Origin of the sequence: Rhodophyticola sp., assembly GCF_965284195.1 — a bacterium.
Lineage (GTDB): Bacteria > Pseudomonadota > Alphaproteobacteria > Rhodobacterales > Rhodobacteraceae > Rhodophyticola.
In genome coordinates this window covers 1-41,550 of the sequence record NZ_CBDIRM010000003.1, presented here as the reverse complement: position 1 = coordinate 41,550, position 41,550 = coordinate 1, and the positions used below count along the sequence as shown (strand labels likewise).

Below are 41,550 nucleotides of genomic sequence, written 5' to 3'. Positions count from 1 at the left end.
TTCGCCGAGGGCCGGAACAATCTATGATGCTCTGAGATATGAGGATCAGGTTCCGCTCTCTGACGTGATCCGAAAGACCTACTTACACAAACTCGACATGGTTCCGGCGGGCCAGATGCTCTCCCGGAGTACGAAACCGGGGCAGCAAGCGCGCTCGCCCGTCGGATGCAGCCCATTTTTGCGGGCCACCTCGCCGCCCTTAACGCTCACGAGGAGGTAGAGCGCAGATTACGACATCGTATTGATCGACTGCCCTCCTCAACTCGGCTTTCTGACTCTCACGGCATTGGCGGCCTCTACGGGGCTCCTGGTAACCGTCGTGCCGGGCATGCTCGACATCGCTTCCATGAGCCAATTCCTGAAACTTGCGTCAGAAACGGAGAAGGCCGTGGAAGAAGCGATCGGACGGCGTGTGACATGGGATTTACGTCAAATTCCTGATCACACGCTACGAGCCGTCGGACGGGCCGCAAACCCAAATGGCGGGCTACCTGCGCTCAATCCTCGCCGGTCAGGTCGATGACCGAACCCATGCTGAAGTCGACTGCGATCTCGGACGCCGGGCATGACCCAGCAAACCGTCTACGAAGTCGACCCGAGCCAGCTCATTCAGCAAGACGCTTGATCGTGCGTCTGACCAGCGTGAACGGCGTTGCCGATGAACTGGAGCAGACGATTCAGATGGCATGGGGGCGGCGCTGATGGCCCGCAACATTTTCAACCAACCTCCGAAGGATGACAAGGAGCGCGGCAACCCCCTCCCTGCCGCAAGTCAAGACTGCGAAGCTGCCCGGCTCTGTCGGCGGGCTGCGGGACTCCTGCGCGAGATCACGCGCCAACTCGATCCGCGGACGATCGAACCCGACCGGATCGACGTGGATGGCCTTCGCGGGATCCGCCTGGTCCTGGAGGACAGCGAGCATCGACGAGCTGGCCGAGAGCATTCGCAGGCATGGCCAGCAAGTGCCCATCATGGTCCGCCCATCACGGATCCAACCCGATCAGATACCGCATCATCTACGGGCGCCGCAGACTGTGCCGCCATTCCGCAAGATCGGCGGAACGGTCAAGGCGATCGTTCGGACCTTGGACGACGACGCATCGCTGATCGCTCAAGGCCAAGGAGGACAACCTTCGGCTTGATCCGTCTTTCATAGAAAAATCTCTTTTTATCAAAGAGATGCAAGAAGCTGGGTACAAACCCGGTGTCATTCAGGATGCTTTGGGCCTTAACCCGGCAAGGCGTGTCCAACCACCGGGTCGATCATCGAGCAACTGCCTGATGGGCTTGTTCAAGGCTGATCGGGCCGGCACATGGCATCGGACGACGGCAGTGGGGTGATTTAGCCGCCTACTCGGCAAAGGTAGACTTGGTGGACATCGCCAAGAGAGGCGACTCGCCGCCCTGCCCGACGACACTCCAAGTTCAGAGAGATTTCAGGCGGTCTATTCTGCTTGCTCGCGCAAGGCGCGTGGGGCAGACCAAGCAAACCGTTCCCAGTCGCGGCGTGACTCCGTCGTCAAGGATGAGAGCGGCAACTCTGTCGGACGCTTGACATTCGATCAGAAGAGCGATCGCGCATCAAGATCGCCAAAAAGGACAATCCGGAATTCGGCCAGTGGCTCGAAGAGCGTGCGGAAGCTACGCTTTTGCAACTCTTCGATGCAGTGGCGGAATGAGAGCGGCTCTGGGCTCCTAACCCAGGCCACAGAGAGAAACACCGAGCAGAGGAGAAAAGCGAAGACCAGAAAGAAAGAGCCCCCAAAGTTTCCCCTGGAGAGCCCTCATCATCTGATTAGCACTTATGATGTAGCAACCTCCAGCAGCACCGGTCAAGAGTCACCGATTCGGTGGACGTGATTTTTATTGCCTTTTCATGCCAGATAAAATCTTGGGAAGGAGACGGGAAGTTGTGGGCCGAAAACGGTCGTCGTGTAGATAAACCATGGCATTTACAAAACTTTCAATCGATCGCACGCAGGTGCTAGATGCAACCTGCGGTCTCATTTCCCCCATCTGAAACCGACGTCTGGACCAGTCTTCAGAGCCCTGCAGAGATGCGACGCAGCGTGTTTGGTCTACGCCCTGGTCACATACAGACACTTCAAGCAATGCTCAGTTTCCTGAAGCCTGGCCATGGCGAAACGGTTTTTGCGTCGAACAATTCAACTCTGCCGGCGCGTTGGCGGGATCGACGAACGGACACTCCGCAGGCACATCAACCGTTTCGTTGAACTCGGATTCATCAAGCGCAATGACAGCTCGAACCGAAAGCGCTACCGCGTTCGCTCATCCGGCGGGGAGTGCATCAGTTATGGATTGTCTCTCGCCCCCTGCTCCAACGTGCGAGCGAGACCTTATCCATCGCGCAGAGATGGAGAATAACCGGCGAGATCGGATATTTGTCCGCAAACAGATCCTTACAAAGCTCGCCCATTTGGAAGAGTACGATCCCAGCAGCGCACATTCATCAACCACGCACGGAGAGCTCTACGCAGGAAGCTAAGCCTCCCCGAATACCACGCTCTGCTCGCCAATACAGATGCAGAATGCCAGAGTTTGTCTACCCCGGATGACCCGCCTGAAACTATGGAATTGCCCGCCAATGACGGACAAACTGTCGGCGCCAATCTAAGTCTAAAGAAGAAAAAAAAGATTTAGATAACGACATAGCCGATGAAAAACTGAAACCACACTTGCTGACCTCAGTCTGCGATCAGGCAACATCGTTCTCCACAGAGACTTAGAAACTGGTTGGACATTGAAAGCCGTATGAACACTTGCACCCATGATGAGCATTATCCAGAGACGTTCAGAAAGCCAAGAATGCTGTAGGAGCTCAGAAAGCGTCATGCGCGATCTTCATCATGCTACAGCTTGGAAAACGCATCAGGGATTTTGGGGCGTATTTTCACAGTATCACCCTGGGTCAGAAGGCAAAACCAATTTGATCCACTAGCTTTGATCAAGCGACTGTCAACACAATGAGCGAACTGTCTAATGTCCAGCGGTGGACTTCGAACGGAAGCGGCGCTTGTGGCAGCCGGAACTGTCCAAACGCACCTAGCGGCGCGTGGTGGTTGTTCAGTTTATCTCAGACCAGCACTTGTCCGCGGTGGACAAGTGCCACACGAGCAACCTTGATGGAAATCTCGCCACCCATGGAAGAAATCGGCGGCCAGGCATTGCACCCTAAATGCCCTAAAGTTATTGTGGGAGGTCACCGTCTCCAAACAGGTTTGGAAAGAGCCGCTCTCGATAATCCAACGGAAACGCCAACCGAACGGGCGTCTTCGGCGAGGCGGAAGTCAGGTATCCAGCGGCGGTCAGTTTGCTCAGCGTGTTGCGAGCCGTACGCTCCGACGTCTTGAGCACAATCTGCGCGTCGCCTCGTTCCAGTGCGCCATGCCGAAGAACCGCCGAGATTAGTTCCGGCGCTCGCTTGTCATCGATGGTATCTGCAACAAGACGACGATACCGCTGGTCCAATCCGCCGAGATCGAACAGTCTTGCTGAGAACGTGATCTGGTCGAGCGTCACTTTCAGGAACCATTCGCTGAACGTCTTCAGTGCCGCCTCGGAAGGTTGCCGCGCCCGTCGCGGTCTCCACGGCGTGGGCTGTCGGCCAGATCCATCATCCGTTTGTACTCGCCCCGATCGGCTAGCCCGCGGGCCAGCCCACGTGATACGGACCAGAGCCCTTGGCCACCGATCCCCGCTGTGAGGGCCATGGCATGAGACATCAATCTGCTGACGCGCCCGTTGCCATCCGGGAAAGGGTGGATGTAGTTCAGCCGGTGATGGGCGGATGCGATCGCGATGATCCGTCCGCTCGAAGACCGCGCCGCAATCTGAAACCGTTTGTCGAAGTGGTCCATGAATGCCGCGACGCGCGACGATGAGGGAGGTAGGTGGCGCCCGACCGCGACTTCCCGATCGTCGTCTTGACGCATGCGTCCTGGAACGATGGGCTCTTGTGTTCCATCGGGATGTTCGATGACCCGAAATTCATCAGGCATCTCGTCGTAGAAGCTCTTATGGACCCAGAGTCAGGAATTCGACGGATGTGGGGCGGGGCAGGGTGCCCTTGCGATGCATCTCGTCGATGGCCCGTTGCACGATGACGTGCGCCCGGGCCTCAAGGGCGAGAGGGACGGGTTTCTTCCTCCAAGCTCGGCACCAGCCAGCGCCCTTTCGATGTCGCGGGGGCGCGTGTTGTGTCCTTCGATCAGGTTGGAGTAGTAGCAGTTCATCACACGGACGAGATCGGCAAGCTCGGCTGCGCTGTCAGGATGCAGCCCTTGTCCCAGCCCGGTGGCTTCCCTCTGGATGTCGACCGAAAGGTCTGCCAATTCTGTGGGCATATGCTCCTCGAAGAAGCAGGGTTCGATCCTGGCGGGTGTTTCCAGCATTTTGCCGATCTTCCATGTTTGCAAAGTAATTGAAAAATAAGCACATTTCGTATTTCAAGCAAGGTTTTGCCGATATGCGTTGCCGATCTTGGGTGCCGATCTAGAATTGCTGCATGAAATCAATGGCTTCGGCAGATGTGCCGGGCTATTCGGCTTTGTTGTGTGCCCAAAGGGTCCCGAAAGAGTGAAAGTGTTCTTCGGGTTTTGTGACTGACGGATGAGGGCCTTTGGGGTCCCTCAGATGGGTCCGGGCCGGGTTCCGGTCTGCCGTTCCTGATGAAGGACATTCCCATGCAAACAGGTGTCTTGCGCGTGCTGCGCGCAACCGCTGCCTCGTGGTGGCGACACAAGGACCTGCGCCGAACCGGCCAGACGGCGCTGGCACAGCGGCTCGAGCGCGAGACCGTCCTGCGTGATCTCGGCTATCTGAAGCAGGCGGCGTTATTGCCGAACGCGCATGTGATCTGCGGAGAGGGCGGGACGTTCATCCATCTCGGTTGGACCACCGTGTCGAGTTTCGCGCCGATCGAGCGCTTTCCCTTGGCCACTCTTGCGGTCGCACGAGGGACGCCGTTCATCGATATCCGACCCGTCACCGATGTCATCGCCTTCGCGAACTTGCCGCGGGTGGCGCGGGACGGATCGGGCGACCCTGAACCTTGCGGGTCCCGGCAGGTCCGTCTCACTGACCACCTACATCGACATGGTCGAAGCGCTCGGCGCGCAGGATCGCCAACGATCCGCGGCCCCGTCGGTCAATCTGATCCCCATTCCTCTCACCAACACTCGAAAGGAGGCCAGCCATGGCCCGATCCCGCACGCCCAAATTCGATGCCTCCGAGGTCATCACAAACGAAATCATCCGCATCATCGAGCGCGGCGTCCTGCCGTGGCGCAAGCCCTGGACGGCAGGCGGCAGCTCGTCGCCCCCTGCGCGTGGGCGGTGAACCCTACCAGGGGGTGAACAACTTCCTGCTGACCATGCGCACCGTGATGGCGGGCCACAGCTCACCTTTCTGGATGACGCTGCCGCAAGCCAATGCCTTGGACGCAAAGGTCCGCAAGGGCGAGAAGTCCTCTGTCGTCGTTTATTACGGTCAAAGCCGGAGAGACGCCGGCGATGAGGATGACCGCAGCGACGGGGATGATCGCTCCGAGGAGGCCCGCGTCTTCCGCTTCCAGAAATCCTACCGCGTGTTCAATGCCTGCCAGATCGAGGGCCTGCCCGACAGCTTCTATCCTGACCCGGAGCCCGTGCCCGAGCATCCGCCGTCCGAGCCCATCCCGCACATGCAGGCGTTTTTCGATGCCATCGACATCACGACCGTCTTCACGGGGACGGAGGCGTACTATTTGCCCCCCGTGGACAAGGTTTACATGCCATCCATCACGCGGTTCCAGGACCCGCGCAATTTCTACGGGGTCTGGGCCGCATGAGCTGGCTCATGCCACGAAAGCCCCTCATCGACTGAACCGCGATTTCGGGTCTCTCGAAGTTCGGCAACACGGCCTACGCGCGCGAAGAGATCGTCGCAGAACTGACCTCCGTGTTCCTGGGTCAGACGCTCGGCTTCACGGCGCATACGCTCGAGATGAATGCCGCCTATCTCTACAACTGGCTGCGCGTTCTGCGCTCGGACAAGAGCGCGATCTTCAAGCACGCCGCCGATGCGCAGCGCGCCAGTGATTATCTGATCGCACGATCGGAAGCGGGCAGGGCAGGGCGCAGAGCCGAGGCCGCCTGACCACACGAGAGAACGGAGACTTCCTATGTCACGCAAGGAACCCAAGATCGCTGCGGGTGTTGCTCTTGCTGCCGTCCGACCAAGACGGCCGCCGCAAGATCATCACCTTCAAACGCGGTGCCTATTGGTGGAGCCCGTCCGAGGGCGCTTATCCGCTCTCGGCGGCGCTCGAGAGCATCAAGGAACAGGGCGGCTGGATCGAAACCATCCCCAACCCGAATTACAGACCCAGAGGGCTGTTCGGGTAGGGCACCTTCTGCTTCGGTCCTTCCGCCAAGCAGGAAAAGGAAAAGCGGGCTTTGGGAAGGGTGTTTCAAACTTCTCAAAGGAGATCCCCATGACCATGTACCGCACAACCCCAGCCAGACCGTCCGGATCCGAGTGTGATCGCGGCGCAGAACGACGCGTTTCGCAAGCTCGCGTGCCTCGGTGTGCCACCCGCGCCAGCCTATCCAGGGCCGCATGCATGTCACCCGCTCACTTATGGAGGCCGGTGACGGCTTCATGGCCGAGGCGGTGAAGGCCACCGGTGCATGTTCGATACATTCGAGCCCGAGAACGATCCCGAAGGATGGCATGATTTCGGGGCGGTCGAGGTCCGCGGCGAGACCGTGTTCTGGAAACTGGATCTCTATGAGGCGGATTCCGACTTCCGCTATGGCGCCGAGGCCCCGGACAATCCCGCCACCACCATGCGCGTGCTGACCATCATGCTGGCGCGCGACTGGTAGGGGAGGGGACACCCCTCCTGACAGCCCAGGCGATGAAGGCCCGCTGACCCCTCAAAGGGAAAGTGGGCCTTTTGTCGTGGTGATCCCTGAAGCCGGGGATTGGTCGCGCGATAGACCGCGCGGGCCACTCTCAAACCCATCGAGAAGGACATCCCATGACCACAAGCTTCAAACCCACTCACCGTCGCCATCGGCGATCTGGTCTCACATCCCGCCAATGTGCGCAGCAACTCGCCGGAAACCTATGATCCTCGAGAACATCGCCCATCTGAAGGCCAGCATCGCCGTTCTGGGTCTCCTGCAGCCGCTCCTGGTCCAGAAGCTCGACGGCAAATATCGCTGTCCTCGCCGGTGGCCGGCGCCATGCCGCGCTGAAGGAGCTGATCGCCGACAAGGCCAGCCAAGGGGTTCACGGCGAAAACCAAGGTGGACTGCCGCCTTGTCCCTGACGATTGCGATGTCGACCACGGCGCTGTCGCTCGCCGAGAACATCACCCAGGCGCCGATGAACGCCATCGACGAGTTCGAGGCCTTCGCCCGGATGATGGAGGTCGACGGCCAGACGCCCGAGACCATCGCAAAGACCTTCGGCACCACGGTGGCGGCCGTGAAAGGCCGGTTGCGCTATGGCCTGATCCACCCCGACATCCGCGCCGCGGCCCGGGCCAAGACGATCACGCTCGACACGATGAAGGCCTTCGCCGAGCACCCGAGCCAGGAGGTGCAGCGCGAGGTCTTCGAGGCGCTCACCAGGGAGGACAGCTATGTGCAGGCCCATACCGTCCGCAACGCGCTGAAGTCCCGCGGTGTGCAGGTCAGCGACGATATCGGGGCCTTCGTGCGCGCGGACTACGAGGCGCGGGGCGGCGCCGTCGCGGCTGATCTTCTGGAAGAGCATTCCGTGCTCGAGGATGCCGCGCTGGTCGAGACCATCCTGCTCGAGAAGCTCGGTGCCGCCGCCGAAGAGGACCGCATAAAGCTGGGCTTTGCCTGGGCCGATGCCATGGTCCGCTATGATTACGCGACCATGGCCGACTACGGCCGCGTCTATCCCGGCCCGATCGAGCCCGATGAGGCTGCGCCAGAAGCGCGTCGATGAGATCACCGCCGAGCTTGAGAAACTCGCAGCTCGAGATGGAGGATGAGGGGCTCGAGGACGAGTGCCTACAACGCGCTTTACGAGCGCGTGGACGCGCTTGGAAGAGGAAGCCCGCGACCTGCAGGAGGCCTACAGCGCCGAGGACCTCGCGCGGTCTGGGGTGATCGCGTCCTGGTCGGGCGGGCAGGATGACCCTCCATGTTGGCCTCGTCCGCCCGGAAGACACCGTCAAAAAGGAGCGTGCGCGCAGCGGCTCCTCGGCTAGCACCGACCGGGGAGGAGGCCCCAGACGCCGATCGAGATCACCTATCCGGCCTCGCTGGCCGAGGACCTCAAGACCGAGCGAGCCATGGCGCTTGGGGCCGCGATGGCGCTGCATCCGGAAGCCACGCTCGATCTGACGCTCTTCAAGCTGGTCAGCGACGTTCTGGCCAGCGGCATGAGTGTCACGCAGGCGATCAAGATCGATGCCCGCAAGGAATACCGCAGCCATGCCAAGATGGACGAGATCGACGAGCACCTCGCTCGAGCAGGTGGCGGCGGCGCATGACGCACTTGATCTCTCCTGGGCTCGATGACACCCGCGCGCCCGCCGATCAGTTCGCGGCGTTTCGCGCGCTCGATGCAGGGGAGAAGGCCAAGCTCGTGGCCTATGCCACAGCCAGCACCACGCAGTCCTGCTTCGCGCGGGACCGCGCAGCGCGACAGCCTGATGCATGACGTTCGAGATCGAGATCATGCCCGACATTCGCGCACATTGGACGCCGAATGCGGCGCTCTTCAACCGCTTCAAGAAGGCCTGGCTCCTGAAGATCCTCGGCGAGGATCTGGGTCTCGCCCAGGAGGCGGTGACGCTGGCCTCGTCGAGCAAGAAGGAGATCGTCGCCTTCTGCGACAAGCTCTTCGCCGAGCCCTTCGCCACGCTCACGGACGCGCAGCGCGCTGCCGTGGCCGCCTGGTGCCCGCCGATGATGCAGACCGCCGGTATCGCCTGTTGATGAGGCGGAGCCCGCTGCGGAAACCCCGAAGCCTGACAGCGAGGTCGCGCAAGCGGCCTGAGTCCATCACGCGACCCGCGCGAGGCATTCCGCCGCGCGGGTCGACCCTCCCACACCCAACGGAAAGACATCCCCATGGCTATTCTCAAGTTCTCTGCCTCCGCTGTTGCGGCGCAGATCGCCCATGCGCGCGCCTGCAAAACCTTCCTGCCCAACTGGAACGGGCCCGTGGACAGGCCCGCCCTGATCCTCATCGTCGGCAATGGTGTGCATCTGCGCTCAAACGGCATCGATGGCACGACCACCCGTATCGTCACCACCGAACAGGCCGATCCCTCCTTTGCCTTCGCCAATGGCATGAACCCGTTTCGGGATACCGACTGGATGGCGCAGCGCCGCATGGCGTTTCGCGATCTGACCGGCCAGTTCTACACCGACATCCTGGATGACGTGCAGGTGCTCATAGACCGGGGGCAGGGGGCGATCCGGCTCGCCACCGATGGCCACAGCATCCGCGTCTTCGTGCGCCGGGCCTCGGACTATCTCATCGGCGGGACCTACGAGGTGCCCTCAGGCCTCGGCGGCACCTTCCGGGTCATCCTCAAGGATGCCTGCGACACCTTCGCGATCGTGCAGAACTGCGGCAATTGCGAGGATTTCGACGCCATGCAGCCCTACCGCGTGCCGCTCGATGCGCTGATGGAAATCGATGACCGGAGGGCGGCTTAGGCCCTTTCTCACGATCAGCATCGCCAATACCCTGCCGCGCTTCGCGCTCTCGGGACATTGGCGACAAACAATTTCCCCAATGAGAGAAAGGACTCTGAGATGGGATGGCTCTTCTATACCGATCGCCGCGTCCAGACCTACGCGGATGAGAAAGCGGAGATTGCCCGGCTCTGCACCTTCGAGGGCGAAAGGCGCAAGACGGAACTGGTCAAGGCCTGCAAGGTGGGCTCGACCTGGTATGCGGCGGCAAAGGTCACAAGTATCGACGGCTCGCCGGTCGAGGACGCGACCTATGTGACCGATGCGGATGGCTCGATCACTTTCGGGGCTGTCTTCCTCACCCGATACGATGACGGCTGCTGGGGCTACAAGGACATGGAGGAAAGCGCGGGACCGGTCGAATCCCGCGCGCCACTGAGCCTATTGGCCCTGCTGTCCGAGCTGAAAGATCCCAGACAGCTATGCTCATGCCTGGCGCCAGCGCTGCCAGGACTGGGCTGCGATCCCGGACTACGAGGAAGGCGACAAGATCAAGCTCGCAGCACCTGTGACGCTCACCGATGGCAGCACCTGCCAGATCGTCACCGCGACCCACTACAGGCGCGGGCGGCAAAAGCGCCGCTGCTACCGCATCGAGGAAACCGGCGGGCTCGTACGCCTGTCGAAAGCCTCGCTCGCGGGCTCGGAGCTGCTCAGCTCCGCGAAGGGTGCGGCTAGCCCGGTGCTGGCGGAGTTCCTGGCGGGGCGAAATTAGGTCCTGCGCCGGACGGTTCATCGACCTGCCCGGCGACAGCAGATCCTGCGGCTTGTCTTGACAAGGCAATGCAAATGCATTACCTATCGCGGGCAGCAAAGAACCTTTTCTTCAGGAGACTGCCATGACAGCCCTCGCACAAGATGTCTCGAAACTCACGGATCGGTATCAGACGACCGTGCCGGCGGGTGTGCGCAAGCAGCTCAAGCTGGGCAAGGGCGACCAGATTCGTTACTGCACCGAGCCGAGTGGCAGGGTCTATATCGAGCCCGTGCGCAGCGACGAGGAAGATCCCGTGCTCGGAGCCTTTCTCGATTTTGTCGAGGCCGATATCAAGGCGCATCCGGACCGCATTCGGGCGTTCGATGGGGCTTTGCATGACCGTCTTGCAGCACTGGTCGGAGACGTTGACGTCGATCTCGATGCGCCGCTATCGCTCGAGGATGAATGAGCGGCGATAGCGTGCCCGCCCAAGCGCCCCTTGTCGTAAATGGATGGTCGATTTATGCGCATCCGCTCTTTCTGGACCAGCTCGAAGGGCTGACCCTGGAGGTCGAGGCGCGTAAGGCTCGCGATCCCAAGACCTGGCGCAAGAAAAACCCGACGAAACGGCTGGCCGCCATCTTCAAGCTGGTCACCGAGGCCATACCGGCAGATCCGGGTGCCGCCGCCTTCCGGCAAGGCGGCACACTCGGCGATCACCGCAAGCACTGGTTCCGGGCGAAATTCTTCCAGCAGTATCGGCTGTTCTATCGGTTCAACAGCGATGCGAAGGTCATCGTGGTGGCCTGGGTGAACGACGACAAGACCCTGCGCGCCTACGGCAGCAAGACGGATGCCTATGCGACGTTCAAAGGGATGCTGGAAGATGGCAATCCACCTGACAATTTCGACGCGCTCTTGAAAGAAGCTGCGGCGGCGGACAAGCGGTTCGAGACGTCCCTTGAAGCGGTGCCTGATCGGTAAGTGGGCCTGTGGAAGCCTTGCCGTGACCCTCAACGGCATTGCCGTTTACGACGCCACGCTGGAAGATGTAGCCTCGGCTGATAATACGGTCGGAGAAAGCGCAATCGATCGAGGCGGAAAAGGATGGGCAGCACCTCGGTCTCGAGGGGCAATGCGCGCCATGAGCCTGACGGGGCACCGTTTCGCCAATTGCGCTGCGCGTTGCAGACAATGCCCGATGACCTCGGCAAGCATGCTGGATATCGGGGTCTCGAGGAGCATTTCCGTGGCGGCTGATGTCAATTCGTATGACGCCTGGTTTCGCGCGCAGGTGCAGGCCGCGCTGGAGGATGCACGCTCGGGAACATCTCAGGTTCAGGTGATGCAGGCCGCACAGGCATTGATTGATGCGAAACGGGAGGTCGAACCCAAGTCCTGACCAAGCCTTGGAGGTCAGCGCGGTCTGACCCCCGTCACCCTGAAAAGCGAAGAGCGGGCTTTTTGTCCTTTGGAACTCAGACCCTGATCCAAAGGAAAATCCCCATGTCCAAGCCCAGAACCGGCAAATCCGGCTCTCGCAATCTCCGACACTGACCTCGCCTCTGCCCTCGCGCAGATCGGCGCGGAGATCGACCACCAACCCCTGCGCAGCTCAGCGCTGGCGCGCATCATGCGCGAGACGTTTCATGGCAGCGATGCCGGCGGTGCCTGGGACTGGCGCATGGCATATGACCTGATGCAGGCCGCGGCCATCCAGGTAGCTGCTCCGTGGGGACGGTCGCGGCAGGTGACATCGCCGGCTGCAAAGCTGCTTGCCTCGCGGCTGCTGACGGAAACGCGCCGGTCAGAGCAGCAGATCCGGTTGCAGCAGTTCTCCACGCCGCTGCCATTCGCGGCCCTGGTGGTGCGGGCCGCGGCGATCCGCAAGGGCGAGACCGTGCTGGAGCCCTCGGCTGGCACCGGTGCCCTGGCCGCTTTCGCCGCCCGGGCCGGTGCCACGCTTTTGCTCAACGAGATCGACCCCTTTCGCCAGCGCCTCCTGCGCGCGGTCTTCGGCGGCGAGGTGACGGGCCATGACGGCGAGCATATCGACGATCTGCTGCAGACGCCGGTTCTGCCCGACATCGTGGTGATGAATCCGCCCTTCGCCTCCTCGGTCGATCGCTCCCGAGACAGGCACATCGCCGCCAAACATCTTATCGCGGCTGCAAAGCGTCTCGCGCCCGGTGGGCGCCTGGTGGCGATCATGCCGCCGGGGTTCACGCCCGAACGCGATGCCGCGCATTGGTCCCGCGCCTGCGGCCTCCTGACGCCGCGCCTGGCGCTGACGATGCCGGGGCAGGTCTACCACAAGCTCGGCACCTCTGTCGAAACCCAGCTCATGGTCTTCGACAAGGTGCAGGAAGACGGCGAGATGATCCGCGCCAGTGTGCGGGACTCTGGACGAAGCCCTTCCTTTTGTCGACGCCGTGGCCGCGACCCGGACCGAGATGCGCCCCGTACAACAGGCGGCGGCGATCCCTCACGGGCGGCCGACCGTTCCATCATCTGCCCCGCGCAAGACCGCCGCTGCGCCTGTCGCCGCCTCCAAACCTCGGGCCAATGCCGTTGTCCCGCTCAGCTTTCAAGAGCCTTGATATCCCGCGCGACAACATGCCCATCTCAGACATCTATGCGCGCTACCGTCCGCAACGGATCGAGATTGCGGATGCGCAGGAACATCCCACGCCGCTCGTTGAAAGCATCGCCATGGCCTCGGTTGCCCCGCCCATGCCCTCAAACACGGGCCAGTGATGACTTGCGCCTGCCCAGCACGGTTGATCGAGGAGGGACATCTCTCCGAGGCGCAGCTCGAGACCATCATCATGGCGCATGATGCCCATGAGGCGCGACCTGCCAGGTCGGTTCACCATCGATGACGACCAGACCAAGCTGACGCGCGCCGATGATGACCCGGACGCACGGGCCTATCGCCTCGGCTATTTCCTCGGCGACGGCACCGGTTGCGGCAAGGGGCGCGAATGCGCGGGGCTCATCCTCGTGAACTGGCTGGCCGGGCGCAGAAAGGCGATCTGGGTCTCCAAATCCGCCACGCTCATCGAGGACGCGATCCGCGACTGGACCGATCTCGGCGGCTCGCCAGCCGACATCCAGCCGCTCTCCAAATGGAAACCGGACCAGCCCATCCCGATGGGCGACGGCATCCTCTTCGTCACCTACGCCACGCTGCGGTCCGCGGGCAAATGCGGCACCACGCGACTCGAGCCAGATCCTCGACTGGATGGGCGCAGGCGTTCGAAGGCGTGCTTGCCTTCGATGAGGCCCATGCCATGCAGAACGCAGCCGGGTCCGAGCAGGGCAGGGGGGTCAAACCCTCCCAGCAGGGCCTTGCGGGCCTGCGGCTGCAACTGGCAGCACCCCGCGCTCGCGTCTTCTACATCTCGGCCACGGGCGCCACGAGCGTGCACAACCTGGCCTATGCCGCGCGGCTGGGGCTCTGGGGGCAGGGTCCCGAATACCCCTTCCCGAGCCGCGAGAGTTTCGTCTCGGCGATGGAAGCCGGCGGTGTCGCCGCCATGGAGGTGGTCGCGCGCGATCTCAAGACGCTCGGGCTCTACACGGCCCGCGCCCTCAGCTTCGATGGCGTGGAGTATGACGTGCTCGAACACGCGCTCACCCCGGCCCAGATCGAGATCTACGATGCATATGCGACATGCGTTTCGGACGATCCATCACAATCTCGAGGCCGCGCTGACAGCGACCGGCGTCAACGACGCCTCGGGCGAGACCAATGCGCCGGCCGCCGAACGCCTCGGCCAAGTCCCGCTTCGAGAGCACGAAACAGCGCTTCTTCAATCATCTCCTGATGGGCATGAAGGCTCCAAGCATCATCCGCGCCATCGAGGACGATCTGGCGGCGGGCAAGGCTTGCGTCATCCAGGTGGTCTCGACAGGTGAGAGCCTGCTGAAACGCCGGCGAGACGATGGATCCCGAGGACGAACTCGTCGAGGGTGCCTTGACGCCGCGCGACTACGTCCTGGGCTACCTCGAACAGGCCTTCCCGATCCATGCCCAGAAGCTCGTGGAGATCGACGGGAACATGGTCGTGGAGCCGCTGCGGGATGCGAATGGCGCCCTGGTTGTCTCGCGCGAGGCGCTCGCCCTGCGCGATGCGGCCATGATGGAGTTGATGACGCTCGCCCCGATCCCTTCGGCGCTGGATCAGATCCTCTGGGCCTTTGGCGACGAGGCCGTGGCCGAAGTGACCGGAAGGTCGATCCGACCTCTGAAGGCCGGACGATGGCCACCTCTTCATCGAGAAGCGCGCCGCCAGCAGCAATTCGTCCGAGACCCAAGCCTTCATGGACGGCGAGAAGGATATCCTGATCTTCTCCGATGCGGGCGGCACGGGCCGGTCCTATCACGCGGCGCAAACGGCGAAGAACCAGAAACGGCGGCGGCACTATCTTCTGGAGCCCGGCTGGCGCGCCGATGCGGCCATCCAGGGGCTCGGCCGCACGCATCGCTCGGCTCAGGTCAGCGCGCCCTTCTTCCGGGTCTGCACCTCGGATGTGCATGGCGAGAAGCGTTTCACCTCGACGATCGCCAAGCGCCTCGACCAGCTGGGGGCCTTGACCAAGGGTCAGCGCGAGACCGGCTCGCAGGGCATGTTCCGCGAGGAGGACAATCTCGAAAGCCCGATCGCACGGGCCGCACTGCGTGGGTATTTCGCCGATCTTGCCGCCGGGCGCGCTGAAGCGATGAGCTACGAGAGCTTCACCGACTGGACGGCCCTGCGGCTGATCGACAAGGACGGGGTGCTCCTTGAGGAGCTTCCGCCGATCCAGCGGTTTCTCAACCGGGTTCTGGCCCTTCCCATCCACATGCAGAACGCACTCTTTGCCGAGTTCATGCGCCGGATTGCCGATCAGACGGAACGGGCGCGCGCGGCGGGCACACTCGATCTCGGCGTGGAAACCCTGCGCGGCGAAAAGATCGAGCAGGTCTCCACCGAGGATCTCTGGACCTGCCCGAAATCCGGCGCCGTGACGCGGATCATCGGGCTCGAGGTGACCGACCCGGTCCACGTCCTTGGGGCCGAAGAGGCCATGTCGCGCAATCCCGACAAGCTACCGATGGTCAATCGCGCCTCCGGTCGCGCGGCGCTCATCTCGGCGCGCCCCATGCAGATGTATGACGAGGATATCGTGACGCTGATGCGCAAGGCAGTGCGGCCTAACGGGTCGAGCTATCTCGAAGAGGTGCGGTTCGAGTCCTCGGCCTGGGAAGAGATCGAACAGGCCCGACTTTGCAGGGCTTTGGGATACCGAGGCAGCGTCGCTGCCAAAAACCACCACGACCAAGCTCTACCTACTGACCGGGCTCTTGTTGCCGATCTGGAAGGACATTCCGACCACGAATGAACGCATCTACAGGGTCACGCCGGACGGGGCGACCGCCATGATCGGGCGCACGCTGAGCGAAGAAGGGGCGGCCGCGCTGCGCGCCCGCTTCCTCGTCTCCAACCCGCAAACACCGCAGGAGATGCTGACCGCCGCCCTCGGCACCACCGCGCCTGTCGATCTGGGCCGGGGTCTCACCCTGACCCGTCGCCGCGTCGCAGGCGAGATGCGCCTCGAGCTTGGGCGGTGCGGATCAAGGGCATGATCGACGGCCTCAAGGCAATGGGATGTTTCACCGAGATCATCGCCTTCCAACTGCGGGTGTTCCTGCCGCATGGGGACGGGGTCGACACGGGAAGCATTCTGGCCCGGATCGTTGGGCAGGGAACCACCAAAGCGGCAGAACAAGCCGCCTGAAAAGTCAAAGCGGGCTTCCGGTCGGGCGTCGCGGATCGGGATTTGGCCGGTCTGCGCTTTCCGGGCGCGCGCAGACCAATGCCAGGCCCGGTCCCCCCAAATTCAGAGAAGAGGACGGACCCATGACCAATCCCCAGATCGATTATGCCGTAATGGCGGCTCAATGGCGCGCGGAGCGTGAAACCACCCTGAAGGCATCCCGAACGGAGCTCCTCGCGCAACTACGTGCGCTTGGCATCAGCGAGGTCACCGCCGAATACGAAGGCTATGGCGACTCCGGCAATGTCGAGGATGTGACGGTGCAGCCTGCAGAGGTCAACCTGCCGGAGCCACTTGCCACAGAGGTTGGCGACTTCGCCTGGTCGCTCGCCTATCACCATCACCCGGGGTTCGAAAACAACGAGGGCGGCTATGGCACGCTGACCTGGGACATCACCGGCGACAGTATCACGCTCGATCACGCGGACCGCTATGTCGAATGCTCGCACAGCTATGACGAGGGTCTTTGAGATGGCCCATCCGCTTCATCATGCTGAAAGCTCTGCCCGGAAATTCGGCGGGGTGCCGTGTGACTATCAGGCTGTGCACGATTGGTTTGACGCCTCGAAAGAGCATCTCGCGCTCTTCACGCGATCGCGGTTTGTCGTGGTTGTCCATAGGAGGGCCCCCGCCGCCCGCGGTAGCGCGGATACGCGCGCAGCGGAGCGGGCGGCGGGGAGATACCTGTGGGCTACCGCGACATTTTCCGTGCCGCTTCGACCGTCTGCCCGACCTCTTGTGCCGCGTCTGTGACTGGCTCGCCCAGTTCGACGAGAAGCTGTTCGATGCGGAAGCTATTCCTGAATGCCGTTCGATTTCTCGTGTCCAACCGCGGCAACGCGCGTCTTCCGTCAGATTGAGTTCGAGGCGATGGCGCGCTCGCAGCCTCGGCGCATAAGATCGGGTGGTGACGAATTTGGCGCAGTTCAGATAGAGGTCGCATTCGCAGAGGACCTTCTTCCGGCAGTCGGAGACAATGGCCGAGTTCGAGCTCGGTCTTCAGGAAGTTGCACTTCAGCCAATCGACCGTGCTTTGCGGCAGGCGCTGATTGCGGATGATCTCGGCCGCGGGTCCGGCGATCGGCGCATCAGGTTTCAACACGGCCTGATAGTCCGCGAGCACGGCTTCATCGCTGACTCGGATATAGACCATCGACATGTGCGGGCTTTGATGCCCCAGCACGTCCATGATCGTCTGCATCCGCGCACCGCCTTCGGCGAGTTCCGTGCCGACCGTATGGCGGAAGCGATGTGCCGAGATGAGATTCTGCCCTTTTCCATCGACCAGACCGAGTCGGTGAGAGATGTCTTTGAGTGGATAATTGAACAGGTAGTCGGGCGAGATCGCGACACCGCGGCGGTAGAAGAGCAACTTGACGTATTGGCCGGTTCTGGCATCCGGGACCGGGCGTTCGTCCGACTGTGCGCGCAGGTCGATGACCTTGCGAAGAGCTTCAGCAGCCTCAGGGTGAAGCGGCACGAGCCGTTCCCTGTAGGTCTTTCCCGCCGGAATGCGCAGCCGTGGCGTTCCGTCCGGATAGGCGTCCAGACAGTCGACGGGCAACCTTGCGATCTCTGTCCGACGAGCGCCGGACCATCGCGCGATCAGGATCGCGGCGCGCTGGAAATCGCATGGAAGCTTGCGGACCTCTTCCATGAGCGGGCCAAGCTGTTCGGCCGGGATATACCGAGGCAAGCGCTGCGGAAAGGCGGGGAAGATCGCGGGTGTTCAGAACTGGTCGCGTCGGGAAATCCGGCCATTCCCAGGCCGCCCCCTCGCTGAGGAATTGCGCGACATGAAGTGCACGGGATCTTTGGGCGGTAATCGACAATCGACGCTTGGTTCTGGCGCCGACTTGGCTCCTAAGATCGATCAGGAAGGCGGTCATTACCTCGGACGTGACATTTGCGAACTTCTCGATCTTTGGATCGTGGCGAACCAGGAAGTCGACAAAGCGGCGGAGCGACACGGCGCAGTGGTCGACCGTCACCCTGGAAAGGCTGGTGCGCTTGATCTCCAGCCAGCGCTCGGGCGAAGCACCCATATCCGGCCTCGGATAGACATAAGGCCTGCGCTTGTCGGCGGTCATTCGCGGTCGCGCGATGCCGTTGCCGAGGTGGTGCAGTACAAGCTGTGTCTGTCGGACATAGCGGTGCCAGAAATGGGCGGTCGTCTTGGCCTTCTGCGGGTCATAGCCATGGAAGCGCTTCATCAGGGAAGACGCCGCATATGCAGAAATTGCATCGTTCAACACGTCAAGGTCGTTGGAGGTGATAAGTTCAGGCGAACGTATGCCGGTATGAAGCGCGATGCGAGAAGCCACCCAGGTGGTCGACCCCTGTGGCGTCGTCTGGTGATACCCCATCGCTTTCTGGCGCTTGCGGAGATCCGGAATACCCAGATCGATGCCCAGGTAATTTGCGAGTTGGGCGGCATACATGGGCGAAATCGACAGGAGGAACCCATAGTCGAGGCGCAGGCGGTCCGTTAAGGCGAGGTAGTAGAGATATTGCCGCGCCCAGAACGAGGCGGGGTGTTCAGGTGTGAAGGCGGATGTTCCGTGGAAGTCGGCCCGAGCCGAACCTCAAGCGGTTGTTCGCACCAAAGAGCGAGATCGGGAAAGGCGGCGACGAACTCTCGACGTTGAGCGATATACCGGTTCTTCATATATGCGGGTCATGTCGAGGCCTGCGGAGGAATGCGCGGTATTCCTCCTCCTCGCAGTGCGACGGCGAGATATCAGTCGGAAACGTTTGCAGGGCAGTCGGTGGAGGAGTCTGTCATGGCTTCAGCCCCATTGCACGGCTGTACTCGGCGAGCACTGTGGCGTCGGACACGCGCGTATAGATGCGGGTCGATTCCGGTGATGCATGCCCGAGCCGGCGCTGCAGGGTCAGCTCTCGCATGCCGGCTTCCCACATGCGGGTGGCGTGGGCATGCCGCAGCGCATGCGGTGTGACGCCGGGCGATTTGATCCCGGCGCGCTCCGCCGCTCGCGCGAAGGCTTTTGCCAACGCGGCATAGGACAAGGGCTCAGACCGCCTCATGCCGTTCTCCGCCGACCAGAAAGATGAACGGCGTATCTGTCTCGCGTGGGACGGTCGCGCATGACATAGCCGCTGATGGTATCCAGGGCCTGCCCGTCATGCAGGTCGACGACACGCTCGACGCGCGACTTTCCGCGTGCCCCTTTCGGGTGGTCAGCGCGACATCGGACGGTCACGCGCCGCCGCCCATAGGCGATATCCTCGAGATGCAGGCTGAGCGCCTCGCCCGGCCGCAGCGCCACCGTGCAGCATCAGCAGCACGAGGGCGCGATCGCGCAGGCAGGTCAGCTCGGCGAGGAGACGTTCGATTCGGTCGTCGCTCAACGGACGAGGCAGGCGGTGAACGCTGCGGACACGGATCACGCGCACGCTCGCCGAGCGACGGGAAATGCCTTCAAAGAACGGTCGGCGCCGATCGGTGACCGAAGGCTTGTTGATACTCTTGCTGACCCGCATCGGGTTCGGCGGGGTACAGCGTCCCAGCGATGATCGCCCAGTCGCAGAAACGACGACATTGCGGCCAGCGCTCGATTGACCGTTGCCGGTGACAGCCGATCCGAGCCAGGCGCAGGTTGCGCCCCGGCCGGGGCGCATATCGATCCGGTCGTGCAGGTAAGCGATCAGATCGACGGCGTTCGCGATGTTGAAGCCCTGCCACTCGAGCCCTCGGGCTTCGAAGAACTCCCACACGCGCCGCAGGTCGTAGGCGTAGGAGCGAATGGTGTTCGGGGATGACCCTCGAGCGTCGAGATAACGGAGGAAATCGTGAATCGGTCTCGACGGAATTGCCCGCATCGTCGCGGACAAAGTAGCGAGGGACAGCCCCCTCGGGAGTTCTGGTGACTTGCGATAATCGTCCTTCGGAAAAAGGTGAAAGCTTCAGCCTTGGAGGTGAAATCGCGAGTGTCCAGATAATTGACGCCTCGAAAGAGCACCTCGCGCTCTTTACGCACCGAAACCGTGCGCCTTGACACATGCCCTTGGCCTGTATCGAGGCCGAACGTGTCTTCGGCCTGTCCCTGACCAATAGCGCAGGTCGAGACATCCCCGTGCGCTGGATCGGCGAGCAGCATATCCGTGAAGACTGCCAGGGCCGCATTCCGGAGCATGGCGGACTGGCTGCGACGGATCCAGCCCGAGCCATGGATGGCCAATGGCCACATCGACCGGCATGTCCGGCGATGAGCCCTGCGGCGACCCAAGGGTTGCCTGGGCCTCCGAGGTCGCCGCCGGAAGAACGGTTCTTGGCCTGAAGGATTGGATGGCGGCGCGCGCGACGCAAGCCACGCAAGGTGCCTGACAGCTCTCGGCCTTTTGCCAATCGAATGCCGCACGGAAGCCCGGTTGGAAGATCGGGCTTCTTGCGTCGTTTCCCCACCATTCTACTTGAGGAGGATCACATGACACTCGATGAAATCAAAGCCGCGGTCGATGCCGGCCAGACCGTGCATTGGGCCAATACCGGCTACGTTGTCCACAAGGACCGGCTCGGTCAGTACCTCATCACCTATGTGCCGAACGGTAGCTGCATCGGCCTGACCGACCGGAGCGGGCAACGGTTGAACGGAAAAGAAGCGGAGTTCTTCATCGCGCGATCGGAGGACGGCGCGGAAAATCCGGGCAGCCAATCAAGACCAGACGGGCAGGGGAGGGGCGTAGCACCCGGAGGCGCGGGGGCATTCCCACTCGGACGGCAGCTCTGACCCGTGGGCAGGGCTGAAAGGAAAGCAGGCTTTCTGATTTGTGATCCCTCAAGGGGTCGAGAAAGCAATCCCGGATGCGCTGGCAAGAACGTCAGGCACCGGCCAATCCAAAAGGAACCATCCCATGTTCGCAGGAACCCTCACCCGCAATGTCGAGACCGCAGCCGCCCAGTACACCGGCATGATCCACTCGACGCGCTTTGACATCGCCATCCAGCTCGAGGCGCGGGCCAAGATGTCCGAACGCAGCCCGGATTTTGACGTGACGGCAGTCAACAAGTCAGGCCGCAAGGTGCGCATCGGCACGGCCTGGAACGAGACCGGCAATACCAGCGGCAACCCCTACATCTCGATGCAGATCGATGTCGGCCTCGGCCCGTTCCGGGTCAACGCGGTGCAGACGAAAGAGGCGCGCGCGGCCCAGAGCGGCGCATTCGAGATCATCCCGCTGGTCTCGAACGGCCTGATGAAATCCGGCTCGATCTCGGGCGAGCTCACCGCCATGGACGCCGACAACGCCTTCACCGGCTACATCGCCAACATGATGTTCGATCTGGAGTTCATGCTGATCGAGAACAGCTACAAATCCGAGGAGACCCACCCCGATTACCGGATCGAGGTCAGCTCGCCCCGGGGCACACCGATCCGCGTCGGCTCGGCCTGGATGGCCAAAAGCAGCCGCACGGGCAATGACTACCTGTCGCTGCTGATCAACACGCCCGATGGCGACCTGCGCGTCAACGCCGTGCAGAACGAAGAGCAGCGCGGCGGGCAGACCTTCTCGATCATCCCGTTCATCGACAGCGGTGAGCAGCCGCAGGACGCAGGCGCGGGGCTGCTCGCTGGTCGCCTAATCGGCGCGCGAGGGGGAGACGATCTGAACCCAAAGGGGAGCCGTGGGACCACGGTTCCCCTTTTGCTGTGTTTGTTTCAATAGAGCGATCGAACTGCCATTTCATGTGGCGGTCCGATGTAGATGCGATGCCTAGATTGGGAGGGCTGCGCGGGGTCTCCAATACAGTCGGGCTTGTACAACCCGCTTGTGCGGCAATCAAGGCGTCCAACAGCAACTTGACACCTCGGCATAGAGCTCGGTGTCAAACTCTTCCGCATCGATTTCCACAATCAATGCATAGCGCACAGAAGGCAAGCCTTCAGCGAGAAGCTTTTTCGATTTCCACCATCCAGTGACAGGGTGAACAACCAGCAAGTTGCGCCGCGCGCCAGATCCGAAGCCTTGCACGTCAGTTGATCGATATGCAGCGAGCCGACATGGCGCCGATTGCTACCGTAGTCCCAAAGATCATCCTCGTCGCTTGCGGGACCATCAGGCTGTTCGGCCGGCCTTGCTGATGCGAGCCAGGAACTGGGCTTCGCTCTCGTCCAGCGCGATTGAGTTCGAAACGTAGATTGTGGGACGCGTAACGACCATCGAACGCCGCGCGAGGCGTCCGGACGGGTTCGGAGCGATAAAGCTGCTGAGTGCCACCCGCAAGGTGACATCGGCATTGCCGAGCGCGCGCAAAGCCTCAACGGGCCAGGGAAGGGCGAACAGCTTCATTTCGTTGTGGACATCACCCCCGGTCTTTTCAGAAATCCCGTAAGGCGTAATCGTGTCTTCCACGATCAGGGACAGTGCGTTCGACGCGCTGCGGCGGGCACGGGCCATGTCCGGCACACCATATCCATAGCGTTGAAAAAGCGGCGTGTAATGACCCTTGTTCGGCTGGGCCGGCAGATGTGCCGCGCATCTGCTGCGTCCACCGCGCTGGTACATAGAGACCACGGACTGTCTCGGGCCAAAGCGTCGGATAGTCCGACCAGGGATTTCCGTTACATCCTTCGCTGCAAGCGCTGTCGCCGCGCTGGTGTCGAAGGTGAATGTGAAGGATCGGACCGGGTGATTGTGGTGCGTCGAAAGGAGCGATAACCATCCATGCCGCATTGGCGGTCCGCACGGCACTGAGCGCCAGTTTCCACCCGCAGGGACGGCGCTCCGGCTCGTTCGGCCATGGGACGACCACGAATGCAGTTCTCGAAGCTGGCGATAGGTCGCCGAATGGTGCAAGCGCTTGGGCCGGCTCTCCGTCTGTAAGCGGTACGGTCTTACTCTGTGAAGGCCCCGACAGACAGAACATTCCGCTGGCAGGCCGGCGATCTTCGATTTCGTTGTCCTCGTGATCGCATCGAGTCGAGGTAGTTTCCGGCACCAAAGGTGAGGGTGTCGGTGTCCCTGCGGAAACAAGCACCAGGCGCTGATGTTTGATTTCACCTGATACACCGGCGGCAAGCTGATCGACTTCCGTTGACCAAGAGGTGGGAGCGCCGTCGTGCGGCGTATCCTCGCCTGTCGTCGTCGTCATGGTGAACGTCCGGCGTCGGTGACTACAGCCAGTTCTACTGTATTGATCGCCTGCCTGGTAACCGAGCCGAGGAGATGATGCGGGTTCATCCCTGTATCAGGGAGCAGCTTCACAGATTCCCAGACGGTTCAAGACGGAAACTGGATTCGCCTGGTGCGAGAAGCTGCGGCGGTGGGGATCGCCAAAGAGCGCCAGATCCTCCCATCTCCGTGCCATGGCCCTTCACGTCTTCCAGTCCCCAAGCTGGGTTGGCGGCGCATGTCGGTCATCCACTCTGAGCGCCGGCTGAATGAGAGGATGAGCGCGACTGGCACCGGTGTCCAAAAGCGTAACGTAGCCTGGATCGGGATTGTCGGAGTGTCGGTCGTGCGACCCGCCAGTTCGTCGACCCACTGCGCCTGTTCGGCCACTGGCAAGCCGTCGAAGAAATCCGCTGTGATGGTCGGGCAGCCGGCGGGGCGCGCACGCCGCCCGGTCGGCGGACGGCCTGAGCGAGCTGATTGCAGATCGGCCTGTGCGACTACAGCAACGGTATCTTCGAGGAAGCTCCAGTCGATCCGCTCCCACTGTGACGCCGTAGTTTGGTGCGGCCGCGACGAGAGAGCTTCGGTCATAATAGGCTCGAGCCAAACCTCCCAGACGGTCGCAACATCCACTCCGGGAAATTTGCCTGGGGGGCTGCGCCAGAGGGCACGCAACCCCGCTTCCGTGATGAGCGGCGACACTTTGCACAAGGTCCGCGTTCTTCGGACGGCCCGGGACGATTTCACCATCTTTTTTTCGCGATCAGGCGTGTCTTCAGTCCGAAGCTGCTCGACCTTCTTGCGCGGCTTTCGATACCCTTGGCTGTCGCAAACACCGTCGCTCGCTCTTCAGCGCCACCGGGAACTGGAGCATCTTCGATGCGAAGAAGCATCGAGGCCGCTGGCGTCCAAGCTGTCTTTTTCCAGACGTTCGTCTACTCGCGAGCGGACTTCCAGATAAACGCCAGGAAGTTCGGCTGCTGGAATATCCGGCAGCGCGACCAGATGTAGCCTGAAGCAATGCTTGGGCGTGCGCCGCGCCGATTGGGGACGATCACTTGGTCTTTTGGACCCCGCCCCCGCCCTTTGCTTGGAGCGGGCGAGGTTGTCCGAGATTGCGAAAGGTGGAAGTGTAGAAGGTCTCGCGCCATTGTCATCGGTCCCTAATTCTTGGAGCGACCGTCGGCGTTCGAGGGCATCAAGCAAATCCTGTGTCGCAATCTTGTCAGTATCATTCAAAACCGCACGTCTCGCGGCATCTTCCGCCGCCGCCACAATATCCCGGCCGTTGAGAGGCCAAGTGGCGACATCCGTCACCCGCTTCCATCCTATTCGATTGAACGAGAAACCCATCATACGGCGTTCGAGTGCCTGTCGGATGGCGGGACCATCGGGCACTTCACATAGGGCAACACGAGATCGAAGCGGCTGCAGCGCGGCGCGGTCAAGAATTCCCGGCAAGTTTGTAGTGGCGACGACGATCGAAGGCCCTGTGTCTTCATCCAGGAACTGCAAGAATGAGTTCGAGAACCACGCCGGGCTTCGCCGACATCGTTCTCACCGCCTCGGGCCGCAGCCAAAGCGTGCAATTTCGTCAAACAGGTAGATACCGCGTGTCGTCTTGATGGCATCAAAGACCATCTTCCGTTTTGCGCCGTTTCGCCCATGAACTTCGTTATTAGACCGTGGAGCATGACCGAAAATAAAGAGGTGCTGCAGCTCCCCGGCCGGTGCTGGCTGCGCTCAGTTGTCTTGCCGGTACCGGGAGGACCAGAGGAGAACGCGCCTCCGTGGCTTCCAGGCCTTTTGCCTCGAGCTTTTCAGCGCATACGCGTCTCGAATACGAGATGCGACAGTTCACTCCCAATCCTATCCGGTAAGATTACATCGACAAGAGGTCGCTCCGTCGGATGGGACGCGGCAAGAAACTCTGCAAGATCGCCGCGAGGCGTTGCGATAGGGGTGACTGCGGGGGTTCGCTTTGCTGGCGGCTTTTGCCCCTGCTGGCCCGCTGCCGCAACTGTTCAGCCAGCCGGGTGTGTCCCTTCTGCTCTTCGGCCGCCGAGAGTTGCATCGCCGAGATCGTAAAAACGATCAAGCGTCCCCTTCTGCGGCGTGCTCTTGACGAGACCGATGAGTTGTTGGGCGGAAGCCAAAGTCGAACTGCTCTTCCTGAATGATCATTTTCAGCGTTGAGTAGGGTCTTTTCTACATCCGAACCCTTTAATAGACCAGACAATTTGCACGGTTTACCATGCGGAGAGTGTCGGTTTTGTGCACTCGACCATCAACCCTGAGGTCCCAGCGCCCGCGGCCTCCCCAGCTCGGCTTCGCGTGTCGCAGGGGAGAACGGCCCTTCGGTCCGTCGCGCATTCGGCCATGCGGCCTCACCGCGGCGTCGCACCCGGCATCCCGGTTTGCCCGCCTCGCGAGCACGTCCCTCCCCGGCCGCTCCGCCGGATTGCGCTCTGGTCTGTTTTGGCCGAGGGCAAAACGATCCCGCCGCTCCATCCGTCTCCCGCGTCCGGTCGGGCCGTTTGCCTGCTCGGGTCGGGCAAACCTACCGTCAAAACACACACACATGAGTGCGGAAGCATATCCTCCGGATGGCCCCCAAATCAGCCCGCGTCAAGGATCGCAAAACTTTTCGGCGAGGGCGGAGCCTGTGGCGAGGGGCAGTCCTGTGCGTGAGGCCGCGCATGTGTTGGGTGCTGCGCGTGGAAAACTTTTGCGCCCGGCAAGCCGGCGGCTGCGCCGTCCCTGACCCGGACAGTTTCGGAAACCAGGCATTCGGCCATGCCACCACACTCACGTGGTGGTCCACAACCGAACACCTGGAGACCAGACATGGCTTACGACACCGCAAACACCTACGAGACCATCGAGCTTTTCGGGCTGACCGAGAAGGACGCGCAGCTCCCGATCCCCGAGGATCACATCCTGACCGACCGCATCATCCGCGAGAGCTTCGAGGCTTTGCTCGGTCAGCTGCGCGGGACCGGGCTTGAAGCAGAAATCGAACCGCTGGCCCATGGGCTCGCGACGATCCTGCAGCGCCGCAAGGTGGCGCTCGGCAAGGAGGTCGACCGCACCGCCGACAAGATCGGCGCGCTGGCAAAATCCCACGACGGATCGGAGATCGCCGAGACCGCGCTCGAAGAGGCGCAGGCGCGCTTTCTGCAGCTGCGCGAGATTGTCAGCGCCATCGAGGTGATGAGCGAGGCAGCGGCGGAATGCTACAGAGATCGAGACGGGCCACGCCTTCATCCCGGCAGCCGGGTCGCGCGCAAGCGTCCGGGCGCAGGAGACCGGGGCGGTCTTCGAGGCGCGGCAGCTCCTGGAGCAGCACGACCGCGAGACGGCTGCGAAGTCGAAAGTCGAGGGGGTGCCCCTGATCGTCTCAGGCGCCACCGACTGGACCGATGTCGATGTGATCTTCAACACGCTCGACAAGGTTCGCGAACGGATCAAGCAGAACCGCAACCAGGAGATCTTCCTCTGCCACAAGGGTGGCAAGCATGGGGCCGAGATGATTGCAGCCCGGTGGGCCCGGGCACGCGGGGTCGCGCAGGCGCGCTTCGATCCGCGCTGGTCCGCACATGGGCGGGCGGCACCGTTCAAATGCAACGACGAGATGCTGGACGACAAGTTCGCGGCGACGGGGGTTGTACTCTTCGGCGGCAACGGGGTCGCGCTGAACCTCGGGCAGAAGGCGGAAGCGAAAGGCCTGACGGTCATGCGGGTTGCGGACCCGGCGAAGAAGGCCGTCGCAGGATTGAAGAGAGGGGGTCGCGCTTGGCGCGGCCCTTTCGTCATGTCTCATGGCGCGTGCGATCGGTCACGCGTGATCGGCAGTCTGCGGCGGCCAGCACCGTTATCCCTCTACCCGGTCCGTCAGCGTGCGGCCCATCCGCATCGGTACGGGCTGGGGATGGTGCGCACCTCACGCACATCGTCAGCGGGGCAAGACGCGAGGGGTCGAGACGTCGCATTTGAGGCTGAAGACCTGCACGACCCTCGGAGGGTGTTTCGGAACATCGCATCCACGCGGGCGGGCTCCGTCAGCACCCCGGCCAGGCTCGGCGGGACGCGGACGCGGATGGTGGCGGCGGCGTGATGGCAGGGGTCATCCGGGTCTCTCCTTTTTGCTCATAGATGTGGATCGCACGGGGTCGGCCCGTCCGTGCCCTCAGCTCACGCTTCGGCAAGCACAAATACGGCTTCCACGGCGGGCCGCGGACCCTCCGCATTTGCGCTTGCGACCGAGCCTCTTGCCCCGTGCCGGGTGATCCCCATCGCAACAAGGAGTAACCCAAATGACCAACCACTACGTCGCCACCGTCCCCGTCAAGTTCACCGACACCGATGGCCAGGAGCGCACCCGTTTTCAGCGCGTGGGTGCGATGTTCCGCAACACCCGCAACGGGGATGGCTCGGAGTTCTTCAGCCTCAAGCTCGACTTCCCGGTCGCGGTCTCGGAGCTGGTGATGTTCCCGCCGAGCGCGAAAGATCCCCAGGACTGAATCCTCTGACGAGGATGGGCCGCCCCAGGACGATCTTGGGGCGGCCCGATCCCTGTTCCAGGGATGCCGGTCGCTGCGCGACTCAACGGGACGCCACTCCCCCGGAATGATCAGGCCGCGACAGACCGGCCAGTCAGCCTCAAGGGGGCCATCCACAAAAACCCATCGGCCAGGGCCTCCCGGTTTTTGCGGCAGAGATTTGGGGAGCCAAATCTGGCCCTCCTGACCCTGCCTGTCCGCCCTGTCGGTGGGGTTGCGCCCGCCCGCGGTTCCCGTCCGAACACATGCGTGTTCGGCCAGACCCTCGGGCGGTGCTGGCGGACGGGACCCCTAGGACAGGTGGGTCGCCCGGTGGTGAGGGCGGCAGAGCCGCGTCCCTGCGGGCCGCGGGGGAAGCGGACACCGAGGCTGCCTGAGACTGAATGCTACGTAATATATAATTGACAGCATAGGTATATTATCGTAAGGTAGGGGCGGCCTTGGTGGAAGGTGGCAGGAAATAGGGGGTCTTTCTTCGCATGTCGCGCTCAAAACGTCTCACAGATGCGGACCGCATGGAGATCGTTCGCGAAGCTGCGGAAGGCGTTTCCACTTCAGTGCTGGCGGAACGGTTTGGCGTGTCGGTGCGGGCGATCCAGTACACGCTCAAAGCCGATGCCGAGCGCCAGGCAGATGCCGCGATTCCGGTCTCAGCGGTCAGTGTGAAGGTCACGGCTGCGGAGCTTGCGGCGCTCGACGAGGTGTTGGCGAAGGCGGGGATCGAGAGCCGGGCCGAAGGGCTGCGGCGGCTCATTCAGGCGGCAGGCGGCGTGTTTGTTCCGGACGCGCAGATGGCAGCAGAGATGGCGCGCTACCGCGCCTCGCTGCACGAGGTCGGCAATGGGGTCGCGCAGATCGCCAAGCAGATGACGCAGGCCAACCGGCAGGGGCAGGGGGCCGTGGGGGCACGAGTGCCGAGTTCACTGAATTGCGCCTTGCGCAGATGCGCGGGCTGGCGCGGTTCATCCTGGATTCCGCTGACGAGATCGATCTGCTTCTGCGCCGCCGTCGCGACGCGATGCAGCTGCGAGGCCACGGCCGCGCTGAGGGAGTTTGCCCATGCGGCTGAATGATGCCGTCCATGCCGTCACGGGCGAGGTCTTTCGGGATGGCTGGAGCCGCGTCCGGGGCTCGATGCAGGGGCTGCACGTGGCCAAGCAGACCCAGCTTATGCGCGCGGCAGCAGGGCATCGGCCAGCGGTCTTCAAGGCGATCCGGGGCGGGGGTACGCATACCAAATCGCAGCTCGCAAACCAGCTCGACTACCTCACCACCAAGTCCACCCATATCGTGGACAGTAGCGGGTTCCTGGATGGCAAGGCGAAGCTCGAGGCGGGTGACATCAAGGATCTGACCGAGCGCTTTGCCAAGCGGTGGGATGCGGGCTTCAAGCCCAAGCTCGGGCCAGACCACCCACATGCTCATGTCCTTCCCCATCGGCACGCGCGGGGAGGATGTGCGCGACATCGCGACGGATGTGGCCGAGCGGTTCTTCCAGACCGACGAGGGGCATTTCGACTACATCATCGCGGTGCATGAGGACCGCGATCACCCCCATGCGCATCTGGTGCTGAACCGCCGCTCGCAGGAAGGCGAGTTCTTCTTTCTGGGGCGCAACCATCGCTTCAACTACGACGACTTCCGCCTCGCCATGGTCGAGGAGGCGGAGAAGTACGGTGTGCGGCTGGAGGCCACGCGGCGGGTGGATCGGCGGCGTCGTGCATTACCCGGACGCGGACCAGCGAGGTCTGGCGCCGCGAAAGAAGAGGGTCGCGCAGCCCCGCGAGCGCGAACGCGTGGGGCAGGACCTGACCCGGACGCTGGCGGAGATCGCCAACACCAGAAGCGTCTACCATTCGCTTGCCGCGTAGAGGCCTCACGCGAGGCCCGGGAAGACATCGCCGCGGCACTCTTCCGCGCGGGCGAGGTGCTGGCGCATGGCGGGCAGGTGGACCGAACAGGAGATGTGTATATGGCCGAGGATCAAAGCTTCGAGGATCTGAGAAGCCTCTATGCGGAAAAGCTCGCGCGGGTGCAGGGCATGATCGCCGAGAAGTCTGACGCGGAACGTCCCGTGCTGGAAAAACGCCTCATCGAGATCCAGACGCAGGTCCAGCACATGCAGCCTCTCGGGTTGCGATCATCCACGCTGTCAGAGGCCCCTCGGAGGGCGGGATCTATTCCGAAGCCAACATCGACGCCAGCCAGCGCGAGCGACTGGCCGAGCCCGACCTGAGATCGCGCATTGACGCGGCACTACGGGGCACCGGGATCAGCACATCGGAAGTGGTGGCCCGGATCGAGACGGGCGCCTCAAATGCAGCGCTCGAGCATCAATGGATCGCCAATGATCTCTCCAAGGTGGCTGAGGCGCGCGATCTGAACCTCGAACGCCGCGCCGATCTGGAACAGGCGCGCGACATTCTCAACGATGTGCATGTCGCGCTTGGCACGCTGTTGGAGCGGGAGAACGTGCTGCGCCGGGATGGTCGTCATGGAAGCGGAACCGGTCAGCGAGCGGTTCCATTATCATGAGGGCGCGGTCCGGGCGATGGAAGGGACAATCCGTCAGGAGATGCGCGCAGACGGTCTGACAGCGCAGCAGATCGAGGACCGGGACTGGGAGGTTGTCTCACGGGCGGAGCGCCGGATCGAGACCGAGCAGCGCGCGTATCTCGCAGCACACCCGGACCTGCTTGCACGCCCCGGCGATGTGATCGACCGGTCTGAGCCCTACCGCGAGACCATCACCGATGCGGCCCGCGCCAGCGAGATCACCCGCGAGGTCGACCGGATCATGGAGGGACGCGACCTCCGCACGCCCGTTGCAGATGCTGTCACGGATGACTTGCAGGGCGCGCTATCCGGACATGCCGTCCCACCTCGCCCGCGGGCTCGGCGCGACCTATGCGGCCGTCGTCGAGATCCGGCGACACGGAGGCCATCAATCAGGTCCGCCGCGAAACCGAGATGCGCGACGGGCTCGGGTCTGGCACGCGCGACGCACTCCTCGCAGCCCGCGGTGAAACTGCGTCGCAGTCTGACCGTGCCGACCGCCTCGCAGACGAGATTGCGCGTGTTCTGGACCATGAGCGGGCCGGGGAGTTGTCCGCGCCCTTCGAGACCGAGGCGGAGCGGGACGCCTTCCGCGACGAGATCGCGCGGGTGCTGGACGTTCGCCAACTCGACCGGCTCACATCTGGCGATGCCGATGCGCTGGAGAAGGTTCTCGAGGACCGCCTCGACCGGCTCTATGTCGCCAAGGTCTACCTGCAATCGGATGCCGCGACGGCCAACACGGAGGCCTTGCGCCAGGTGGTCGATGATCTTGCCGACACCGAATATGAAAAACACCGCGCGACAGACGTGGATGGCGAGACCGAGCGGGGACAGGTCCATTGAGCGCGCTCCATGGGAAAGGCGCGGATCGCCACAGGGGTCTTTCTGGTGACGCTGGTGACCGGGGCCATGGGCTATACCATCGCCTCGGCGGTGCTGACCTACCAGGATCTCGGCTTCGGGGCCGAGATCGACTTTGCCTATATCGCGCAGAACTATCTGGCGATCCTCGATCGCCGCCCCGAGGACGCGCAACTCATTCACCTGATCATCGGCAGCTTCGCCGCCGCCGGCCTGATGCTGAGCCTCGCCCTCTCGGGGTCCGCCCTGACACGCTTTGGCCAGACCCATTGGCAGACCGCGCGCGAGATGAAGGCCAATGGCTTCTTCGGGGCGCCAGGGACCGGGTTCATCCTCGGCAAGCTGGGGCCGCCGGGCTCCCGCGCCAACTACATCTGCTCCAAGGTCTTCCCCCATGCGCTGATCGTGGCGCCCACGGGCCGCGGCAAGACCACGGGCTTCGTCATTCCGAACCTGCTGACCTGGCAAGGCTCCGCCGTGACGCTCGATGTGAAGGGCGAGTGTTTCGAGGCCACGGCGCGGCACCGCGCAGCCCAAGGCGACAAGGTCTATCGCTTTGCCCCCACCGATTGGGAGGGCAAGCGCACGCATCGCTACAACCCGCTCCTGCGCATCTATGAGTTGAAAGATCCCGCGCGCCAGCAGATGGAACTGCAGCTCCTGGCGACGCTCTTCCTGCAGAGCGACAATGACCGGGTGCAGGGCCTCCTCCAGGGCGGGATCGATCTCTTCGTGGCGGCAGGCCTGCTGGCCTTCCAGCGCAAGCGCCCGACCTTGGGCGAGATCTATCGCATCGCGGCCTCGGGCGGGAACAAGCAAAAGGAGTATTTCGCGCGGGGCCATGAGGTCGACAACCGGGCCGCCAAGCTGATCTTCACGCGGCTGGCTTCGACCAACAACGACACGCTGACCTCCTACGTCTCGCTCCTGATGACCTCGGGGCTCGATCAATGGCAGAACCCGGCCATCGATGAGGCGACGGCGGTGTCGGACTTTGATTTCCGGACGATCCGCAGAAGCCCTTCTCGCGTCTATCTCGTTGTCCAGCCCCTCATGGTGAAGCCCCTGGCACCGCTGATCCGGCTCTTCTTCTCCGATCTTCTCTCCGCCATGCAGGAAAAGGACCCCGGGCCGAACGAGCCCTGGCCGGTGATGATCATGCTCGACGAGTTCAACCGCTTGGGCAAGATGCCGCATCGTGGTCGAGAGCATCGAGACCCTGCGCACCTATCGTGGTCACCTCGCCGTGGTCACCCAAACCATCCCCGCCCTCGATGAAATCTACGGCGAGAACACCCGTCGCGCCCTGCAGGGCAACGCGGGCGTGAAGCTCTACCTAACGCCCTCCGATGAGAAGACCGTCGAGGAGCTGAGCAAGGCGGTCGGCAAGACCACGAAAACCGTCGTCACGCGCTCTCAGTCCATCGGCAAAAACCCCTTTGAAGGCCGCAGCCAATCCACACGGACCGAAGAAAGTTCGCTGTTGCCCGAAGATGAAGCGCGCCGCCTGCCGCTCGATGAAATCGTCATGGTCATCGATGCCCAGATGCCGGTCCGTGCAAAGCGGATCCAATATTTTGACGACCGGCTGTTCAAGGCGATCCACGCGGCGCAGACGGGCGAGCTGCCGTTTCCGGAAGCCGGGGGAGGTGGGTCGCAGGGCACGCTGCCGCTGAGTGTGCGCGCCATGCCGATGACGCCGCCTGCCAACGGACCAAGTGGACCTGACGCCGATTGTGGAAACCGCACGCCAAGATACTGGCAGTCAAACGTCAGGGCAAACTGACGTCGCCCCAAGAAAGACCGCGCCTGTCGTTCAAGCCGTTATCGCCGAGGAACAGCGACAGATGGAGATGGATTTTGGGGGCCAGGTTGCGGATGCCGAGGCAGCGGGCGTCGATGATGAGGCGCAGATGCGCTCTGCTGTCGATGGCTTGGACGACATGGAAGCTATGCTGCGAGAGGGTGGTGAAAGGATGGTTGCTCGATAGGGTGGCAGATATCGCCTGCTTGTCGGGGAGGACTGATTCCGGACATTTGCAAGGGTGCGAAAAGGTTCAACGCCATAAGCAGGTGCGGACGTCCGGGGGCTGGCCGTCGCCAATGGTTGGCGTTCATGCGAAGACCGAATGGCAAGTGTTTTACCGAACCAGTCAATCAGCTATGTGCTCGACGGCGCTAGCCACCATATAACATCTTGAGGGAAGTTGGCCCAAACTGTATCCATATCGAGACATGGCAAACAACTTGACCGCCGAAAAAGCTCTGATCTTCCAGGATTACGCACATCAACAATGTGCCGTGGATATCGAGCATGGCTCCGTGCAAGAATTCCGGAGTGCAAGACCCCAATTTCGTGCGAATTGAACCTCAATTAATTCAGCGTCGGACTGCACGGAATATACCTGTTGCACCGAACGGATCGCTATCAGATTACATTCCGTTCTATTTCACGCCATTTTCGATGATGATGTACAACATCAAGACTGGCTACGGAGGAATTCGCCAGTTCCCGAACACGGAGATTGTGATCATGGCGTCCTCACTTCGAGGGCTCGAGGATCGAGGAGCGTAGCAACGGTGTTTTCAGATCGCCACGCATACCTCCAGACTGCGCAATTCTTCACCTCGCTCGACGACCTCGACAAGGTCGAGCTGGGGCATCCTGCAGCGTAGAGACTTCAAACGCGACGTCGATGATCCCGAAAAGACGGATCGCTACCAGGCCGGAGGCGCTCGTGCGCAGGCGCGCGGTGGAGCACCTTGCAGGCATAGTCTGCCTGAGCGAGAACGAAAAAGGAACACTTGAACAGCAACGGGAGGAGGTTGGGCTCGAATCTCAAGATCGTGGCGCGACCAGGCTGGTATTTCTGATGGTAACTTACACGCAAGGCAATCTTCTGGAAGCTGACGTTGACGCGGTGGTGAACACCGTGAACACGGTCAGGATCGCGGGGCAAAGGAATTGCCCTCATGTTCAAGGAGCAGATTCCCACGAAACTTCGAAGCTTACGCGCGCGCCTGCGATGCAGGCGAAGTGCGTACTGCAGCCAAATGTTTGTTACCGAGAACAAGGAGCTCTTTGGGCCGCGCTGGATCATCAATTTCCCGACAAAGACCCATTGGCGAGTGAAAACTAAAATTGAATGGGTCGAGGATGGATTGAAGGACCTTGTCCGAGATAATTCGTGAGAAGGGAATTAATTCAATTGCGATCCCTCCACTTGGCTGTGGTAATGGTGGCCTTGACTGGCGCGATGTACGTCCTCTTATCAGGTCGGCATTGGCGGGACTTGAAGGGGTCAATGCCATCGTCTACGAGCCGACTTCCAAGTATCAGAATGTCGCCAAGCGCGCACTGGTGTTGAGAAGCTCACCCCGGCACGCACGCACTGGTGGCTGAGATGTGCACGTCGGTACTCACTCAACAGGGGACTGAATGCTCGATTCTTGAGGTGCAGAAATTGGGATGGTTTCTCGAGCGCGGCGTGAAACGGTTTCGGGGGTTCGGACGCACTCAAGTTCAGCTTCCAAGCAAACAAGTACGGACCTTATTCGCATAACCTGACGAAGCTGCTCGACAGTCTCGATGGAAGTTATCTCCGGTGCGACAAGCGCCTTGCAGATGCCGATCGCCTTGAGATCTCATTTGGTTCAACGACGCAAAGTATGATCGAGTGCAAGCGTATCTGAACTCGGGTGAAGGGAAGCAGTTCTCAAGCGTACTGGAATGGGCTTCGGCCACCATGTCGATGGCTTGGAGGTCGCCTCTCGGCATGGAGCTTCTGGCGACTGTTGACTGGATGATGCAGCACGACGATATCGAACCGACTGTTGAGGGAGTGATGGAGAGGTCTTAAGGACGCTGGGCTGGCGGGGAAGTCGCTGGACAGCGCAAATTGAAGATCTTCGATCGCCGGTTGGTCGCCATCGCTTTGGAGCCAACTTCAGACATCGAGACAGGCTGCCTGCCTGTTCAATCTTTGCCCCAGTTCGTGGGCGGGAAGCACACATGCGGCGATGCCGCGTTGCTATCCGCAGCATCGTTACAACGCGGACATTCGTGGGAGCATCAAATCAACAAACCAATAAAGGAGAGCATTCATGGCACTTAAACCAGGACCGAAGCCGATAGCAAAATCAGCCGGGAAACCGGATCAGCGACGCCGTGACAACAAAACTACACCGGGGAACACACCCGTCCCTCAAACCTAGCAAATCCTAGCAAGCCCCCGCAAAAAAATGAAATGAGGGTTCTCGTTAATTCGCCCTTCTAACCTCGCAGGCCGATCACTTCCACGTAGGATGGCGGGTCTCGGGACGGAAAGGCCGGTTAATTCTGACTAAGTCTGAACCTTGACGGTCGCAGCCGTTTGGGCATAAGACCGCAAAGCGCTGAGAGCAGTCCCGCGCGTCTGGCGCAGCATCGCGCCAAACTCTGAAACGCAAGGCCGGAAAGCGTCCTCATGGCACCACGCGGCATTGCAGCCGCAGCCTAACCGTGAGACCAGCCATTCAGAATGATGGCCGCTGGCAACGGATTCGTGACCACCTAACGGGTATAACGTCGACTTCCCCTAAGGGCCTGCAACACAATTGCAGCGACCGCTCGGACGTAGTCGCGCTTGCACCCTACGGCAAGTCACACTGCCGCCGCCCGCTCTCGCCGTTCTGGCCAACCGCGGGCCAGTCAGCCGCCTAACTTTACAGAGACCCGCATTGCGTGGTCTCATTGGGAAAAGAACTAACTGATCACAGGGATGTAGCGAATGGTGAGGGCACTTCAGAAACTCTTCGAGCATGGCACGAAGTGGGTAAGGGCAGATTTCCACCTGCACACTCGAGCGGACAAGGAATTTCGTTATGCCGGCGACGCTGACCGTTTCGTCGCCAGCTATGTCGAGGCGCTTGAAGCTAACGGAACACGCCTTGCCGTCATCACCAGCCACAACAAATTTGGCTTGGAAGAATTCAAGGCTCTGCGCAAGAGGGCGCGCAAATTCGGTATCGGTGTGCTCCCCGGCGTGGAACTATCCGTCAAGGACGGCGCAAACGGCGTTCACACACTCGTGGTATTTTCCGAAGCTTGGTTGGCCGATGGTCAGGATTACATCAACCAATTTCTTGGCGTAGCGTTTGCTGGGAAAGGTTCCCGCGCAATACGAGCAGGAAGGGAAAACGGACGTAGCAATGATGACCTGATCGAGACGCTCAGAGAAACTGGAATCCTACAACCGCGACTTCTTCATTATCTTCGCGCATGTCGAGGCCAATAGTGGCCTGTGGAACGGGATTAAGCGGCGGGCGAATGGGCGAACTTGCCGCTGAGCCGCTCATTCAAAAATATGCCCTTGGCTTCCAGAAGGTCCGCACCCATGACAAGCAGGATGCAGCGTTTGCCCGCACGAAGGTCAAGGGGCTGGTGGGGCGATCACTATCCAGCCGAAGTGGAAGGCTCTGATGCAAAAGAAATTTCTGAAATCGGCAAAGGTAAAGAAGGTTTATCTGAAGCTTGGCGATGTTGGTTACGATGCGGTGAAATTTGCCCCTGACGGATCATGCTTTCCGCGTTGCGCCGGATATACCGTCCATAGGCCATTTCCCACATCAACGCCGTTTCGCTTTGAAGGCGGGTTGCTGGATGGTAGGCGTGTTACCTTCTCTCCGCATCTGAATTGTCTGATTGGCATTCAGGGCAGCGGAAAATCTTCTATCCTGGAAAGCGTGCGCTACGCACTTGATATCCCCTTTGGCGAAAAGGCACAGGACAAGGAATATAAGGATAAGCTCCTGCCCCATGTTCTGAAAAGCGGCGGCAAGGTAGTTGTCCAAGCGACCGATCGGCATGGCGGTCGCTGTGGGGGTAAGGCGCATCTGGGGGCATTTACCGGATGTTTATGTCGATGGCGTGCTGCGCCCCGGTGTCTCCATTAAGGAGACGATCATCGCCAAGCCGCTGTCGCTTCGGGCAGAAGGACCTCTCCGCTGCTGGAAAGGGCTTCGGGCACGATCTTGTCGAAAAGCTCATGGGCGATAGCCTAAAGGGTGTGCGGCAAAAGATCGAGGAACGCGCGGGCGAACTAAAGTCGGCTATAGAGAGCTTTAATTCTGTCCGCGGCGATGCGGAGGACAAGCAAGCGCTGGAAGATGAACTCAAGGATGTTGAATTCAACCTGGAGCAATTCGACAAGCATGGCATCAAGGACAAGCTTGAAAAGAGAAGCAGGTGGCCTATAGCGAGGACCTGACCTACTGTCAGGGTATTGATGAGACGGCTGCGGCCTGGCGCAAGGCGATTGATGATGCTGCAACCCAGGCCGAAGAAGATTTCAAGCTGATAGAAGTTCATGCCTCCGATCAAAATGCTGATTTGCTTCACGCGCTACGCAGCCAAGGTGGAAGAGCTAAAAGGCACGGTTGCTACAGCCAAGGCTCTTGCTGCCACCATCAAGACCAAGTCCGGCGATCTGGATGAACTGCGCCAAGAGCTTGAAAGCGTGCGCGACGGCCTAAAGGAAGAATTTGCCGAGACCGAGCGGGAACTGGTCAAAGCGTTGGACGAACAGGGCGTTACCTCGATCCAGCCGGATGCCTATATCAAGCTTACGCAGCGCAAGCAGGAGCTTGAAGCTGAAATCGCCGAGCTGGCCAAGCGGACGGGAAAGGAAAAAACAAGGCTCGAAGCCGTCCTGATCGCCATGACATCGCTGAATGATGCCTGGCACGATGAATTTAAGTTAATCGCGGCGACGCTGAAAATCATCAACAGATCGCAAGGATCATTGAGAGTAAATGCAGCGTTCAAGGGAGACCGCAACGCCTTCACGACCCATATCGACGGGTTACTTCGAGGCAATAGTCTTCGCAGGGAATATTATAATGCACTTGCAGAGGCTTACTCCGATTTTGGCGAGATTTTCAAAGACCTCGAAAAGGCTTGTGCTCACGCGAAGGGAAAAAGCGAGGACTTCAAAAAGCTCTTCATAGCAAATCTCTACGCACTCATCTCTTATCAGGTGCCCAACAGCTATGCGGTGACGTATCACGGCAAAGCACTTCTGTCGCATTCTCTTGGTCAGCGCGCCTCCGCGATGATGCTCTTCCTGCTTAGCCAGAAGGGGAATGATCTTCTGCTCATCGACCAGCCGGAAGATGATCTTGATAACCAGACCGTCTACGAGGAGGTGGTCAAGCTGCTTCGGCGGATCAAGCCAAACCAGCAATTCATCTTCGCGACACATAACGCGAATTTTCCGGTGCTTGGCGATGCCGAGACCATCACCACATGCAGCGCCAGCGATGATGACATCGCCATATCGGTTGGCAATATCGACGATAAGTCCTGTCAGTCCAACGTCATTTCCATCATGGAGGGCGGCCCGGAGGCATTTGAGCGCCGCAAGACAATCTATCAAATCTGGAAAGCCCGTGCCGTCTGACCATATCTAAAAGAACACGAAACGCTTCACCACTCTACTCTCGGCTACATTCGCCTCCGGTTCTTGCTGCACTCGGCTGTGAGCGGCCACTTCCGGAGGCCCGAATGCAGCGCTGGCACACTTGGCTTTCTCGACTACGCTGCACACCGCCATCGATGATCGGTTCGGTGTAGCCGCAGCACAGCGAAAGTGAACCCGGTGAATGGCCGGACTGGGCCGTCACCGTCGTCCAAGCCGTCCCAGTCTCGCAAGCTGGGCCAGCATTTTTGATCCGAGTCTGCGGATCCTGTGCCGCCTCCGGAACCCGTCTGCCCCATGCCTTGCCGCACTGGCATCTGCTGCACGCCAAAGAACTGCCGCGTAAACGTCCGGTGATGCCGCGGTTTCAGGCTTTTCGGGCTGCCAGTTCCAGGGCATGAGTTCGTCGATGCGATTGATCTTGTGATCTGGTAGACGTTGGAGGACCCATGTGAGCCATGCCTCGGGATCAACGCTGTTCAGCTTGCAGGTTTCCATGAGCGTGTAGGCGATTGCGGCGGCGTTCCCGCCCCCGACAGACCCCATAAACAGATAATTCTTTCTTCCCAATGCAACGGGTCGCATTGTCCTCTCGCAGGTATTGTTGTCCAGCTCGAGACGCCCGTCACTGAGATATCGGCGCGCTTTCGGCATGCGATTTAGTGCATAGCGGATCGCTTCGGCCAGCTTGGTTTTGCCGGAGATCTTGCGCAGCTGCGCCTGCAACCAAAGCTCTAACTCGTCAAAGACCGGCTTGGCCTTGGCCTGCCGCAGGGTGACGCGCTCTTCCGGCGTTTTCCCTCGGGCCTCCTTCTCGACAGCGTAAAGCTGTGCAATCTGCTTGATCGCCTGTTGGGCGATGGGAGAGCCAGTGCGCTCGGCCTCGTCGACGAACTTGCGGCGCACATGGACCATGCAGGCCTGTTCGTCAGCCTTGCCCTCGCCAAACAAACCATTGAAGCCCGCGAAGCCATCAGCATGTACCGTGCCGGTATACCCGGTAAGGTGATTGACGGGGTGCTCGCCCTTCCGGTCGACGCTGAACTGATACCAGGCGCAGGGGGGCGCTGCCCCGCACCACGGGCGTTCGTCCCGGACGTAGCTCCAGAGCCGGGCGGTTTTGGTCTTTGTCGTGTTCGCGCGCACCTGCAGTTTTACGGGGGTATCGTCTGCAAACAAGGCTGGCCCCGCCCGGACCAACTTGCCGATGTGCTCGGCTAGAGGCTCCAGCAAGGCCGTCGTGCGCCCGACCCAGTCGCTGAGCGTAGAGCGATGCAGATCGACGCCTTCGCGTGCGTATATCTTGGACTGCCGCTCAAGCGGCAGGTGATCACAAAATTTGCCGACCAGCATGTGCGACACGAGGCCGGGACCGGGCCGCCCGCGTTCAATCACGCGCGACGGCAACGGGGCCTGCGCGAAGGCTTCACAGCAGGTGCAGGCCATGCGAGGTCGGATAAACCGGCGCACCACGAAGTGGCCGGGGATATAATCCAGTTCTTCGGTCACGTCCTCGCCCACTTGGCGCAGAGCACCCCCGCAGTCGTGGCATGCCTCGCCCGGCGACAGAACCTCATCGTGCCGATCCAGGTGGTCGGGCAGTGGCTTGCGGCTGTGCTGGCGCTTGTTGGTTGGGCCTCCTTCATCACCGGGCAGCTGCTCGGTGTGGTGATCCTCTGCAGCCTGCGCGATCTCGTCGTCTTCCAGCAGATCGAGAGCCAATTGATCCATGCTCTCTGACTTCGAACCGAAGCGCGCCTTGCGGTGACCGTGAAGCTCAGCCTTCAGCTTCTCGATCTGGTAGGCCTGAGATTGGATATGCTGGAGCATTTGCGCGCTGACAGAGCGCAGCTCGTCAGGATCTTTGGGCAGGGATTTGAAGGCGTCCAGCATGGTGCAATCCATACCAGACCGCCCTATGGGAGGGAATGTAAAACAGCGCCAAAGCCCATGTATTGTGGGGTTTTATCCCTATCCCGCAACCAGCGGTCGCCAGGTCTTCTGCGGCGTTCTCCAGTCGATCCCCTCAAGCAGCATTGACAGCTGTGAGGGGCTCAGGCTGACCTTGCCCTCCTTGGCTGCAGGCCAGACAAAACGACCCCGTTCCAAGCGTTTGGTAAACAGGCAGGCCCCCTGGCTATCCCACCAGATGATCTTCAAAAGGTCGCCTCGGCGGCCACGGAAGACGAACATGTGACCGGAATACGGGTCCTCGGCCAGAACCTGTTCGGCCTGCGCCGCAAGCGTGTTGAAGCCACGCCGCATGTCCGTCACGCCCGCGGCCAGCCAGACCCGCGTGTTGCTAGGCACTGGAATCATTGCGCCAGACCCTCGACCAGCGTCAGCACCGCAGACAGCGCGGTTGGTCCCTCCACCAGAATGCGCCGACCATCTGACAACGCGATGTCGACGCGTTGCACCGTGACGGGACCTGTTGGAGAAGAGCGTGAAATGTGCGGCCCTGGCGCTGCCGTCACGCCCGCGACCTCAATTGGGAGAAACACTGCGTCCTCGGGCTCAGGCAGCTCTGCAGCCTGACCTTCCGACGCAAACACAGGATCGCGGAGCCATTTGTGGATCAGATTGGTGTTCATCGCGTAGCGACGCGCAACCTGCGCAACAGAAACCCCAGGCACCCGCGCCTGCGCGCAGATCGACCGCTTCTCATCATCCGACCAGAACCGCTTCTTCTGACCCTTC

General features: G+C 61.4%; 28 protein-coding genes and 14 pseudogenes. 31 read left to right on the top strand and 11 right to left on the bottom strand.

The annotated features are described in order from the left end of the window. Positions 1 to 702: pseudogene (locus tag ACQ651_RS21525) on the top strand (AAA family ATPase); the annotation flags it as partial. A 1,435-nt stretch (positions 703 to 2,137) separates the two neighbouring features. Further along, a complete protein-coding gene (locus tag ACQ651_RS21520) occupies positions 2,138 to 2,386 on the top strand; it encodes a helix-turn-helix domain-containing protein (protein ID WP_430450571.1) in 249 nt (82 codons plus the stop codon). A gap of 822 nt (positions 2,387 to 3,208) precedes the next feature. Here the strand turns inward: ACQ651_RS21520 and ACQ651_RS21515 are convergent. From ACQ651_RS21515 to ACQ651_RS21505, 3 genes are read right to left on the bottom strand one after another with little or no spacing between them, the layout of a single operon-like run. After that, on the bottom strand, positions 3,209 to 3,541 hold the full coding sequence (locus tag ACQ651_RS21515; protein WP_430450570.1) for a hypothetical protein: 333 nt from the start codon (positions 3,539 to 3,541) through the stop codon (positions 3,209 to 3,211). A gap of 26 nt (positions 3,542 to 3,567) precedes the next feature. After that, a complete protein-coding gene (locus ACQ651_RS21510; RefSeq protein ID WP_430450569.1) occupies positions 3,568 to 4,020 on the bottom strand; it encodes a Fic family protein in 453 nt (150 codons plus the stop codon). Between the two features lie 30 nt (positions 4,021 to 4,050). Continuing rightward, positions 4,051 to 4,413 (bottom strand): hypothetical protein, encoded by a 363-nt coding sequence (locus ACQ651_RS21505; protein WP_430450568.1) that lies wholly within the window; start codon positions 4,411 to 4,413, stop codon positions 4,051 to 4,053. Between the two features lie 276 nt (positions 4,414 to 4,689). On the opposite strand from ACQ651_RS21505, the pseudogene ACQ651_RS21500 reads away from it, so the two are divergent. The 13 genes and pseudogenes from ACQ651_RS21500 (at position 4,690) to ACQ651_RS21440 (ending at position 17,027) form a co-directional block, all read left to right on the top strand. Further along, a pseudogene (locus ACQ651_RS21500) lies at positions 4,690 to 5,177 on the top strand (hypothetical protein). 39 nt (positions 5,178 to 5,216) lie between these two features. Then, a pseudogene (locus ACQ651_RS21495) lies at positions 5,217 to 6,158 on the top strand (ArdC family protein). 56 nt (positions 6,159 to 6,214) lie between these two features. Then, positions 6,215 to 6,406 (top strand): DUF6330 family protein, encoded by a 192-nt coding sequence (locus tag ACQ651_RS21490; RefSeq protein WP_430450567.1) that lies wholly within the window; start codon positions 6,215 to 6,217, stop codon positions 6,404 to 6,406. 135 nt (positions 6,407 to 6,541) lie between these two features. Next, positions 6,542 to 6,889, top strand: a pseudogene (locus ACQ651_RS21485) (DUF3768 domain-containing protein). A 155-nt stretch (positions 6,890 to 7,044) separates the two neighbouring features. After that, a pseudogene (locus tag ACQ651_RS21480) lies at positions 7,045 to 9,047 on the top strand (ParB N-terminal domain-containing protein). A 74-nt stretch (positions 9,048 to 9,121) separates the two neighbouring features. Beyond that, positions 9,122 to 9,715, top strand: coding sequence for a regulator (locus ACQ651_RS21475; RefSeq protein WP_430450566.1), 594 nt, complete (start codon positions 9,122 to 9,124; stop codon positions 9,713 to 9,715). Between the two features lie 99 nt (positions 9,716 to 9,814). Further along, positions 9,815 to 10,469: pseudogene (locus tag ACQ651_RS21470) on the top strand (DUF6927 domain-containing protein). Positions 10,470 to 10,593: 124 nt separating this feature from the next. Continuing rightward, complete coding sequence (locus ACQ651_RS21465) at positions 10,594 to 10,920, top strand: type II toxin-antitoxin system PrlF family antitoxin (protein WP_005668772.1); 327 nt, start codon at positions 10,594 to 10,596, stop codon at positions 10,918 to 10,920. After that, positions 10,917 to 11,435, top strand: coding sequence for a type II toxin-antitoxin system YhaV family toxin (locus ACQ651_RS21460; protein ID WP_323804460.1), 519 nt, complete (start codon positions 10,917 to 10,919; stop codon positions 11,433 to 11,435). The genes ACQ651_RS21465 and ACQ651_RS21460 overlap by 4 nt, the downstream gene beginning before the upstream one ends. 22 nt (positions 11,436 to 11,457) lie before the next feature. Beyond that, a complete protein-coding gene (locus tag ACQ651_RS21455) occupies positions 11,458 to 11,853 on the top strand; it encodes a hypothetical protein (protein WP_430450565.1) in 396 nt (131 codons plus the stop codon). Between the two features lie 141 nt (positions 11,854 to 11,994). Beyond that, positions 11,995 to 16,235, top strand: a pseudogene (locus tag ACQ651_RS21450) (strawberry notch-like NTP hydrolase domain-containing protein). Positions 16,236 to 16,357: 122 nt separating this feature from the next. After that, positions 16,358 to 16,744: a DUF6878 family protein gene (locus ACQ651_RS21445; protein WP_430450564.1), complete on the top strand. Its 387-nt coding sequence runs from the start codon at positions 16,358 to 16,360 to the stop codon at positions 16,742 to 16,744. Continuing rightward, positions 16,707 to 17,027: a DUF6915 family protein gene (locus tag ACQ651_RS21440; RefSeq protein WP_430450563.1), complete on the top strand. Its 321-nt coding sequence runs from the start codon at positions 16,707 to 16,709 to the stop codon at positions 17,025 to 17,027. The genes ACQ651_RS21445 and ACQ651_RS21440 overlap by 38 nt, the downstream gene beginning before the upstream one ends. Here ACQ651_RS21440 and ACQ651_RS21435 read toward each other — a convergent pair. After that, the gene (locus tag ACQ651_RS21435) at positions 16,966 to 17,931 is read right to left on the bottom strand and encodes a tyrosine-type recombinase/integrase (protein ID WP_430450562.1); all 966 of its coding nucleotides are present in this window, start codon (positions 17,929 to 17,931) and stop codon (positions 16,966 to 16,968) included. The genes ACQ651_RS21440 and ACQ651_RS21435 overlap by 62 nt on opposite strands. Here ACQ651_RS21435 and ACQ651_RS21430 point away from each other — a divergent pair. Further along, complete coding sequence (locus ACQ651_RS21430) at positions 17,930 to 18,766, top strand: hypothetical protein (protein WP_430450561.1); 837 nt, start codon at positions 17,930 to 17,932, stop codon at positions 18,764 to 18,766. The genes ACQ651_RS21435 and ACQ651_RS21430 overlap by 2 nt on opposite strands. A 289-nt stretch (positions 18,767 to 19,055) precedes the next feature. Here the strand turns inward: ACQ651_RS21430 and ACQ651_RS21425 are convergent, their stop codons facing one another. Both ACQ651_RS21425 and ACQ651_RS21420 read right to left on the bottom strand, forming a co-directional pair. Then, positions 19,056 to 19,304: a tyrosine-type recombinase/integrase gene (locus tag ACQ651_RS21425; protein ID WP_430450560.1), complete on the bottom strand. Its 249-nt coding sequence runs from the start codon at positions 19,302 to 19,304 to the stop codon at positions 19,056 to 19,058. A gap of 171 nt (positions 19,305 to 19,475) precedes the next feature. Next, the gene (locus ACQ651_RS21420; RefSeq protein WP_430450559.1) at positions 19,476 to 20,117 is read right to left on the bottom strand and encodes a site-specific integrase; all 642 of its coding nucleotides are present in this window, start codon (positions 20,115 to 20,117) and stop codon (positions 19,476 to 19,478) included. A gap of 122 nt (positions 20,118 to 20,239) precedes the next feature. Here ACQ651_RS21420 and ACQ651_RS21415 point away from each other — a divergent pair. From ACQ651_RS21415 to ACQ651_RS21405, 3 genes and pseudogenes are all read left to right on the top strand, one after another. Next, positions 20,240 to 20,622, top strand: a pseudogene (locus ACQ651_RS21415) (DUF6915 family protein); the annotation flags it as partial. Positions 20,623 to 20,722: 100 nt separating this feature from the next. Beyond that, entirely contained in the window at positions 20,723 to 21,025 is a 303-nt protein-coding gene (locus tag ACQ651_RS21410) for a hypothetical protein (protein ID WP_430450558.1), read from the top strand. A 124-nt stretch (positions 21,026 to 21,149) separates the two neighbouring features. Next, positions 21,150 to 21,863: pseudogene (locus ACQ651_RS21405) on the top strand (DUF736 family protein); the annotation flags it as partial. Positions 21,864 to 22,352: 489 nt separating this feature from the next. Here the strand turns inward: ACQ651_RS21405 and ACQ651_RS21400 are convergent. Together ACQ651_RS21400 and ACQ651_RS21395 are read right to left on the bottom strand one after the other, a co-directional pair. Beyond that, positions 22,353 to 22,694 (bottom strand): hypothetical protein, encoded by a 342-nt coding sequence (locus ACQ651_RS21400; protein WP_430450557.1) that lies wholly within the window; start codon positions 22,692 to 22,694, stop codon positions 22,353 to 22,355. A gap of 1,566 nt (positions 22,695 to 24,260) precedes the next feature. Then, on the bottom strand, positions 24,261 to 24,926 hold the full coding sequence (locus ACQ651_RS21395; RefSeq protein WP_430450556.1) for a hypothetical protein: 666 nt from the start codon (positions 24,924 to 24,926) through the stop codon (positions 24,261 to 24,263). A gap of 1,332 nt (positions 24,927 to 26,258) precedes the next feature. Between ACQ651_RS21395 and ACQ651_RS21390 the strand changes: the two are divergent. From ACQ651_RS21390 to ACQ651_RS21335, 12 genes and pseudogenes are all read left to right on the top strand, one after another. Then, a pseudogene (locus tag ACQ651_RS21390) lies at positions 26,259 to 27,174 on the top strand (DUF2493 domain-containing protein); the annotation flags it as partial. Between the two features lie 553 nt (positions 27,175 to 27,727). Beyond that, a complete protein-coding gene (locus tag ACQ651_RS21385; RefSeq protein WP_007120662.1) occupies positions 27,728 to 27,934 on the top strand; it encodes a hypothetical protein in 207 nt (68 codons plus the stop codon). Between the two features lie 518 nt (positions 27,935 to 28,452). Beyond that, positions 28,453 to 29,046: pseudogene (locus tag ACQ651_RS21380) on the top strand (helix-turn-helix domain-containing protein). Next, complete coding sequence (locus ACQ651_RS21375; protein ID WP_430450555.1) at positions 29,033 to 29,512, top strand: hypothetical protein; 480 nt, start codon at positions 29,033 to 29,035, stop codon at positions 29,510 to 29,512. Before ACQ651_RS21380 ends, ACQ651_RS21375 begins: the two are co-directional and overlap by 14 nt. Beyond that, positions 29,430 to 30,209 carry a relaxase/mobilization nuclease domain-containing protein gene (locus ACQ651_RS21370; RefSeq protein WP_430450554.1) on the top strand — a complete coding sequence of 260 codons (780 nt, stop codon included), beginning with the start codon at positions 29,430 to 29,432 and terminating at the stop codon, positions 30,207 to 30,209. The genes ACQ651_RS21375 and ACQ651_RS21370 overlap by 83 nt, the downstream gene beginning before the upstream one ends. 53 nt (positions 30,210 to 30,262) lie before the next feature. Next, complete coding sequence (locus ACQ651_RS21365; RefSeq protein ID WP_430450553.1) at positions 30,263 to 30,508, top strand: hypothetical protein; 246 nt, start codon at positions 30,263 to 30,265, stop codon at positions 30,506 to 30,508. A gap of 372 nt (positions 30,509 to 30,880) precedes the next feature. Next, the gene (locus ACQ651_RS21360; RefSeq protein ID WP_430450552.1) at positions 30,881 to 31,375 is read left to right on the top strand and encodes a hypothetical protein; all 495 of its coding nucleotides are present in this window, start codon (positions 30,881 to 30,883) and stop codon (positions 31,373 to 31,375) included. A gap of 9 nt (positions 31,376 to 31,384) precedes the next feature. Further along, positions 31,385 to 33,384 (top strand): annotated as a pseudogene (locus tag ACQ651_RS21355) (type IV secretory system conjugative DNA transfer family protein). 287 nt (positions 33,385 to 33,671) lie between these two features. Then, positions 33,672 to 33,968 carry a DarT ssDNA thymidine ADP-ribosyltransferase family protein gene (locus ACQ651_RS21350; protein ID WP_430450572.1) on the top strand — a complete coding sequence of 99 codons (297 nt, stop codon included), beginning with the start codon at positions 33,672 to 33,674 and terminating at the stop codon, positions 33,966 to 33,968. A 398-nt stretch (positions 33,969 to 34,366) separates the two neighbouring features. Continuing rightward, the gene (locus tag ACQ651_RS21345) at positions 34,367 to 34,585 is read left to right on the top strand and encodes a hypothetical protein (protein WP_430450551.1); all 219 of its coding nucleotides are present in this window, start codon (positions 34,367 to 34,369) and stop codon (positions 34,583 to 34,585) included. After that, positions 34,566 to 34,796, top strand: coding sequence for a macro domain-containing protein (locus tag ACQ651_RS21340; RefSeq protein ID WP_430450550.1), 231 nt, complete (start codon positions 34,566 to 34,568; stop codon positions 34,794 to 34,796). Before ACQ651_RS21345 ends, ACQ651_RS21340 begins: the two co-directional genes overlap by 20 nt. A 1,366-nt stretch (positions 34,797 to 36,162) precedes the next feature. Next, positions 36,163 to 38,832, top strand: a pseudogene (locus ACQ651_RS21335) (TrlF family AAA-like ATPase). A gap of 393 nt (positions 38,833 to 39,225) precedes the next feature. Here the strand turns inward: ACQ651_RS21335 and tnpC are convergent. The 3 genes and pseudogenes from tnpC to tnpA form a co-directional block, all read right to left on the bottom strand. Then, positions 39,226 to 40,743, bottom strand: a pseudogene (gene tnpC / locus ACQ651_RS21330) (IS66 family transposase); the annotation flags it as partial. 78 nt (positions 40,744 to 40,821) lie between these two features. Continuing rightward, entirely contained in the window at positions 40,822 to 41,169 is a 348-nt protein-coding gene (gene tnpB, locus ACQ651_RS21325; RefSeq protein WP_088238992.1) for an IS66 family insertion sequence element accessory protein TnpB, read from the bottom strand. Beyond that, a partial coding sequence (gene tnpA, locus ACQ651_RS21320) for an IS66-like element accessory protein TnpA (protein WP_430450549.1) occupies positions 41,166 to 41,550 on the bottom strand: 385 nt, incomplete at its 5' end. The genes tnpB and tnpA, both read right to left, overlap by 4 nt.

Excerpts from the sequence above, each read along its gene's own strand:
- ACQ651_RS21520 (WP_430450571.1), top strand. The coding sequence starts at position 2,138 with ATGGCGAAACGGTTTTTGCGTCGAACAATTCAACTCTGCCGGCGCGTT.
- ACQ651_RS21510 (WP_430450569.1), bottom strand. The coding sequence starts at position 4,020 with ATGCCTGATGAATTTCGGGTCATCGAACATCCCGATGGAACACAAGAG.
- ACQ651_RS21505 (WP_430450568.1), bottom strand. The coding sequence starts at position 4,413 with ATGCTGGAAACACCCGCCAGGATCGAACCCTGCTTCTTCGAGGAGCAT.
- ACQ651_RS21475 (WP_430450566.1), top strand. The coding sequence starts at position 9,122 with ATGGCTATTCTCAAGTTCTCTGCCTCCGCTGTTGCGGCGCAGATCGCC.
- ACQ651_RS21465 (WP_005668772.1), top strand. The coding sequence starts at position 10,594 with ATGACAGCCCTCGCACAAGATGTCTCGAAACTCACGGATCGGTATCAG.
- ACQ651_RS21460 (WP_323804460.1), top strand. The coding sequence starts at position 10,917 with ATGAGCGGCGATAGCGTGCCCGCCCAAGCGCCCCTTGTCGTAAATGGA.
- ACQ651_RS21445 (WP_430450564.1), top strand. The coding sequence starts at position 16,358 with ATGACCAATCCCCAGATCGATTATGCCGTAATGGCGGCTCAATGGCGC.
- ACQ651_RS21440 (WP_430450563.1), top strand. The coding sequence starts at position 16,707 with ATGTCGAATGCTCGCACAGCTATGACGAGGGTCTTTGAGATGGCCCAT.
- ACQ651_RS21430 (WP_430450561.1), top strand. The coding sequence starts at position 17,930 with ATGAGCGGGCCAAGCTGTTCGGCCGGGATATACCGAGGCAAGCGCTGC.
- ACQ651_RS21435 (WP_430450562.1), bottom strand. The coding sequence starts at position 17,931 with ATGGAAGAGGTCCGCAAGCTTCCATGCGATTTCCAGCGCGCCGCGATC.
- ACQ651_RS21420 (WP_430450559.1), bottom strand. The coding sequence starts at position 20,117 with ATGCGGGCAATTCCGTCGAGACCGATTCACGATTTCCTCCGTTATCTC.
- ACQ651_RS21410 (WP_430450558.1), top strand. The coding sequence starts at position 20,723 with ATGACACTCGATGAAATCAAAGCCGCGGTCGATGCCGGCCAGACCGTG.
- ACQ651_RS21400 (WP_430450557.1), bottom strand. The coding sequence starts at position 22,694 with ATGGCCCGTGCCCGCCGCAGCGCGTCGAACGCACTGTCCCTGATCGTG.
- ACQ651_RS21385 (WP_007120662.1), top strand. The coding sequence starts at position 27,728 with ATGACCAACCACTACGTCGCCACCGTCCCCGTCAAGTTCACCGACACC.
- ACQ651_RS21375 (WP_430450555.1), top strand. The coding sequence starts at position 29,033 with ATGCGGCTGAATGATGCCGTCCATGCCGTCACGGGCGAGGTCTTTCGG.
- ACQ651_RS21360 (WP_430450552.1), top strand. The coding sequence starts at position 30,881 with ATGCGGCCGTCGTCGAGATCCGGCGACACGGAGGCCATCAATCAGGTC.
- ACQ651_RS21345 (WP_430450551.1), top strand. The coding sequence starts at position 34,367 with ATGTTCAAGGAGCAGATTCCCACGAAACTTCGAAGCTTACGCGCGCGC.
- tnpB (WP_088238992.1), bottom strand. The coding sequence starts at position 41,169 with ATGATTCCAGTGCCTAGCAACACGCGGGTCTGGCTGGCCGCGGGCGTG.